Below are 56093 nucleotides of genomic sequence, written 5' to 3' on the forward strand. Positions count from 1 at the left end.
TACGGGGGTGACCCCGCCCTGAAAACGCAAAAGCCCCGCCCGGCGTGATGCCGGGCGGGGCTTTTTTCAGCGGTTACGCGAGCGCTATTACAACAGCGGGATCGAGTAGCTGACGATCAGGCGGTTTTCGTCCTGGGAGCGAGTGCTCGGCAGGTCGGTACGCCACATAGCGTTTTTCCACATGAAACCCAGGTTTTTCAGCGGACCTTCTGGTACGACGTAAGCCAGGGTCAGGTCGCGTTCCCACTCGGAAGCACCGTTAGCCAATTGCCCACCGCGAGCGTTGGACGTATCAATGTCATCGCCTTTCAGGTAGACCACACCGGCCGTCAGACCTGGTACACCGACTTTGGCGAAGTCATACGAGTAGCGTCCTTGCCAAGTGCGCTCGCCGGCACGGGCGAACTTCTGGATTTGCATGTCAGTGATGATGTAAGCCGAGGAGCCGTCGCCCTGGTTAATCCACGGGAAGTCACTGCTACCGTTGCTGACCTGATAACCACCACCGAAGGTGTGACCGGCAACGGTGTAAAGGAACAGGCCGCTGTACAGGTTATTGTCGACCTTACCTTTACCGTTTGGCGCATTGTAGTTGCCAGACGTGAAGTAGTTGGCGTCGTGACCGTTGGCACCGTCATCCCGGCTATTGAAGTAGCGCAGATCGGATTTCAGAACGCCCGGGCCGATTGCCCAGTTGTGAACCAGTCCCAGGAAGTGCTGCTTGTAGAAGTCTTCCAGGTTGCCGTAGTAGTACTGGGCAGTCAGGTCTTTGGTGATTTTGTAGTCACCGCCACCGTAATAAAATTTGTTGCTGTCGCGACCAGCCGCAGTGCGACCGTTGGCACCAGCGATCGACAACTCTTCGTTGTTGCTGGAGTTACGACCTTTGGCGTGCTCGATCTGACCACCGACCAGTGTCAGGTCCTTGATCTCGCCCGAAGTGATCTGGCCACCCTGGAAGGTTTGTGGCAGCAGACGCCCGTCGTTGGTCACGATGACCGGCAGTTTTGGCTGCAAGGTACCCAGCTTCAGTTCAGTCTGGGAGATCTTGGCTTTGGCAGTCAGACCCAGGCTGGAGAAGTTATCAACCGCTTCGCCGTTGGACTTGCTCGGGAACACAGTGCCGCCATAAGCGTTACCTGGGGTGCCATTGGCGTTAACGTTGCCGTTAGTGCCGCCGCCCGAATCCAGACGTACACCCAGCAGGCCGATGGCGTCGATACCGAAGCCGACAGTGCCTTGGGTATAACCGGAAGTGAAGCGCAGATCGAAGCCTTGGCCCCACTCTTCGTTTTTACTTGGGCTGGCAGTGCCGTCACGGTTATCCGTGTTGATGTAGAAGTTACGCAGCCCCAATGTAGCCTTGCTGTCTTCGATGAAACCGGCGGCGCCTGCCTGCTGCGCCAAAACCCCTACGGCCACAGCCAGGGCCAAGGTGGACTTGTTCATTGTTTCGCTCCTCTCGTTTCTAATTTTTCGGTCCTGAGTCGAATGCTCTGGATCCTGAAATGTGCGCGTACCGCTGACCGCAATCCGCTCGCCACTCAACCGATGCGTCTAAATCAAAGGTCTGACGGCGGCGAATGGGCCGGCATGGTAAACGTAAAAAAAATCAATTCATTCTTTTTCATTCCGTACGGGAATAAAAAACGGCGTTTTGATCGCCAAGGGACACTAGGTATCGGCCCCGACGGGATGCACTTTAGGGATTTATCTTAAAAGCTAAAAAGAATATTAAATTACTAAGCAATACCTAATTCGAATATGAAAAAATCGCAAAAAAAAAGCCCCGCCAATCGGCGAGGCTCTCTTGCGAAGCTTGTTACATGAAGCTGTAGGTGTAATTGAAGATCAGACGGGTCTGGTCTTGAGCAGCAATGCGTGACGAGTTCGTGGTCGCGTTCGGGGTGTCACCACGGTATGTGCCATGACGCAGCGTGGTGCCGAATCCTTTCAATGCGCCCGATTGAATCACGTAATCCACACGCAGGTCGCGCTCCCACTCGGTCAGGTCTTTACCCACGCCATTGGAAGCTTTGATGTTCTCGCCACGCAGATAGGAGGCGGAGGCCTTCAGGCCTGGAACGCCCAGAGAGGCGAAGTCATAAGTGTACTGACCGAAGGTGGTGTTTTCGCCTGCACGGACGAAACCGTTGATCATCGAGTCAGTGAACAGATAGAAGCTGGCGCCCGCCGCCCCTTCGTTGCGACCATTGCCATCGACCACGTTGCCCTGGTTCAGATAAACGAAACCGCCGTCGTCGCTGACACGCTGGTGACCGACCAGGAAAGCACTGCCACCCAAGGTGTAAGTGAACATGGCGCTCCAGGTCGTGTTATCAACCTCGCCTGGGGTCTTGGCGTAGCCGTTGTTGTTGTTGAAGCGATAACCCGCATCACCATTCTTGCCGTCGGAGCTGCTGTCGAAGTAGCGCAGGTCGGTCTTGAAAGACTGGTTGTTGCTGATCGGGAAGACGTGCACAAGGCCGAAGAAGTTTTGCTTGTAATAATCTTCCAGGTTCGCGTGGTAGTACTGCAGCGTCAGGTCCTTGGTAACCTTCCAGTCAGCACCGGCGTAACGGAACTGGTTGCTTTCTTCGGTACCGCCAGCCACTGCCAGGCCGGTGGTGTTCGAGGATGCGCGACCCGCTGCATGCTCAAGTTGACCGACGTTGAACGTGAAGTTGTCGATCTCCTTCGAGGTGATGGTGCCACCCTCGAAAGTCTGTGGAAGCAGACGGCTGTCGTTCGCGACCAGGATCGGCATGTTGGGTTGCAGCGCCCCACCCAGGTGAGCCTCGGTTTTCGAGAAGCGCGCTTTGACGTTACCCGCTACGCGGCTCCATGGATCGGATGCCGAGCCGTCGCTGTCGCTTGGGAAAAAGTTGTTGTTGTCCGGGTGATGACCGCGGCCGCCATCAAGATGGATGCCAACAAGCGCTTGGGCGTCAAAACCGAAACCGACCACACCTTGGGTATAACCGGAGAGAAAGTCGAACTTGAGACCTTCAGCAGTCTCACGTTGATCGTTGGCAGTACCTTCTCGGTTATCCGCGTTGAAATACATCGTGCGAGAACTGACGGAAGCCTTGCTGTCTTCGATGAAACCGGCGGCGCCTGCCTGCTGCGCCAAAACCCCTACGGCCACGGCCAAGGCCAAGGTGGACTTGTTCATTGTTTAGCTCCTCTCGTTTCTAATTCTTGTAGTCCTGGCCCCGAGTCAAACGCCCGGAATCCTAGGATTGGCGATTAGCGCCAGACCGTGACCCACAAGTCAATCGTAACCATGTGTGTCTACGACCATGGTCTAACCCCCGCCAATTCGGTCCATGCAGGTTTATGACCGCGTCAACAAACCTAAAAAGAAAGCTGCGATTCTTTTTCATACCCTTTGGGAATTGGCTCAATGAAAAACCGTTTCATAAGCTAATTCCCAAAGGGTATTTATTTGTATTTTGTTAGATCGATTAGATTTAAAGCATCCGCATTCAATCTCATCGAAGGCCATGCCATGACGACCAAGCGCGCACTATCCAATCCAATTGTTACAGTTTGTGTATCGGTATTTTTTTCTTTTTCGGCCCATGCCGCGAACCTCACCGTGGGTTATCAAACCGGCATTGACCCCAGCAAAGTCCCCCAAGCGGATGGACTGTACGAGAAAACCATCGGCCAAAAAATTGACTGGCGTCGTTTCAACAGTGGGCCGGAAGTAGTAACCGCCATCGCTTCGGGTGACGTACAGATCGGCAACCTCGGCTCAAGCCCACTGGCTGCGGCCGCCTCGCGCAATCTGCCGATAGTCGCGTTTATCGTTTCTGCCCAGATCAACGCCGCCGAAGCGTTGGTGGTGCGCAACGGCAGTGGCATCGACAAACCGGAAGATCTGATCGGCAAGACCATCGCCACACCGTTCGTTTCAACCTCTCACTACAGCTTGCTCGGAGCCTTGAAGCACTGGGGCCTGGACGCCTCGAAAGTCAAAGTGGTGAACCTGCAACCGGCGGAAATCGCTGCAGCCTGGAAGCGCGGCGACATCGATGGCGCGTTCGTCTGGTCGCCGGCTCTGGGGGAAATTCGCAAGACCGGCAAGACCTTGACTGACGCCGCACAGGTGGGTCAGTGGGGCGCGCCGACCTTTGAAATGTGGGTGGCGCGTAAGGAGTACGCCGAGAAGCATCCGGAGGTTGTCGCCAAGTTCGCCAAGGTGACGCTGGATTCGTTCGCCGACTATGCGGCGCATAAGGACAGCTGGACCGCAGATTCGGTGCCGGTCCAGAAAATCGCCAAACTGACCGGCGCCAATGCCGCTGATGTGCCGGAATTGTTGGCTGGTTCGGCCTTCCCGGACGCCAAGGCGCAACAAACCACCGCGCTGCTGGACGGCGGCACGGCGAAGGCGATTGGTGAGACGGCGAAGTTCTTGAAGGAACAAGGCAAGGTTGAGACGGTGCTGCCGGATTACTCGCCGTATGTCAGTGCGAAGTTCGTCACCGAGTAATTTTTTGCGCTTGCTTTGCCGCCGATCGCCAGCAAGCCGGCTCCTGCATGGGATCACCCAAAGGCTGCAGGAGCCGGCTTGCCGGCGATGGCAACGACACGGTCACAAGGTTTTTTCGAAGATCTTCGAATTACGCTGATAGTTGTACAGAGACGCCCGCGCCGACGGCAGGCGTTCAACGCTGCTTGGCACAAACCCGCGCTCGCGGAACCAGTGAGCGGTCCGGGTGGTGAGAACAAACAGAGTCTTCAGCCCCTGAGCCCGGGCCCGGGTTTCGATCCGTTCCAGCAGCTCATCCCCGCGACCGCCATGACGGTACTCCGGGTTCACCGCCAGACACGCCAACTCCCCGGCATCCGAATCGGCAATCTGATACAACGCCGCGCACGCGATGATCATGCCTTCGCGCTCGACCACACTGAACTGCTCGATCTCTCGCTCCAGCACTTCGCGAGAGCGACGCACCAGAATCCCCTGCTCTTCCAGCGGGCTGATCAAGTCCAGCAAACCGCCAACGTCTTCAATCGCGGCTTCACGCACGACCTCGAATTGTTCCTGCGCCACCAGCGTACCGCCACCGTCACGGGTGAACAGTTCGGTCAGCAGTGCGCCGTTTTCGACGTAACTGACGATATGACTGCGCGCCACGCCGCCACGGCAGGCTTCAGCTGCCGCATCCAGCAGCTCGGCCTGATAGTTGCTGCCAAGACGCTGCAAATGCGCCGGCACTTGTTGCGGGCGCAGTTCGCGCACCAGACGACCGTTTTCATCGATCAAGCCCATGTCCGCACCGAACAGCAACAACTTGTCTGCACCCAGATCGATGGCCGCGCGGGTGGCGACGTCTTCGCAAGCGAGGTTGAAAATCTCACCGGTCGGCGAGTAGCCCAACGGCGACAACAGCACGATGGAGCGCTCGTCCAGCAGGCGATTGATGCCTTTGCGGTCAACCCGGCGCACTTCGCCGGTGTGGTGATAGTCGACACCTTCGAGCACACCGATCGGCCGTGCGGTCACCAGGTTGCCGCTGGCCACCCGCAGGCGCGAGCCCTGCATCGGCGACGAGGCCATGTCCATGGACAGGCGCGCTTCGATGGCGATACGCAGCTGTCCCACCGCGTCGATCACACACTCCAGCGTTGCCGCATCGGTGATGCGCATGCCGTGGTGGTAATGCGGGGTCAGGCCGCGTGCAGCGAGACGGGTTTCAATTTGTGGCCGTGAGCCGTGAACCAGCACCAGTCGCACGCCGAGGCTGTGCAGCAGCACGAGGTCGTGGACGATGTTGCCGAAATTCGGGTGTTCCACGCCGTCGCCGGGCAGCATGACGACGAAGGTGCAATCACGGTGGGCATTGATATAAGGCGAAGCGTGACGAAGCCAATTAACGTATTCGGGCATGAACCTGGGCCTGTAATAAATAGCAGCCAAAAAATGGGCGAAACAGAAAACGCACAGCGGGCTGATGGTTATCGTCGGAACAGGCTTGGCAACACGCGAGCTCTCCTCATGAATACGGGTTTAAACATCGGCAATTTATACACTTTGTCGGTCATGACACAGACCCTGTGGGAGCGAGCCTGCTCGCGATGAGGCCAGACCAGTCAACATGGATGTTGAATGAAAGACCGCCATTGCGAGCAGGCTCGCTCCCACATGGATGGTGCTCAACCGACTGACTCTGGCGTTTGAGCCGGCGTCAGGCAGTAATGTTCGATCAGTTGACGTAATAGATGCACGGTAGGCTGCAAACGTGACATTTCGAGGTATTCCCCCGGTTGGTGAGCACATGCGATGTCACCCGGGCCAAGCACCAGCGTTTCGCAGCCAAGGCGTTGAAGATAAGGCGCTTCCGTCCCGAACGCCACTGCTTCGGCGCGATGACCGGTGAGCTGTTCCGCGATGCGGACCAATTCGGCGTCCTCGGCCTGCTCGAAGGGCGGCACTTCAGGGAACAGCGGCGCGTAATCGATCTTCACCTGATGACGCTCGGCAACCGGCTTGAGTCTCTGCAGAATCTCCGCGCGCAGCACCTTGGGGTCCATGCCCGGCAACGGACGCAGGTCGAATTCCAGTGAGCACTGGCCGCAAATCCGGTTGGGGTTATCCCCGCCATGGATGCAGCCGAAGTTCAGGGTCGGTGTCGGCACGCCGAACTGCGGATTGCGAAACTCACGCTGCCATAGCAGGCGCAGGCCCCGCAGTTCGCCAATCGCATCGTGCATGGCTTCGAGGGCGCTATGGCCCAGGCGCGGATCGGAGGAATGGCCGCTCTGACCGAGAATGTCGATACGCTCCATCATGATGCCTTTGTGCATGCGGATCGGCTTGAGCCCGGTCGGTTCGCCAATCACCGCTGCACGGCCCAATGGCCGCCCGGCTGCGGCCAACGCACGGGCACCGGACATCGAGCTTTCTTCATCGCAGGTGGCAAGGATCAGCAACGGTTGCTTGAACGGTTGGTCGAGCAAGGGAATGACGGCTTCGATGGCGAGGGCAAAAAAGCCTTTCATGTCGCAACTGCCCAGACCAACCCAACGGCCATCGACTTCGGTCAGCTTCAGCGGATCGGTCTGCCACAACGCGCCATCGAACGGCACCGTGTCGCTATGCCCGGCGAGCACCAGACCGCCGGGGCCGGAGCCAAAACTGGCCAGCAGGTTGAATTTGCCGGGGCTGACCTGCTGAATATCACAGGCAAAACCCAAATCACCGAGCCACGTCGCCAGCAAGTCGATCACCGGACGGTTGGTCTGATCGAGGCTGGCCTGGGTACAGCTGACCGATGGTGCGGCAATCAGCGCAGCGAACTGATCTTTCATCGATGGCAACGGCATCGCTGACTCCAACTCCCGAATTGAAGTCCATCATAGAGCCATCCAGCGACAGGAATAAACCGTCGCGGCGCGTAGGACGAACGAGTCCTGTACACTGCACGACCTTGGCAGCCACATATTCCCCCGGCTGCGCTCCCGATCCTGGATTTTCCGGCCATGCAGAAAGAAACCGAAATCAAACTCCGCGTCAGCCGCGAAACCCTCGCCGCCCTGCGCGAGCACCCGCTCCTGAAAAAACGCAACAAAAGTGGCTGGGAACGCCGTGAACTGATGAACCAGTACTTCGACACGCCTGAGCGCGACCTGGCCCGTGCCAAGGTGGCCCTGCGCCTGCGCCGTGATGGCGAAGAAGTCATCCAGACTCTCAAGACCCGTGGCCAGAGCGTCGCCGGTTTGTCCGAGCGTAACGAATACGACTGGAACCTGCCCAAAGCCAAGCTCGACGTGAAAAAACTCGACGGCGAATGCTGGCCTGAAGAGCTGGCCGAACTGGACAAGAAAACCCTGAAGCCGATTTTCACCACCGATTTCGTCCGCGAACGCGCCGAAATCGCCTGGGGCCGTGGCAAGACCAAAGTGGTCATCGAAGCGGCGCTGGACTTGGGCCACGTGGTGGTCGGCAAGCAGAAAGAAGAAATCTGCGAGCTGGAACTGGAACTGCGCGAAGGCGAACCGGCCGCGCTGCTGGAGCTGGCCGCCGAACTGGCCGCGACCCTGGCCCTGATGCCGTGTGACATCAGCAAGGCCGAACGCGGTTATCGCTTGTACGATGCCAACAGCTATTCGTTGAGCCTGCCGGCGCCGCAGATCAGCACCGAAATGCCGCTGGACGACGCGTTCGCCGCGTTGAGCTGGCATTTGCTGAGCAGCAGCCAGCGTCTGGCCGAGCAATATCGCTTCAACGGCCACTGGCGTCTGTTGCAAGACTGGGTGGAAAACCTCGCTGAATTGCGCGCCCTGCTGAGCAGCCTTGGCCAGGCCGCGCCGCGTCAGTCGACGCACGACCTGCGTCTCGCGCTGGATGCCTTGCTTGAAGACTGGCGCCCGCTGGTTCAAGCCGGTCTGGACGACGAAGACGTGCGCAAAGCGGCGCCGGAGCAGTTCCTCGAAGAACTCGAAGACCCGCGCTGGGGCCTGTTCTCGCTGAACACCTCGCGCTGGTTGCTGGCCCGCACCTGGGCCGCCGATCGCAATGTTCGCGGCAATCGCCAGGGCGCTGCACAACTGGGTAGCTGGTTGCCGCGCTTGCTCGGTGAAGAAGCGACCTCCCTGCAATTGCAGCGTTACCAGCAGCAGCCGGAAGATCTGGCCGAGCAACTGCCGCGCATCGAGCGCATCCAGGCCTGGCTGCACCACGCCCGCAACGTGCTGGAAATCCCGGAAATGGATCGACTGTACGGCGAGCTGAAGCAGCTTGCGCAGCTGGCCAACGAGCCGATCACCGAAGAATCGCTGGACGCGCGCAAGCAGCAGGCGATTGCCGTGTATCAGAATCGTGCCTGGAAAATGCTGCTGCGCATGTAAGACCGCCATCGCCAGCAGGCTGGCTCCCACATTGAATTTGTGCAAGCCACAAAACCAGTGTGGGAGCGAGCCTGCTAGCGATGAGGCCCGCACATTCACCACAACATCTTCAGACCGGCAAGCTGGTGGTCGACTTGATTTCCGACAACGCCACAATCGAGTTCACCTCCTGAATCCCCGGCACCATCGACAGCTTCTCAAAGAAAAACCGCTCATACGCCTCGATGTCCGCCGTGACAATCCGCAACAAGAAATCCACCGACCCCATCAGCACATAACACTCCAGCACTTCGGGAAAACCGCGAATCGCTTCGGTGAACTCCGTGAAGTTCGAACGCCCATGTGCGTTGAGTTTGACCTCGGCAAAAATCTGCGTGTTGAGCCCGATCTTCTTCCGGTCCAGCAGCGTCACCTGACCGCGAATGATCCCCTCCTCCTTCATCCGCTGAATCCGCCGCCAGCACGGCGACTGCGAGAGCCCCACCTGCTCGGCGATCTGCGCGCTGGAGAGCGAAGCGTCCTCTTGCAGCAACGCCAGAATCTTGCGGTCGTAGCCATCCAGCTCGCTTTGCATAGAAAAACCTGTAATCGATGTCTTGTTGAATAGTACGATTCGATAAATCGCCAATAAGCCCCATCATAGATAAGAAATGCCCGGCATCGAATGTAAAAATTCCTCCAGTGATTTTGGAGACCAACCATGCCGCATCTTGAAGCCGTCAACACCCCGCCCACCCGCGCTGATGTCTGGAACGCCAGCAACGCTCACTGTCGCGTGCACTATCAGTTGCTGGCCGAAGCCGAACCGGACCTGCTGTGTCGGGCGCTCAATCTGTTCGCGTTGCAGTGCCTGACCCCGCAACAGGTCAATGTGCAGCGCACGGGCGATCTGCTGGCAATCGACATCGTCATGGACGAGCTGAGCTGGCACCGTGCTCAAGTGATCGCGGAAAAATTGCGTAACCTGATCAGCGTCTGCTCGGTGGACCTGCAAGCGTCTGATTCCGCGTGGGTTGAAGCCGCTCAGGCGGCTGGCTGAAAAAACTCGATACGGCTTCGTCGGGTAGTGGCCCAACGGTCGGCAGGTCCGCGACTATCCTTTGCGAACTGTTGTTCACGAGGAGCCCGCATGTCCGTTCAACTTGCCCTTCAGGACCGCTGGCTGGATCTCAATGATTTGCTGCGCGAACTGGTCGCCCAGGGCTTTATCAGCCAGGACTCGGCCGAGCACGCGCTGAATGCCCGCCGCCGTCACGCCGCCAATGGCCAGATGCATCCGCTGGAGTTCATCGCCAGCCAACAGCTGGACGACCTCAGCCGTCCCGGCAAACACCTTGACCTGGAAAGCCTGACCCTGTGGTTGTCGCAGCAGGCCGGTCAGCCTTACCTGCGCATCGATCCGCTGAAAATCAACGTTGCGGCCGTTACGCCACTGATGTCCTACGCCTTCGCCCAGCGCCACAAGATTCTCGCGGTGTCCATCGATCGCGACGCGGTGACCGTGGCCAGCGCCCAGCCCTACGTCAAAGGCTGGGAAGCCGACCTGACCCACGTGTTGAAGCTGCCGATCAAGCGTGTAGTGGCCAACCCGGTGGATATCCAGCGCTTCAGCGTGGAGTTTTTTCGCTTGGCCAAATCGGTCAGCGGTGCGACCAACGCCGATCAACAGACCAGCACCCTGGGCAACTTCGAACAGCTGCTCAATCTTGGCGCCAGCGATCAGGAGCCGGACGCCAACGACGCGCACATCGTCAATATTGTCGATTGGCTGTTCCAGTACGCCTTCCAGCAGCGTGCCAGCGATATCCACATCGAGCCCCGGCGCGAGCAGGGCACTGTGCGTTTTCGCATCGACGGTGTGTTGCACAACGTCTATCAATTCCCGCCGCAGGTGACCATGGCAATTGTCAGTCGCCTGAAGAGCCTCGGGCGGATGAACGTCGCGGAAAAACGCAAACCCCAGGACGGCCGGGTCAAGACCAAAACCCCGGACGGGGGTGAAGTCGAACTGCGGCTGTCGACGCTGCCGACGGCGTTCGGCGAAAAAATGGTCATGCGAATCTTCGACCCGGAGGTGCTGCTCAAGGATTTCGATCAACTGGGTTTCTCCGCCGAAGACTTGCGCCGCTGGCAGGACATGACGACCCAGCCCAACGGCATCATCCTCGTGACCGGGCCTACCGGTTCGGGCAAGACCACCACGCTCTACACCACGTTGAAGAAACTGGCGACACCGGAGGTCAACCTCTGCACCATCGAAGACCCGATCGAAATGGTGGAACCGGCGTTCAACCAGATGCAGGTCCAGCACAACATCGACCTGACCTTCGCCGCCGGGGTGCGCGCACTGATGCGACAGGACCCGGACATCATCATGATCGGCGAGATCCGTGACCTGGAGACGGCTGAAATGGCGATTCAGGCCGCGCTCACGGGCCACCTGGTGCTATCGACGCTGCACACCAATGACGCACCCAGCGCCATCAGCCGCCTGCTGGAACTCGGCGTACCGCATTACCTGATCAAGGCCACGGTGCTCGGCGTCATGGCGCAGCGACTGGTCAGAACGTTGTGCCCGCACTGCAAGGCACCGCAGACACTGAGCGAAGAAGACTGGCAAACCCTGACCAAACCCTGGCAGGCACCGCTGCCGGGCAATGCCCAGCGCGCCATCGGCTGTCTGGAGTGCCGCGACACCGGCTATCGCGGTCGCGCCGGGGTGTACGAAATCATGCAACTGACCGATGGCCTCAAAGCGCTGATCAACCCCGACACCGATCTGCTGGCGATCCGGCGCCAGGCGTTCAAGGAGGGCATGCGCAGTTTGCGACTGTCGGGCGCACAGAAAGTCGCCGCGGGTTTGACAACGATCGAGGAGGTGCTGCGGGTGACGCCGCAGAGTGAGCAGAAGTAGCGGCTGCCGTGATGGAACTCGACAGGGCCATTGGCAATCCAACCCCGTAGTTAACCCAGTGGAGTCACCCATCATGCGTCTCAAACTTGCTGTCGCTACCATCGCCCTGTTGTCCCTTCCAGTCGGTTCGGCAATGGCCGACAGCTTTTGGCGTAACGTCATTTCATCCGGTGCAACCACCGGCTCGACTTACCTGACGTTCAAGGATCACAAACTGATCATTGCCGCCCAGGACGATGCCGGCAGTTTCGTCGCCAGCGACGGCGGCATCCGCGGCCCTTACCTGGAAGCCGCAATGCAGAAAGTCCGCGCAGACAACCCGGGCCTGCAAGCCACGGACATGGAACTGGCGAACGCGATCCTGGCGAAGAATGCCGTCGCTTCCGAGTAAGCTTTTCAGCCGAACAAAATGCCGCTCAACCGAGCGGCATTTTTATGCCCAACACAAATCCCCCTGTGGGAGCTAGCCTGCTAGCGATAGCGGTGGATCAGTCGACATCATCTGCGACTGTTACACCGCTATCGCTAGCAGGCTAGCTCCCACATTTGATCGGCGTCCTCAGCGGTAATCATCCACGGGCACGCACGCGCAAAACAGGTTGCGGTCGCCGTAGACGTTATCGACCCGATTCACCACTGGCCAATACTTGTGCGCCTTGGTGTGCGCATCCGGCGTAACGGCCTGCTCGATGCTGTACGGCCGCTCCCACACCCCGGTGATGTCGGCCAACGTATGCGGGGCCCGTTTCAACGGATTGTCTTCCGCCGGCCAGTTGCCGTTTTGCACCTCAGTGATCTCCGCTCGGATACTCAGCATCGCCCCGATAAACCGGTCCAGTTCCGCCTTCGATTCACTTTCGGTCGGCTCGACCATCAAGGTCCCCGGCACGGGAAACGACATGGTCGGCGCATGAAAGCCATAGTCCATCAGGCGCTTGGCGACGTCCTCTTCGCTGATGCCGGTCAGTGCCTTGAGTGGCCGCAGGTCGAGAATGCACTCGTGGGCCACCCGCTCGTTGCGCCCCGTGTAGAGCACCGGGAACGCACCGGACAAATGCTGCGCCAGGTAATTCGCGGCGAGGATCGCCACTTCGCTGGCGTCCGCCAGTTGCGGCCCCATCATCGCGATGTACATCCAGCTGATCGGCAGAATGCTCGCACTGCCCCAAGGCGCGGCGCTGACTGCGCCGTTCTGCGGCAACGGGCCTTCAATTGCCACCACCGGGTGGTTGGCCACGAACGGAGCCAAGTGTGCCCGCACGCCAATCGGCCCCATGCCCGGACCGCCACCGCCGTGGGGAATGCAAAAGGTCTTGTGCAAGTTCATATGGGAAACGTCGGCGCCAATGTCCGCCGGCCGCGCCAGCCCGACTTGCGCATTGAGGTTGGCGCCATCCATGTACACCTGACCGCCATGGTGGTGGATAACTTCACAGATCTCGCTGATGCCTTCCTCGTACACACCATGGGTCGAAGGATACGTCGCCATCAGGCAGGCCAGTTTGTCACCGGCAGCCGCGGCTTTTTCCTTAAGGTCATCGAGGTCGACGTTGCCCGCTTCATCGCACTCGACGATCACCACGCGCATCCCGGCCATTTGCGCCGAGGCAGGATTGGTCCCGTGGGCCGAGGACGGAATCAGGCAGATCTCCCGCGCTCCTTGATGCCGACTCTCGTGGTATTTGCGAATCGCCAGCAACCCGGCGTACTCGCCTTGCGCGCCAGAGTTGGGCTGCATGCAGATCGCATCGAAACCGGTGATTGCACAGAGCCAGCGCTCCAGCTCTTCGATCATCAGCGAGTAACCGACCGCCTGCTCTTTCGGCACAAAGGGGTGCAAATGGGCGAACTGTGGCCAGGTGATCGGGATCATTTCGCTGGTTGCGTTGAGCTTCATGGTGCAAGAGCCGAGCGGAATCATCGATTGATTGAGCGCCAGGTCCTTGTTCTCCAGTTGCTTGAGGTAACGCAGCATCTCGGTTTCGCTGTGATGGGCGCTGAACACCGGATGACGCAAATAAGGTGAGGTACGCAGCAGCCCGTCAGGAATGCCGGAAGGCAGGGTTTCGGCGTCCAGTTCATCGACGTTGAGCCCATGATCGGCACCCAGGAAAACATCGAACAACTTCGCCACGGTGTTTTCGTCAGAAGTTTCGTCAAGGCTCAGGCCCAACTGCCCGCGCCCCAGGATTCGCAGGTTGATCTGTGCCGCGTGAGCACTCTCGATGATCGCGGTTTGAGTGCCACCGACCTCCAGCGTCAACGTGTCGAAGAAGTGTTTGTTCAAGCGGACAATGCCGCGCCGCTCCAGACCCGCCGCGAGGATGCAGGTCAGCCGCTGAACACGCTGGGCAATCTGCTTCAACCCTTCCGGACCGTGGTAGACCGCGTAGAAACTGGCGATGTTGGCCAGCAGCACTTGGGCGGTGCAGATGTTCGAGTTGGCCTTCTCCCGGCGGATGTGTTGCTCACGGGTTTGCAGGGCCATGCGCAACGCGGTATTGCCGCGCGCGTCTTTCGAAACGCCGATGATGCGTCCTGGAATCGCTCGTTTGTATTCATCACGACTGGCAAAAAACGCCGCGTGGGGGCCGCCGTACCCCATGGGCACGCCGAACCGCTGGGATGAGCCAAACACCACGTCGGCGCCCAACTCGCCGGGCGGCGTCAGCAACAACAGGCTCAGCAGATCGGTGGCGACGCAGGCCAGGGCTTGCTGGGCGTGCAGGTGATCGATCAACGGACGCAGATCGCGAATCTCGCCATGGGTGTCGGGATACTGCAGCAGCGCGCCGAACACCTGGTGCTGTTTCAAGTTATCCACAGAGTCGATGATCAGCTCGAAACCGAAACCTTCGGCACGGGTCTGCACCACGGAAATGGTCTGCGGATGACAGTTTTCATCGACGAAGAACAGATTGCTTCTGGACTTGGCGACACGCTTGGCCAGGGCCATCGCTTCCGCTGCCGCCGTGGCTTCGTCCAGCAGCGAGGCGTTGGCCAGCTCCAGGCCGGTGAGGTCGATGGTCAATTGCTGGAAATTCAGCAGCGCTTCGAGTCGACCTTGGGCGATCTCGGGTTGATACGGCGTGTAAGCGGTGTACCAACCGGGATTTTCCAGGACGTTACGCAAGATGACAGTCGGCGTCAGCGTGCCGTGGTAGCCCATGCCGATCAGGCTGGTCCAGACCTGGTTCTGCTCGGCGTAGCCACGCAGTTTGGCCAACGCGGCTTCTTCGTCGAGGGCGGGTGGCAGGTCAAGCGCCCGGTTCAGGCGAATTCCCGGCGGCACTGTCTGCTCGATCAGTTCGACTCGGCTGCCGACACCGAGACTGTCGAGCATCGCCTGCTGCTCGGCGGCATCGGGGCCGAGGTGGCGGCGAAGGAAGGCATTGGGGTCGCGTAACTGGCTCAAGGACGGCAACTGGGACATGACGGGCTCTCTCTTGACTGGCGCTCAACGTCGATGCAACACGGTCAAACCAGCATAGCAGCCACTGCCAACAGCGAATCTCTGTGGGAAGTTGACACCTACCCTGTGGGAGCGAGCCTGCTCGCGATGACGGTAGATCAGTCAACATCAATGTTGAATGTAAACCCCTCATCGTGAGCAAGCTCGCGCCTGCCAGGGGAAAACCGTCCCAATAAAAAGCCCCGACTAGTCGGGGCTTTGGGTGACGCTGAAGGCTTACTCGCCGATGGCGGCCTTGTAGCCAGCCGCATCCAGCAGCTTCTCCAGATCAGCCGTGTTGCTTGGCTTCAATTTGAAGATCCAGGCACCGTACGGGTCGGAGTTGAGCAGTTCCGGGGTTGCGCTCAGTTCTTCGTTGATCGCGATCACTTCACCGGCAACCGGGGAATAGATGTCGGACGCGGCTTTAACCGATTCAACGACACCGGATTGATCGCCAGCAGCGAAGGTGGTTCCGACTTCGGTCAGTTCAACGAACACCACATCGCCCAAGGCTTCCTGAGCGTGATCGCTGATGCCCACAGTGACGGTGCCATCAGCTTCTAGACGGGCCCATTCATGACTTTCGGCAAAACGCAGGTCGGCAGGGATATCGCTCATGTTCTGTGTCCTCAAGAAAATTGTCAGCGGTCGTTGCCCGCCAGAAAAGGTTAGATCAAGGTTTTACCATGGCGTACGAAGGTCGGTTTGACCACTCGGACCGGGTACCACTTGCCACGGATTTCCACTTCTGCGCGGTCGGCAGTCGCCATTGGCACGCGCGCCAGTGCAATCGACTTGCTAAGCGTAGGAGAGAAACTACCACTGGTGATCTCTCCTTCGCCAACTTCGGCGATTCGGACCACCTGATGAGCGCGCAAAACCCCACGCTCCTCAAGGACCAGCCCCACCAGTTTGTGCTGCACGCCACCCGCCCGTTCGGCTTCGAGAGCGTCGCGTCCGATGAACTGGCGAGTGGCCGGCTCCCAGGCGATGCTCCAGGCCATGTTCGAGGCCAGCGGTGAAACGTCTTGATGAATATCCTGACCGTACAGGTTCATGCCGGCTTCGACACGCAGCGTATCTCGCGCCCCGAGGCCAATCGGCGAGATGCCCGCGCCGACCAGATCGTTGAAGAAGCCCGGAGCCTGATCGGCCGGCAAAATGATTTCCAGACCGTCTTCGCCGGTGTAACCGGTGCGTGCGATGAACCAGTCACCGTCAGGCTGGCCTTCGAACGGCTTGAGCAACTGGATCAGGTTGCCGCGAGACTGGGTCACCAGTTCGGAGATTTTGTGTCGGGCATGAGGGCCTTGAATGGCCAGCATCGCCAGTTCGGAACGCTCGTTAAGCTGCACATCGAAGCCGTCGAGGTGCGCCTGCATCCACGCCAGGTCCTGATCGCGGGTGGAGGCGTTGACCACCAGGCGATAACCGTCGTCGAGGCGATAGACGATCATGTCGTCGACGATGCCGCCACGCTCATTGAGCATGGTGCTGTACAAGGCACGGCCGGGGCTGTGCAGACGTTCGACGTCGTTGGTCAGCAAATGCTGGAGCCAGGCCTTGGCCTGCCCGCCGCTGACATCGATCACGGTCATGTGGGATACATCGAAAACCCCGCAATCGCGGCGCACCTGATGGTGTTCCTCGACCTGCGAGCCGTAATGCAAAGGCATATCCCAACCGCCAAAATCGACCATCTTCGCGCCGAGGGCGAGATGAAGGTCATACAGAGGCGTACGCTGTCCCATGGGTTTCTCCTTCCGGGCGTGGCGAAGGTGCGGGCCGGTGCTGTACGGAGTGAAAGCCTTGATATAGAAGGCTTTAAGCCGATTTCAGCGACCGGGTCTGTAGGACGGACCGCACCGAATGCCGCGCATTGTAGCCTCAAGGTGTAGGACTGGCACCTAGGTGTTTCGATGCGCCGAACGTCGAATCAATCCGATGACCGGTAACAGCCCGACCAAAACCAGGGTCAGCGCCGGCAATGATGCCCTCGCCCACTCGCCCTCACTGGTCATTTCGAAGATGCGCACGGCCAGCGTGTCCCAGCCAAACGGCCGCATCAGCAGGGTCGCAGGCATTTCCTTGAGGACGTCGACGAACACCAGCAACGCAGCGCTCAATGTGCCGGGCAGCAATAACGGCAGATACACTTTGAAAAACAGTCGTGGCCCACTGACCCCAAGGCTACGTGCTGCTTCGGGCAAAGATGGCCGTATTCGCGCCAGACTGCTTTCCAGCGGCCCATAAGCTACCGCGATGAAACGCACCAGATAGGCCAACAGCAAGGCCGACAGACTGCCCAACAGCAACGGTTTTCCGGCTCCGCCCAACCATCCCGACAGCGGAATCACCAGCTCGCGATCCAGGTAACTGAACGCCAGCATGATCGACACCGCCAGCACCGAACCCGGTAGCGCGTAGCCGAGGTTGGCCAGGCTCACAGCGGAACGAATCGCCCGGGTTGGCGCCAGGCGCCGGGCAAAGGCCAGTATCAGCGCGACGCTGACGGTGATCAGCGCCGCCATGCCGCCCAGGTACAACGTATGAACAATAAGCCCGGTGTACCGCTCATCCAGATCGAAACGCCCGCGCTGCCAGAACCACACCATCAGTTGCAGCACCGGAATGACAAAAGCGCAGGCAAACACCAGACCGCACCAGCTCATCGCCGCCAACGCCTTGAGGCCGCGCAGGTGATACAACGCTTTGACTCGTGGTCGTTCGTTGCTTGTGCGGTTGGCCCCGCGTGCGCGGCGCTCGCCGTACAACACCACCATCACCACCAACAGCAACAGGCTGGCCAGTTGTGTGGCAGTCGAAAGGCTGAAGAAGCCGTACCAGGTTTTGTAGATCGCCGTCGTGAACGTGTCGAAGTTGAACACCGACACCGCACCGAAATCCGCCAGGGTTTCCATCAGCGCCAATGCCACACCCGCGCCGATGGCCGGGCGCGCCATTGGCAAGGCCACTCGCCAGAATGCTTGCCACGGCGACTGCCCCAGGACTCGCGCCGCTTCCATCAGGCCTTTGCCCTGTGCCAGAAACGCGGTGCGCGCCAGCAAATAAACGTAGGGATAAAAAACCAGCACCAGAACGAGGATGACGCCGCCGGTCGAGCGGACTCGCGGGAATCGCAGACCCGTGCCGAACCATTCGCGCATCAACGTTTGAACGGGACCGGCAAAATCCAGCAGCCCGACGAAGACGAAAGCCAACACATAGGCGGGAATCGCGAACGGCAGCATCAACGCCCAATCCAGCCAGCGCCGACCGGGAAACTCGCAGAGGCTGGTCAGCCAGGCGAGACTGACGCCCAACAGCGTTACACCGACACCGACGCCGAGCACCAGGGTCAGCGTGTTGCCCAGCAGCCGCGGCATCTGCGTGTCCCAGAGGTGGGACCAGATTTGATGATCGATGATTTGCCAGGAGAGCAACAGAACGCTGAGGGGCAGCAAGACCAACGCAGCAATGGCGAAGACCAAGGGATACCAGCGACGTTGGGCGGGGTGGGCCAAGGAAAAGCTCTCGTTTAAATGATTATGCCCACGCTCTGCGTGGGCACACATCTTGTGACGCTCTGCGTCACGCTTCGACGCCGAGCGTCGGTGGATGCATTCCCACGCGGAGCATGGGAACGATCAGCACGCCCCGCGTAAGCGGGGCGCAGTATATCGACAGACTCAGTTCCAGCCAGCCCGATCCATCATGCGAATCGCTTCGGCCTGACGCTTGCCAGCAACTTCTACCGGCAAGGTATCGGCCACGAACTTGCCCCAGGCGGCGACTTCCGCGGACGGCGCCACTGTAGGGTTGGCCGGGAATTCCTGATTCACATCAGCGAAGATCTTCTGTGCTTCCGGCGTCGTCATCCATTCCACCAACGCCTTGGCCGCTTCCGGGTGCGGCGCGTGTTTGGTCAGGCCGATGCCCGACAGGTTCACGTGCACGCCACGATCGCCCTGATTCGGCCAGAACAGCTTCACCGCCAGGTCAGGCTTCTGTTTGTGCAAACGTCCGTAGTAATAAGTGTTGACGATGCCGACGTCGCATTGGCCGGCGTTGATCGCTTCCAATACCGCGACATCATCGGAGAACACGTCGGTGGACAGGTTGTTGACCCAGCCCTTGAGGATCTTCTCGGTTTTCTCGGCGCCATGCACTTCGATCATGGTGGCAGTCAGGGACTGGTTGTAGACCTTCTTCGCCGTACGCAGGCACAGGCGGCCTTCCCAGTTCTTGTCGGCCAGACCTTCGTAAGTGCTCAACTCGCCCGGCTTCACCCGGTCCGTGGAGTACGCGATGGTTCGCGCCCGCAGGCTCAGGCCGGTCCAGGCATGAGAAGCCGCGCGGTATTGCAACGGGATGTTGGCGTCGATGGTTTTCGAGGTGAAAGGTTGCAGGATGCCCATCTGCTCGGCCTGCCAGAGGTTGCCGGCATCGACGGTCAGCAGCAGGTCGGCAGTGGCGTTTTCTCCCTCAGCCTTGATGCGCTGCATCAGCGGCGCTTCCTTGTCGGTGATGAACTTCACCTGCACACCGGTTTTCGCAGTGTAGGCATCGAAGACCGGTTTGATCAGCTCGTCGATACGCGAGGAGTAAACCACCACCTCGTCGGCGGCCTGGGCGGCGGTGCTGCCAATCAGGGTCAGGGCGAGTGCGGTCAATAGACGCTTCGGTGCCAACATGGGAGCGATCTCTCGATTTGGAAAAGGGAGGGCAAATGATAAGGACTCACATTTAGCTTCTCAATCGAACTATTCGCGGAGGAGTTACCAGATGTTGCACGGCTGGAGATATAGGATAGTTTTACCGGCCCCTTCGCGGGCTAGCCCGCGATGAGGCCATCAGCCGCAGTGAAAATCTCAGGCCTTGGCAAGTGCCGGCAGATCCCCGATCAACCCCAGCGCCTCACGCACAAACAACGCCTTGGCCTCCGGCATCTGATCAACCATCTTCAACCCGGCATTACGCAACCAGCGCACCGGCAGCGGATCGGCCTGGAACAACCGCTCGAAGCCTTCCATCGCCGCCATCAATGCCAGGTTGTGCGGCATGCGCCGACGCTCGTAGCGGCTCAGCACTTTCACGTCCGCCAGCCGCTCGCCCCGTCCTGCCGCTTGCAACAGCACTTCGGCGAGCACCGCAGCATCAAGGAAACCGAGGTTCACCCCCTGCCCGGCCAACGGGTGAATGGTGTGCGCTGCGTCGCCGATCAGCGCCAGACCTTCGGCCACATAACGCTTGGCATGACGCTGACGCAGCGGCACGCACAGACGCGGATCAGCGCTCAGCACCGTGCCGAGCCGGCCTTCAAAGGCGCGTTCCAGCTCCAGGCAGAACGCTGCGTCGTCCAGCGCCATCAGCCGTTCGGCTTCGCTCGGCGTGGTCGACCAGACGATCGAACACCAATCCTGCTGACCGTCGCGTTCCAGCGGGAGAAACGCCAAGGGGCCGTTGTCGGTGAAGCGTTGCCAGGCTGTCATTTGATGAGGCTTGGCGCTGCGCACACTGGTAACGATCGCGTGGTGCAGATAATCCCACTCGCGCGTGGCCACTCCGGCCAGGCGTCGAACGGCCGAGTTGGCGCCATCCGCCGCAATCACCAGCGGCGCACGCAAGGTGCGGCCATCGGCGAGCGTCAGCAGCCAGTCATCACCGGAGCGGCGCAGCTGCTCCAGGCGCGCATTGGCCAGCATCCCGAGGTCGCAGTCGTGCAAGCGGTCGAGCAAGGCGTCCTGAACCACGCGGTTCTCGACGATATGTCCAAGCACGTCGGCATGTACGCTGCTGGCGGAAAAGTGGATCTGCCCGGTCCCGCTGCCATCCCAGACGTGCATGTCGGTGTACGGGCTGCTGCGTCGACTGGCGATGCCATCCCACACGCCGAGGCGTTCAAGAATCCGCTGGCTCGCTGCCGATAACGCGCTCACGCGCGGTTCGAACGGCGCTTGCCCGTCGAAGGGTTTGACGCTCATCGGGCTGCCATCCAGCAGCAGGACTTCCAGCCCGCTGTCCTGTAACGCCAGCGCCAAGGCGCTGCCGACCATTCCGGCCCCGACAATCAGCAGATCTGCGCGCATGTCCATGCTTTAAGCCTGTCTCGCTTGCGGCTTGAGCCGCACGTAAAGGGTTTTCTGGACCCGCGCCACCAAGGTGCCGGCGCCGTCGTGGATATCGACCTGCAACTGCGGCAGGTATTTTTCGCCGTTCGCCGTTTGCCGGCGGACCTCGTCGAGCAAGGTCTCGTCGATCCTGAAGTTGGCGAACACCGGGCCTTTGCCCGGCGAGATGAAATCGATGTCTGCCGCTTTGTCCCAGACAATGTAATGGCGTCCGAGGTTTTCCATCAGCATCAGCATGTAGAACGGGTCGACCATCGAATACAGGCTGCCACCGAACTGCGTGCCGACGTAATTGCGGTTGTACCAGCCCAATCCCATGGACACCTTGATGTCGCGAAAATCATCGCTGATGTGACGCACGCGAACCCCGGCGCCAAGGTACGGCGGGTAGAAGGTCATGAACCAACGCATCAACCGCGCTTTGCCGAACCTGCTCGTCAACCACTTAAGCATCGGGACGCGTACCCAGGCCCATGGCCTGTCGGGCGAACCAGCGCTTGGCCGGCGGCAGCAGATCGAGGCCAAGCAGGCCGAGGTTGCGACCCAGCGACACCAGCGGTTGAGTGCTGCCGAACAGGCGCGTGACTTGATCGGAAAAACCCACGGTCAGGTTCTGGTCCATCCGCTGGCGTTCGCGATAAGCCTGCAAGGTCGCGAAGTCGCCGGGCGAAGTCTCGCTCCCCAGCAGCGCATCCGCCAACGCTTGCGCATCACGCAGCGACAGGTTGAACCCCTGGCCGGCGATGGGATGCAGGCTGTGGGCGGCGTTGCCGAGAATCGCCAGATGCGGACGCACCTGCTCTTCGGCTTCGATCAGCGTCAACGGATACAGATGCCGTGCGCCCACTTGTTTCAACGTGCCGAGGCGGTAACCGAACACGCCCTGCAATTCGCTGAGGAAACTGCGTTCATCAAGGGCCGCCAACCGTTGCGCGTCCATGCCCAGACGGGTCCAGACCAGGGCGCAGCGGTTTTCCGGCAACGGCAACAACGCCATCGGGCCATCGTCGGTGAAACGTTCGAACGCCATGCCGTTGTGCGCTTCGCTCGGGGTGACGTTGGCGATCAGCGCGCTCTGGTTGTACGGGCGCGTTTTGATGCCGATTCCCAGTTGCTCGCGCAGGCCGGAACGGCCGCCATCAGCGAGCACCGCGAGGTCGCATTCCAAGGTGGTTTCGTCGTTGAGGGTCAGGCGATAGCCGTCGGTCAGCGGCTCCATGCGCGTGACTTCCGCCGGGCAGCGCCAGGTGACCACGTCGTTGTCCAGACCTTGCCAGAGGCATTGGCCGAGCCAGGCGTTTTCCACCACATAGCCCAGCGCCGGTACGCCTTCTTCCATCGCCGACAAACGCGCGGTGGAGAAACGGCCACGGTCGGAAACGTGAATCTGCTTGATCGGTTCGGCCCGACGGGAAATGTCCTGCCACACGCCCAACCGTTGGTAAATCTGCTTGGCACCGTAGGACAACGCCGAAGAACGGGCGTCGTAACTCGGTTGATAGCTGTCGCCGGGGGCAAACGGTTCGATCAGCACAATCTTCCAGCCGCGCGCCTTGGCCCCGGCTTGCAGGGCCAACGCCAGGCTGGCGCCGACCAGACCGCCACCGATAATTGCCAGATTGACTCGACTCATGCCGCTTTTGTCCGCGCTTCGGCCATCAAGGCCTCGATCTCGGCGACCGTTTTCGGTACGCCACTGGTCAGGATTTCACAGCCGGTTTTGGTCACCACGACGTCGTCCTCGATGCGCACGCCAATGCCGCGCCATTTCTTCGCTACGTTCTGGTTGTCCGGGGCAATGTAGATCCCCGGTTCCACGGTCAGCGCCATGCCGACTTCCAGCACGCGCCATTCGCCGCCGACCTTGTACTCGCCGACGTCATGCACATCCATGCCCAGCCAGTGGCCGGCGCGGTGCATGTAAAACGCTTTATAGGCTTCGCTGGCGATCAGCTCGTCGACGTCGCCCTGCAACAGGCCCAACTTCACAAGGCCGGAGGTAATCACCCGGACCGTGGCTTCGTGCGCCTGGTTCCAGTGTTTGTTCGGGGCGATTTCGGCGAAGGCTGCTTCTTGTGAAGCCAGCACCAATTCGTAGATCGCCTTCTGTTCCGCGGAATACTTGCCGTTGACCGGCCAGGTGCGCGTGATGTCGCTGGCGTAGCAGTCGATCTCGCATCCGGCGTCGATCAACACCAGGTCACCATCCTTGAGCACCGCGTCATTCTGCTGGTAATGCAGGATGCAGCTGTTGCGCCCCGCCGCCACAATCGAACCATACGCCGGCATCTTCGCCCCGCCCTTGCGGAACTCATAATCGAGCTCGGCTTCAAGGCTGAACTCGTGCAAACCGGCCCGGCTGGCCTGCATCGCACGTATATGCGCCTGAGCGGAAATCCGCGCGGCTTCGCGCATCACCTTCACTTCTGCCGCCGATTTATACAGGCGCATGTCGTGCAGCAGATGATCCAGCGCAACGAATTCGTTCGGCGGCTGGGCGCCCAGGTGCGCCTTGGAGCGGATCACGTTGATCCAGTCCATCAGGTGGCGATCGAATTCCGGATTGCTGCCCATGGCCGAATACACCCGGTCGCGGCCTTCTATCAGGCCCGGCAGGATGTCGTCGATGTCCGTGATGGGAAAAGCGTCGTCGGCACCGAAGTCGCGGATCGCGCCTTCCTGGCCGGCACGCAGGCCGTCCCAGAGTTCCCGTTCGGCGTTGCGCTCACGGCAGAACAACAGGTATTCGCCGTGCTCACGGCCAGGCATCAACACGATGACGGCCTGAGGCTCGGGGAAACCGCTGAGGTACTGGAAGTCGCTGTCCTGGCGGTAAACATGCTCGACGTCGCGGTTGCGGATGGCTACCGCGGCGGCGGGCAGGATGGCGATGCTGTTGGGTTCCATCTGCGCCATCAAGGCCTTGCGGCGACGGCTGTATTCCGATTTCGGGATATGAATCATGGGCAGATGGCTTTTCCTGGCTCGCGATTAATGCAACGACGGTTTGGCGGCGGCCTGTGCGTCCGGCTTCCGGGTCTCGGAGAACAGCAGCAGCGGCGCGACACGCAGGTATTCCATGACTTCCATGTAGTCGCTTTCGCCGTCGTCGGACTCTTCCAGCGCGTCTTGCACCTGGGAGATGGCCGCCAGATCCTGCAACACTTCGGTGGCCTCGGTGCTGAGCATGCTGCTGTCGCGGCAGTTCAGGCCAAACCCGCTGAGGAAGCCCTGACACCATTGGCCGAGTGCGGCAGCACGGTCGGCCAGCGGCTCGTCATCGGTCGGCAGCAGCAAAACGACGGTCACGTCGTCGCCGGTGAGCTCGCCCTTGACCATCTCTTGCAGGCCGATCAAGGCATTGCGAACGTTGTCTTGCGGCTCGCCTTCGAGCAGCTCGGCAGCATCGATAAGCCACTCTTCGGCAGTGAAACCGGCACCGGCGCAACTGCGACCGAGCAGCAGGCCATGCAGTTCGGCAGGCGAGACGTTATGACCGCTGGAAGTCAGCAGCGTGGCGAAGGCTTGGTACGGAGAATTCTGAATGGGCATGGGCAGCTAGGCGCCAGACGGCGCTATGTCTAGAATGAAGGCCTTGTATCCTACATCGACTCCTCTGTAGGAGCGAGCTTGCTCGCGATGAACCCCAGAACACCGCGGGGTGTCAGGGACCCAGCGTTATCGTTGGCGACCATCGCGAGCAAGCTCGCTCCTACAGTCCGACATCCATCAGACAGTGAAGACAATGGAAGACACCGACCTGCAAGCGCTGATGGCCAGACTCGAATTGTTAATTAGCCGAGTCGAGCAACTTAAGAGTCAAAATGGACTCCTACTAGCTCAGGAAAAGACCTGGCGCGAGGAACGCGCTCACCTCATTGAAAAGAACGAAATCGCCCGGCGTAAGGTCGAATCGATGATTTCGCGCCTCAAGGCCCTGGAGCAAGACTCATGAGTTCAAGCAATAGCGTAACCGTGCAGATCCTCGACAAAGAGTATTCGATCATCTGCCCCCAGGAAGAGCGCAGCAACCTGGTGAGCGCTGCCCGTTACCTGGACGGCAAGATGCGTGAAATCCGCAGCAGCGGCAAAGTCATCGGCGCCGATCGCATCGCCGTAATGGCCGCGCTGAACATCACGCACGACCTTCTGCACAAGCAGGAAAGTCCGGATGTGCAGGTCAGCGGCTCGACCCGTGAGCAGGTTCGCGACCTGCTGGATCGCGTCGATCTGGTGCTCGCCACCGATCCGGACGTCACCAAGGGCTGATTCGCCGAACCGCTTGGGTTATACTCGCAACACTCCCTGGGGTGCTTGCCAGTTGACCACGTCCCTGAGCCGATTCGCACTACCCTGGAGGCTGCACGTTGGGCTGGTGTGCATGTCCGCTAGACGGAAAGCCTTAAAGCCTACTGCATCTTCCACCTTGAACTTTCGGGTTCAAGGGCTAAGTCAGCAGCGGTTCATCCGGGGAGCCTGATTCCAGTCCGATGCCGGTTCAATACCGGCATCGGCTTTTTTACGGGTACGCTTTGTGTACCCGCACTGCCGAAGCCCGAATCCATGACCGAACCTGCGCTGCTGCCCCGCCCGCAACTTCGACGCATGCTGCGCAAGGCCCGCCGCGCACTGACAGCCAGCCAGCAGCGCCAGGCCGCTCGCGGGCTGTACAAGCAACTGGCCCAGCAGCCGTTGTTTCGCCGCGCAAAACATATCGCCCTGTACCTGCCCACCGACGGTGAAATCGATCCGCGCCTGTTGCTGCGCGCCGCGCAACGCCGGGGCAAGGCGACTTACCTACCAGTGCTCAGCGCCTGGCCGCGAACCAAAATGGTGTTCCAGCGGATTCGCCCCGGCGAAAAACTCCAACTCAATCGCTTCCGTATTCTCGAACCCAGGCACAACCTCGCCCGACAACGCAAAGTCTGGGCGCTCGATCTGGTGCTGTTGCCGCTTGTGGGGTTCGACGATGTCGGTGGCCGACTCGGCATGGGCGGTGGTTTCTACGACCGGAGCCTGGCGTACCTGGCGCGGCGCAAAAACTGGCGCAAGCCGACGCTGTTGGGGCTGGCCCATGAATGTCAGAAGGTCGAACGACTGGCTCAAGCGAGCTGGGATGTGCCGTTGCAAGGAACGGTGACAGACAAGGCGTGGTATTTCGCAGACTAGACGCCACTGGAATCAGCGGCGTCGAAAAGACAGGTCAGCGCTTGAAGGCCGACGGCTGTTGTTGCTGCGCGATTTCAACCGGCGCATCGGTCTTGTTGCTCCACAGGCTTTGGGCATAGCCAGTGGTCACGACGCCGAGGCCGAACAAAATAACCAATATCCATAGTAAATCCGGTTTGCGTTTCATCGATTGCCCCCCAAAGGCACATCAACACGATGACAGCAGCGGTTTCCGTTGTAGGTGTAGGCCGTGCAGCAGCGTCAAGCTTAGAAGGCCGGCATTTTGCGACAACGTGAACCGACACGCAAACGCTGGCGTCAACCGACTGTCGGTTTGTCATAAAATTGCCCGACAACTTGCCCACCTGACTCGCAAGGAGCAAAAACCATGGCCTATTGGCTGATGAAATCCGAGCCCGACGAACTCTCGATCAAGGGTCTGGAGAAGCTTGGCAAAGCGCGCTGGGACGGGGTTCGCAACTACCAGGCGCGTAACTTTTTGCGGGCCATGGCGGTGGGGGATGAGTTTTTCTTCTATCACTCCAGCTGCCCCGAACCAGGAATCGCCGGAATCGGGAAAATAGTCGAAGCCGCGTATCCCGACCCGACGGCGCTGGAGCCGGAGAGTCATTACTACGATCCCAAGGCCACCCTGGAGAAAAACGCCTGGAGCGCGATTGATGTCGCGCATGTCGAGACGTTTGCCAAAGTGCTCAAACTGGATTATTTGAAACAGCAGACGGCGCTGGCGGAAATGCCCTTGGTGCAGAAAGGTTCGCGGTTGTCGGTGATGCCGGTGACTGCCGAGCAATGGGCCGCAGTGCTCGATTTGCGCTAATTGAACGAGAACTACCCAGTCATCCTCTTTTTAGTCACCCGATCGCGTAGGCTTGCCTCTTGACTTGAATTGACTGGTATCAAATCGTCTTGGTGTCAAATACGCCAGACTAGGACGCAACAGCCGCAGGATGCCCGCATGTCTACCCATAGCCGCTCTTCGATCGTTTTCGCCAGTGCCTTGATGGCCCTGTTATTGGCTGCCGGTGGTTTCGGATATTGGAAGTCCATGCATGACCGTTTACCCGAAGGTTTGTATGTCGGTAACGGTCGCCTCGAAGCCACCGAAGTACAGATCGCCAGCAAGACACCGGGGCGCTTGGCCGAGGTGCTTGTCGATGAAGGCGACAAGGTGACCAAGGGCCAGCTGCTGGCACGCATGGACACCCGCACCCTCGAAGCCCAGCGCAGCCAGGCCGAAGCCGAGGTGCTGCGCGCCCGGGAAAATCTTTCCGCCGCTCAGGCCAATGTCCAACTGCGCCAGAGCGAACATCTGCTGGCCCAACAGGAACTCAACCGCTCACAGGAGCTGTTCAAGCACGGTTTCGTGAGTGGCCAGATCATTGATCAACAAAAGGCCCGCCTGGACACTGGCAGTGCCGCGGTTGCAGCGTCCCGGGCGCAGGTGTCGGCCGTCGGCGCGGCGATTGGTGCCGCACAGGCACAGGTCGCGATGTTGACCAGCGAAATAGAGGACAGCAGCCTGCGGGCGCCTATCGACGGGGTCATCCAGCTGCGCATGGCCGAACCCGGCGAAGTGCTCGGCGCGGGCGGACGGGTTCTGCTGCTGATCGACCCCAACGACCAGTACATGAACCTCTATCTCCCCACCTCGGTGACAGGTCGCTTGGCGGTCGGCGACGATGCGCGAATCCTGCTCGACGCCCTGCCCGACCACCCACTGCCGGCAAAAATCAGCTTCGTCGCAGGCAAGTCGCAGTTCACCCCCAAAGAAGTCGAGACCCGCGATGAGCGGCAAAAACTGGTGTTCCGCGTCAAGCTGCGTCTGACCGATCCGAGCGCCCTGCCTCAGGTCAAACCGGGTATGCCAGGTGCCGGTTATGTGCGCACCGCGCCGACTGACTGGCCGGCCAATCTGCAATGACCAGCCTGGCGCTGCAAGCGACCGGCATCAATCACCGCTACGGCCAACAGCAGGCGCTGAGCGATATCCATTTCAGTCTGCCCGCAGGAACCCGCTGCGGGCTCATCGGGCCCGATGGCGCCGGCAAGTCCAGTCTGCTGGGGTTGATCGCGGGGGTGAAAATCCTGCAGGAGGGTCAGCTGGAAGTGCTTGGTGGCTCAATCCAGGATCGCCGCCATCGCAGCAGTCTTTATGCCCGAATTGCGTTTATGCCCCAAGGTCTGGGCGGCAACCTGTATCCCGAATTGTCTATCAGCGAGAATATTCAGTTTTTTGCCACCCTGTTCGGCCTGTCGAAAGCTGAATGCAATCAACGTATGCACAACCTGTTGCTGGCCACCGATCTTTTGCGATTCTCCGATCGTCCGGCGGGCAAACTCTCCGGCGGCATGAAACAAAAGCTCGGACTCTGTTGCGCGCTGATCCATGAGCCAGACCTGCTGATCCTCGACGAGCCGACCACCGGGGTCGATCCCTTGTCTCGCCGGCACTTCTGGGAACTGGTGGACGACGTCCGTCGACAACGCCCGCAACTGACATTGCTGGTGGCCACGGCTTATATGGAAGAGGCCGAGCAGTTCGAGCACTGCCTGATGCTCGACGGCGGCAAGCTGATTGCCACAGGGCTGACCGGCGAACTGGCGGCAGCAACGCCGAGCGGCAAACTTGACGCTGCCTTCACCCACTTTCAGGGCGACGGCAGCCAAGACAAACCGGCATTGGTGATTCCATCCAGAACCGGCGACAACGCGGACATCGCCATCGAAGCCCACGAACTGACCTTGCGCTTCGGCGATTTCACCGCCGTCAACAAGGTCAGTTTTGCCATTGGCCGAGGCGAAATTTTCGGTTTTCTCGGCTCCAACGGCTGCGGCAAAACCACCACCATGAAAGTTTTAACCGGGCTTATTCCGGCCAGTGAAGGCAGCGCCACATTGCTGGGCAACCCGGTGAATGCCAAGGACCTGGCGACTCGCAAACGCGTCGGTTTCATGTCCCAGAGCTTTTCCCTGTACGGCGAACTCAGTGTCCGGCAGAACCTTGACTTGCATGCCCGGCTGTTCGATTTGCCCAAAACGGACAGCATTCAACGCATCAACGAACTGATCCAGCGTTTCAATCTGGGCAGCGTCGCCGATCAACAGTCCGGCGCCCTGCCCTTGGGTCTGCGCCAAAGACTGTCACTGGCCGTGGCCGTGCTGCATCGTCCGGAAGTGCTGATACTCGACGAACCGACCTCCGGCGTAGACCCGGCGGCGCGCGATGATTTTTGGCGATTGCTGGTCGAGCTTTCGCGCGAGCAAGGCGTAACAATCTTTCTTTCCACGCATTTCATGAACGAAGCCCAGCGGTGTGACCGTATCTCGCTGATGCACGCCGGCCAGGTGCTTGCCTGCGACACCCCTGCGGCACTGCAACAGCAGTTCAAGGGCGAGACCCTGGAAGCGGCGTTTGTCACGTGCCTGGAACAGGTCCAAGCCCCCATGGAAACCCCGACGCCGGTAGCGTCCGACGACTCACCGGTCAAGCGCACCACGCCTCTTAAGGAACGTCGCTTCAGTGTCGGGCGCCTGATAGCGGTGGCCCGTCGCGAAGGCAAGGAGTTGCTGCGCGATAAAGTGCGGATGGCATTTGCCTTTCTCGGCGCCATTTTCATGATGGTGATCTTCGGCTACGGCATCTCCCTGGACGTGGAAAAGCTCGCCTTCGCGGTCTTCGATCAAGACCAGACACCCCAGAGTCGCGCGTATCTGGAAGCATTTCGCGGTTCTCGTTACTTCGACGAACAACCGCCCATTCGCGACGCGAAAGAATTGCACCGCCGCCTTCAACGCTCGGAAATCAAATTGGCGCTGGAAATTCCACCGGGATTCGGCCGGGATTTGTACGCCGCTCGACAGCCCGTCGTGGCGGCCTGGCTCGATGGCGGCATGCCTTTTCGAGCCGAGACCAGCCGCAATTACGTGGAAGCGGTGCACCAGGCCAACATTGAACAACTGGCCGAACAGAGCAGCCCGGCGTTGAAAGGGCAGGCGGCAGCCAAACTGGAAACCCGTTTCCGTTACAACCAGGATGTCGTGAGCGTCAATGCCATCGGCCCGGGAGTCATGGCACTGATCCTGGCGTTCATCCCCGCCATGCTGACGGCGTTGGGTATTGTCCGGGAGAAAGAACTGGGGTCGATCACCAATTTTTACGCCACGCCGCTGACCCGGCTGGAGTTCCTGCTGGGCAAGCAGGCCCCTTATCTGGCCATCAGCCTGATCAACCTCGCGGTACTGGTCGCCATGAACCGCTGGCTGTTCGGCGTGCCGTTCAAGGGCAGCGGCCTGACCCTGGCATTGGGCGGGCTGCTCTATGTGTTGGCAACCACCAGCATGGGCCTGCTGATTTCATCGTTTACCCGAACCCAGATTGCCGCAATCCTCGGCACGATGATCATCACCAGCCTGCCGACTATCCAGTTTTCCGGGTTGATCGTGCCACGCTCATCGCTCGACGGTGCTGCAGCGATCATGGGGATGTTGTTTCCAGCCGGCTACTTCCTTGATCTTGCCGTCGGTACCTTCACCAAAGCCCTGGACCTGCGCCAGTTATGGCCACAATGCCTGGCATTGTTCGGGTTCTTTCTGGGGTTCACCGGGCTCAGTCTGATCATGCTGAAAAAGCAGGAGGCCTGATGCATAAGTGTGCGCATATCCTGCGACTGGGTCTCAAGGAACTGACCAGCCTGCGACACGACAGCGTGTTGCTGCTGTTCCTGTTCTACGCCTTCACCGTAGCGATCTACATGCCCGCCGCCGGCTCGGTGATCGGTGTACACAATGCCAGCGTGGCCATCGTGGACGAAGACCACAGTCACCTGTCGCGACAACTGGCCCAGGCCCTGCTACCACCGGAGTTCCAGCCGCCGGTGTTGCTGCCTTACGGGCAACTCGATCAAGTCATGGACAGTGGTCGGTATACGTTCGTGATCAACGTACCGGCCGGTTTCCAGACGGACTTGTTGGCCGGCCGCCAGCCGGCGCTGCAAGTCAACGTCGATGCCACAGCCATGAGCCAGGCGTTCATGGGCGCAGGTTACATCGGGCGGATTTTTCAGCGCGAACTGCTGAACTATAGCGGCCAGAGCAATGCCGCCAGCCAGTCCCCGGCGCTGCTTACAACCCGCTCGCTGTTCAATACCAACCTGGAAGGCGGCTGGTTTCTGGCGGTGATTCAAATCGTCAACAACATCACCATCCTCGCCATCATCCTGACCGGCACGGCGTTGCTGCGTGAACGCGAGCACGGCACCCTCGACCATTTACTGGTGCTGCCGCTGACGGCGCTGGAAATCATGCTGGCGAAAATCTGGAGCAACATGCTGGTGGTGGTGCTGTGCACCTGGTTATCGCTGGAAGTGATTGTCAAAGGTGCGCTGGGCGTGCCGCTGGCCGGCTCGATGAGTCTGTTTTTGCTGGTCACCGCGGTTTATCTGTTCGCCAGTACAGCACTGGGAATTTTCCTCGCGACCCTTGCCCGGTCCACCCCACAGTTCGGCCTGCTGGCCATTCCGGTGATCATTCCGATGCTGCTGTTGTCCGGTGGCAGCACACCGCTCGACAGCATGCCGCAATGGCTGCAATGGGTGATGCAAGGCTCGCCATCAACGCACTTTGTCAGCCTGAGCGCCGCGATATTGTTTCGTGATGCCGGGCTGAGCGTTGTGTGGCCGGACCTGTTGGCGCTCACAGTGATCGGCCTGCTGTTCTTCGCGATTGCATTGCTGCGGTTTCGCCGCAGCCTGACGTCCTGAAGCATTGATCATTGGCGCCGCATGGCTTCCAGCGATGGCGCTCTGAAGGCACCATCGCTGGCAGGCCAGCACCCTTGAGATCCGGACTTACTGAATAATCAGGTTGTTGAACAACAGATCCTCAACCACCGGCTTGCCGGTTTCATCGCTCATGATTTGCTGGGTCTGCTTCAAGGCTTCCTGACGCAGCTTTTCCTTTCCCTCGATGCTGTTCATCGCCTCGGTGGTTTGCTGGGTGAACAACGCCACCAGTTGATTGCGAATCAACGGTTCATTGGCCTTCACCAGTTTGGCCGCCTCATCACCGGTGACCCGCAACGCCACATCAGCCTTGAAGACCTTCAACTTCGGCGTGCCATCCAACCCGTAGTTACCCACGAATGGCGGGCTCAGGGTCAGGTAGCTGACTTTCGGGGCTTCACCTTCTTTGGCGGCTTCTTCAGCCACTGCTGCCACAGGCAGAGACAGGGCCAGCAACAACATGATCCACGCTTTCACAATTCGCTCCTTATCCGGTTTGCGGCCTAGCATAACGACCCGCCGCGCAAGCACAAGCTTATGGCTGACTATCAGGGCGGGGCATGCTCGTTGACCCGTCGACTCACACACCTACACTTATCGGCCATCACTCCCAAAGGAATAGCCCTGATGAAAGCCGTGCTGTGCAAAGCCTTCGGCCCTGCCGAATCGCTGGTGCTGGAAGACGTCGCCAGCCCTGTCGAGAAGAAGAACGAAATCCTGCTGGACGTGCACGCCGCCGGGGTGAATTTCCCGGACACGCTGATCATCGAGGGCAAATACCAGTTCAAGCCACCCTTCCCGTTTTCTCCGGGCGGCGAAGCGGCTGGCGTGGTCAGCGCCGTGGGTGAGAAAGTCAGTCACCTGAAAGTCGGCGATCGGGTCATGGCCCTCACTGGCTGGGGCAGTTTCGCCGAGCAGGTCGCCGTTCCGGGTTACAACGTGCTACCGATCCCGCCGTCCATGGACTTCAACACCGCCGCTGCTTTCAGCATGACTTACGGCACCTCGATGCACGCGCTCAAGCAACGCGGCAACCTGCAACCGGGTGAAACCCTGCTGGTGCTCGGTGCGTCCGGCGGTGTCGGCCTGGCCGCCGTGGAAATCGGCAAAGCCATGGGCGCCCGCGTGATCGCCGCCGCCAGCAGCGCCGAAAAACTCGCCGTGGCCAAGGCTGCCGGCGCCGATGAACTGATCAACTACAGCGAAACCAGCCTCAAAGACGAAATCAAACGCCTGACCGATGGCCAGGGCGCGGACGTGATCTACGATCCGGTCGGCGGCGACCTGTTCGACCAAGCCATCCGCGCCATCGCCTGGAACGGCCGCCTGCTGGTGGTCGGCTTCGCCAGCGGACGCATTCCGGAACTGCCAGTCAACCTCGCCCTGCTTAAAGGCGCCGCAGTGGTTGGCGTGTTTTGGGGTTCGTTCTCCCAGCGCCAACCGCAAGACAACGCGGCGAACTTCCAGCAATTGTTTGGCTGGTTCGCCGAAGGCAAGCTGAAGCCGCTGGTGTCGCAGGTGTATCCGCTGAGCAATGCGGCGCAGGCGATCAATGATCTTGGCCAGCGCAAGGCGGTTGGGAAAGTGGTGGTGCAGGTTCGCTGAATCGCAGCAGGATGCAAAAAGGCCAGGACAACTGATGAGGTTGTTCTGGCTTTTTCGATACATGACTGGAAAACAGACATCGCTGCATGTTTTCAATCAGAGCAACTCACGAATTTCCTTCGGAAGAAAACGCACATACCGTGACGCCTGATGCGTATTACAACGCCGAATAATCGAAGGCACGCTCTTGTTGAGTTTAGCGATGAGTTCCAGACGTCTCGCCTCCGGCAATTGCGTGGGGGGAAGGGAGTGGGTGAGGTAACTGCGCGTCCAGCTGAACACCGGCATGTCCACCCACGAGTAGTTTGCAAGCCGCAGTGCTGCCTTGGCGACCTCACCACAACTCAACTTTTTCAACTCCTCGTTGGCATGAATCGGCATCTTGTCGTCCAGCCTGAACACCATTGGCGCGACCACCTGGATTTGCGCGGGTCGTTCGATGGAAATCTCCCAGGGCTTGTATCGCCATTGGCTCACCGCCGTTCGGGAGGCTTCGACAAAGTCGGGATGAGCGTCCTTTGAAGCCTCTACCTGATTCACCGATCCGTCGGCATGGACGGTAAAACTGACATTCAGCGCGCCGGTTATACCGCTTCGGGAAAGTGCTACAGGGTAAACCGGCTTGGGATTGTTCTCCGGAATCAGGAACACCTCGCCAGCCCTGACTTCGATGGACAAAACCAGCAAAAGCACACACAACAACCACCGCATAACTCCCACTCCTTCGCGACTGAAAAGCCAAATCTGGCAACAGCACAAAGGTTAAGGCTCGATGATTTTTTGCATAACGCCATGGCTTCCCCTTTAGACGCAGGACATTTCCCAAAGCCCCGCCCTACTCTGGACAAAACCGCGTCATAAAGGATCGTCAGGTAACAATTCCCACAGCGCCCTTCACTTATACCTGAGCGACATGTTCGTAAAAGAACATGCGATCTCCAACATTTCCGCTGTTTTGAGGATGCGAACCAGTGCTATTTTCGGTAACGAAACTGTAACATTCGCATCCGCAGTCAAAACAAGAAAACTGGAGCTCTTGAATGTTTGCTTTCTTTCGTCCTGCCGCACATCAGGCTCCATTGCCTGAAGAAAAAATAGACAGCGCCTACCGACGCCATCGCTGGCAGATCTTCGCCGGCATCTTCATCGGCTATGCGGGTTATTACCTGCTGCGCAAAAACTTCTCCCTCGCCATGCCCTACCTGATCGAAGAGGGCTATACCCGCGGCGAGCTGGGCCTGGCGTTGTCGGCGATTGCTATCGCCTACGGCCTGTCCAAGTTCCTGATGGGCATTGTTTCCGACCGTTCCAACCCGCGCTTCTTCCTGCCGTTCGGCCTGCTGGTTTCTGCCGGCGTGATGTTCATTTTCGGTTTCGCGCCTTGGGCGACGTCCAGCGTGACCATCATGTTCATCCTGCTGTTTATCAATGGCTGGGCGCAGGGCATGGGTTGGCCGCCGAGTGGCCGGACCATGGTCCACTGGTGGTCGCAGAAGGAACGCGGGGGCGTGGTGTCCTTGTGGAACGTGGCGCACAACGTCGGCGGCGGCTTGATCGGCCCGCTGTTCCTGCTCGGCATGGGCCTGTTCAATGACTGGCACGCGGCGTTTTACGTGCCTGCTGCAGTGGCCATGGCCGTGGCGGTGTTTGCCTTCGCCACGATGCGCGATACGCCCCAATCGGTCGGCCTGCCGCCGATCGAGAAGTACAAGAACGACTACCCGGAAGGCTACGACGCCAGTCACGAAGAGGAATTCAGCGCCAAGGAAATCTTCGTCAAATACGTGCTGCGCAACAAAATGCTCTGGTACATCGCCATGGCTAACGTCTTTGTCTACCTGCTGCGCTATGGCGTGCTGGACTGGGCACCGACCTACCTCAAGGAAGCCAAAGGCTTCAGCGTGGATAAAACCTCGTGGGCGTATTTCCTCTACGAGTGGGCAGGTATTCCCGGGACGCTGTTGTGCGGCTGGATGTCGGACAAGATCTTCCGTGGCAACCGTGGCCTGACCGGCATGGTGTTCATGGCGTTGGTGACCGTAGCGACGTTGGTGTATTGGCTCAACCCGGCCGGTAACCCGACGGTCGACATGATCGCGCTGATCTCGATTGGTTTCCTGATCTACGGTCCGGTGATGCTGATCGGCTTGCAGGCGCTGGAACTGGCACCGAAGAAAGCCGCCGGTACCGCAGCGGGCTTCACGGGTCTGTTCGGTTACCTGGGTGGTTCAGTCGCGGCCAGTGCAGCCATGGGCTACACCGTGGACCATTTCGGCTGGGACGGCGGTTTCGTCCTGCTGATCGGCGCGTGCCTGCTGGCGATGGCGTTCCTTGCACCAACCTTGTGGCACAAACAGGTCGCCAGTCAGTCCCGCGAAGCCATCGCTTGATCGACCTTTGATTTGCAGCGCTTGAGCCGCGCCTCCAGATTCCGGTCTGGCATGGCGTGGCTACGCAGGGCGTTGGCGGTCTGCTCGACATAATCGCGAGTGGTACCGTAACGCCCGCAAGCGTTCTCAAACACATGGCTCAGCACGTGATCCGGCAAGTTACCGGCATAGCTGGGCAAGTGTCGCTCCAACACAAACCCCAACGCCTGAACCTGGCTTCCGTCTTCGAGACGGCAGTTGAGCCAGTGTGGGCGATATGAAGGGAATGGCATTTCGCGCTGCCACAACGCGTAAAGAGAGGCTTCGAGTTGTTCTTCCGGCAAGCGATATGCGAAGCCGCTGCAAGAACCGCCGCGATCCAGGCCAAACACCAGCCCTGGCACTTCCGGCGTGCCGCGATGTTCGTGAGACCACAAGTACAAACCGCGATGGTAGCCATGCACCCGGCCGCGAACGCGTTCGACCGCCGCACATTCTGGACGCCAGATCAGCGAGCCATACGCAAACAGCCAGACCGGCCCACCCTTGTGGCGCGCCATGGTCGACTGCATCGAGCTGAGCAATTGTTCGTGTGTAAGCTGCGGCCCCAGATCGAGCTGCGGAGGATAAGCCAGATTCATGAAAGCAGATTCAATGGCGCTCATGGCGAATAGCGTTCAGCTCCCCGCGGGTGATGATTACTTAATAGAACGCACCGCTGTAACAATAAGGCACATATGTTTTAAGGCAATTTAAGTGCCATGGCACAGTTTTAGATAAATACCGGAACGATATATAACCTACCGGTATTTATAAAATTCTATAAATACCGATCGGCTATATATGGAGTTATAACGATCAAGAGCGCGGCTCAAGAGCGCGGCGCGTACGCAAACACATCCGCACGCATCTGATGAGCATCCATCCCGGCGTCAACCAGAGCATCCAGCGTGCCATAGACCATGGCAGGAGAACCGCTGGCATAGACATGCAGCGCTTTGAGGTCCGAAAAATCCTCGCACACCGCCTCATGCAACATCCCGCAACGCCCCGGCCAGCCACATTGATCGCTGACGACTTTATGCAAGAACAGATTGGGCAGTTTCAGCCACTCGTCCCAATGCTCGATTTCATAAAAGTCTTCGGGACGACGTACGCCCCAATACAGATGTACCGGATGCTTGAAGCCGGAGGCTCGGCAATGTTCGATCAGGCTGTGGATCTGCCCCATGCCCGTACCCGCAGCGATCAGCACCAACGGCCCGTCCGGCAATTCCGCCAGGTGGGTATCACCGAAGGGCATTTCGATCCGCACCAGCGGATTGCGTTGCAGTTGCTCGATCAGGCTCAGCGCACTGCTTTCGCGCGCCAGTACGTGAATTTGCAGGTCACGCCCCGCATGCGGTGCAGAGGCCAGGGAAAATGCGGATTTCTCGCCGTTCTCCCGCTCGATCATCAAATACTGACCGGCGTGATAACGCGGGGGTTTGCCGGCCGGCGTGCGCAGGCTCACACGCCAGGTATCGCCGCCGACATCCTTGCATTCAATGACCTGACACGAAACGCTGCGCACCGGCAATTCTCCCAGCGCGAGCACGCCATCCCACAGCACGATGCAGTCTTCCAGCGGCTCTGCTATGCAAGTGTAGAACTCGCCATGGTCGCGCACACCACCTGCCTGCTCGACTCGCCCTTCCACCAGCAGCGCGGCGCACACATGGCAGTTGCCATTACGACAGCTTTGCGGGCATTCATAGCCCAGACGGCGTGCGCCATCGAGAATCCGCTCGCCGGGCAGAATCTCAAGCACTGCTCCGGAGGGCTGCAAGGTTACACGCATCAATCTATTCCTAACTGATTCCAGATGGCATCGATCCGTTGGGTCACGGCATCATCCTTGACGATTACCCGGCCCCACTCGCGCGTGGTTTCGCCGGGCCATTTATGCGTGGCATCGAGTCCCATTTTCGACCCCAGGCCGGATACCGGCGAGGCGAAATCGAGGTAGTCGATCGGCGTGTTGTCGATCATCACCGTGTCGCGCTTGGGGTCCATGCGCGTAGTGATGGCCCAGATCACGTCGTTCCAGTCCCGTGCGTTGATATCGTCGTCAGTGACGATAACGAACTTGGTATACATGAACTGTCGCAAAAACGACCAGACACCGAGCATTACCCGCTTGGCATGGCCGGGATACGACTTCTTCATGGTCACGATGGCCATGCGGTACGAGCAACCTTCCGGCGGCAGGTAGAAGTCGGTGATCTCCGGGAACTGCTTCTGCAGGATCGGCACGAACACTTCGTTCAGCGCGACGCCGAGAATCGCCGGCTCATCCGGCGGACGACCGGTGTAGGTGCTGTGGTAGATCGGCTTGATCCGGTGGGTAATGCGCTCGACGGTGAACACCGGGAAGCTGTCGACTTCGTTGTAATAACCGGTGTGGTCGCCGTACGGGCCTTCGTCGGCCATTTCGCCCGGATGGATCACGCCTTCAAGGATGATCTCGGCGGTGGCCGGGACTTGCAGGTCATTGCCGCGGCACTTCACCAGTTCGGTGCGGTTACCGCGTAGAAGACCGGCAAAGGCGTATTCGGAGAGGCTGTCCGGCACTGGCGTCACGGCACCGAGGATGGTCGCCGGGTCAGCACCGAGCGCCACGGAGACCGGGAACGGCTGGCCCGGATGCTTCTCGCACCACTCGCGGTAATCCAGCGCGCCGCCACGGTGGCTCAGCCAGCGCATGATGACCTTGTTGCGGCCGATCACTTGCTGACGGTAGATGCCGAGGTTCTGACGATCCTTGTTCGGACCTTTGGTGACGGTCAGGCCCCAGGTGATCAGCGGGCCGACGTCGCCGGGCCAGCAGGTCTGCACCGGCAGCATCGCGAGGTCGACGTCATCGCCTTCGATGACCACTTCCTGGCACACCGCGTCTTTGACCACTTTAGGTGCCATGGCAATGATCTTGCGGAAGATCGGCAGCTTCGACCAGGCGTCCTTCAAGCCTTTCGGCGGCTCGGGCTCCTTGAGGAACGCCAGCAGCTTGCCGATCTCGCGCAGTTCGCTCACCGCTTCGGCGCCCATGCCCATGGCCACCCGCTCGGGGGTCCCGAACAGGTTGCCCAGAACCGGGATGTCGTAGCCGGTGGGGTTCTCGAACAACAGTGCCGGGCCTTTGGCCCGTAGCGTGCGGTCGCAGACTTCCGTCATCTCCAGCACTGGAGAGACGGGAATCTGGATGCGTTTCAACTCTCCGCGCTGCTCAAGTTGCTGCACGAAATCCCGAAGGTCCTTGAATTTCATTGAAGATGCCACCCCGAAAATAGGCGTACATCCTACCTGCTCTGGCGTTAAAACAGCACGGTCAATTGTGATTTGCGCCCAGCAGCATCGGCGTAAACAGCGGGCTCAGCCAGGCGCTGCCAGTGTCCGAGAGATGATCCTCATCCTTGTACTTCGAATGGCCGTTGACTTCGATGCTGCAGACCTCGTCCGCACACATCAGCGGCGTTGGATCAATGACATGCACGCCCGGGTCGGCGGCGCTCATCGAATCGAACAAGCCGCTGAGAAAATGCTGGCGAGCCAGGTGCTCATCGAGCGGCCGCCCCAGCCCCTCGGCCGAACGCCCGATCCGGGCGAGACTCGTCAGCCGGCTGATTGCACCCTTGCGCTGCAGCGGCACTTCCTTGAACAGCCAGACTTGCGCCCCCGTAGCCCTGATCGCCGCCACCCGTGCTTCGATCGCCGAGGCCATGCGCGCCTCAGACTGAGCCGTATTGTCGCGGGCGTTGAGCAAGACTTTTTTGTCGCCGTCTTCACGACCGTAAACGTAAAGACTCCAGTTGGAGGCCAGCACCACGTCCTTGATCTGCAACCGACGAACCTGCTCCATGGTCTGTTCGTTGAAGTCCTTGCAGCGTTGGCGCGGGTCATCGCTGAGGATCGGCGGACAGGCGCTCATGCTGTAAAGCCACACCGGGCGGCCCTCGCGCCTGGCGCCACTTTCAATGGCCGGCATCAAAGCCGCGGCATGGCTATCGCCCCAGACCAATCGGGTCGCAGGGACCTCTTGGTTGCCACCAAGCAGACAGGCCTTGTCGAGCTTCTTGTCCTTGGTCACCAGCATGCATTTCATCTGCCCGGCGCGCCATTCCCTGGCCTGCGCATACTCCAGCGCTTTGCCGGTCAGACGCTGAGGAAAGCCCTCCTGAGAACGCACGACGGAGCCCGTCACCGCGAGGACAGCCATCGCCATCAAGCCGCCGACCAGCACGTGCTTGCGTCCGGCCAGCAGGCGTTTTTCACGGAACGGCAATTCGACGAAGCGCCAGCTCAACCAGGCCAGGCCCAGCGCCAGCAGAATCCAGCCGACCGCCTCCCAACGCTGAACGCCGTCGATCGAAATGGCATTGGCATAGACAAAGACCGGCCAGTGCCACAGATAAAAAGAATAGGAGAGTAAGCCGATCCAGACAAAAACACGCGCACTCAACAGCTGGCCGGCCCAGGTAGAACCCTGTCCGCCCGACCAGATCAGCGCCGTGGCACCGAGTACCGGCAACAACGCTGCCCAGCCTGGAAACACCGTCCCCCGGTCAAACGTGAACACCGCCAGTAGAACAGCCGCCAACCCGGCAGCACCGACAGACTGAGCGAGCCAGGGTCGAACAGCGTGTTTGCGCGCAGGCAGCACCGCGAGCATTGCGCCGCATAACAGCTCCCAGGCACGCGTCGGCAGCGAAAAGAAAGTGAAGTCGGGTTTACGATCGATATAAGCGATGTTCAGTCCGAAAGAGATCAACAGCACCGCAAACAGCATCCAGCGCCAATGGCGAACATGGCGCATCAACACCACCATCAACAGTGGAAAGAAGATGTAGTACTGCTCTTCAACGGCCAGCGACCAGGTATGAAGCAACGGTTTCAAATCCGACGCCGGCTGGAAGTAACCGTCTTCGCGCATGAACAGAATGTTTGAAATGAACAGCGACTGATAACGAACCGTCCTTCCCAGCTCGGAGAAGTCCTTGGCCGTCAGCAATAACCAGCCCAGTGCCAACGTGACCAATAGCACCACGCTCAGTGCCGGAAGGATGCGTCGTGCACGGCGCGCCCAGAAATCGACGAAGCTGAAACGCTGCGCGCTGATCTCGCGGAACAGGATGCTGGTAATCAGGAACCCGGAAATGACAAAGAAAACATCAACACCGACGAAGCCACCGCTAAACGTACTGAAACCAAAGTGAAAGAGCACGACCGGAATGACGGCCAAAGCCCGCAAGCCGTCAATGTCACGGCGACTGCCAAATGTATGCATAACGTCCCTTGTCGTATCCGATACAAAAACGATCAGAAAGGGACATCGTGGCGGCATGAAAGTTATCAATCAAGACACAAATCTCACGCACAAAAAAAAGCGCCCTGTTCGGGGCGCTTTTTTTGCAGCGGACTGCGTGTTACTTGCGTTTCATCGACAGGAAGAACTCATCGTTGGTCTTGGTCGTTTTCAGCTTGTCGACCAGGAACTCGATGGCAGCGATCTCGTCCATCGGGTGCAGCAGCTTGCGCAGGATCCACATGCGCTGCAACTCGTCGTCGGCGGTCAGCAACTCTTCGCGGCGGGTGCCGGAACGGTTGATGTTGATGGCCGGGAAGACGCGTTTTTCAGCGATACGGCGATCCAGCGGCAGTTCCATGTTGCCCGTGCCTTTGAATTCTTCGTAGATCACTTCGTCCATCTTCGAGCCGGTTTCAACCAGCGCGGTGGCGATGATGGTCAGCGAACCGCCTTCTTCGATGTTCCGCGCGGCGCCGAAGAAACGTTTCGGTTTCTCCAGGGCGTGGGCATCGACACCACCGGTGAGCACTTTGCCGGAGCTCGGGATCACGGTGTTGTAGGCGCGAGCCAGACGGGTGATGGAGTCCAGCAGGATCACCACGTCTTTCTTGTGCTCGACCAGGCGCTTGGCCTTCTCGATCACCATCTCGGCAACCTGCACGTGGCGGGTTGGCGGCTCGTCGAACGTCGAGGCAACCACTTCGCCGCGCACGGTGCGCTGCATTTCGGTCACTTCTTCCGGACGTTCGTCGATCAGCAACACGATCAGGTGAACTTCAGGGTTGTTACGTGCGATGTTCGCCGCGATGTTCTGCAACATGATCGTTTTACCGGCTTTCGGCGGTGCAACGATCAGACCGCGCTGGCCTTTGCCGATCGGGGCGCACAGGTCGATGACACGACCGGTCAAGTCTTCGGTGGAACCGTTGCCGGCTTCCATCTTCATGCGCACGGTCGGGAACAGCGGGGTCAGGTTCTCGAAGAGAATCTTGTTTTTCGCGTTCTCGGGACGATCGTAGTTGATCGTGTCGACCTTGAGCAGCGCGAAATAACGCTCGCCTTCCTTCGGAGGGCGGATCTTGCCAACGATGGTGTCACCGGTGCGCAAGTTGAAACGGCGGATCTGGCTCGGCGAGACGTAGATATCGTCCGGGCCGGCGAGATAGGAAGCGTCAGCGGAGCGCAGGAAGCCGAAGCCGTCCTGGAGAATCTCCAGCACGCCATCACCGGAGATTTCCTCGCCGCTTTTAGCGTGCTTTTTGAGCAGGGAGAAAATCACGTCCTGCTTGCGCGAACGGGCCATATTTTCTATGCCCATTTGTTCGGCCAATTCGAGCAGTTCGGTAATCGGCTTTTGCTTGAGTTCAGTCAGATTCATATAGGAATGACGTAATCATTTATGGAGGGGGGGAAATTAAGCTTTTGGCTTAATGAGGCCGCGCCGCAGAGAAGGCGACAGGATCGCGTACTTATTCGAAAAGGAGTGCGTCGGCGACGGCTAGCAGGGGGCAGTGGAGAAACCAGTGCGGGGCCGAATGTAACACCTGAATTTCGGAGCGTCTAGCCCTCAATAACGAAAAAGCCCCGCAATATGCGGGGCCTTTTTTCGGACACTTTACTGCGACGCTTAGATGTTGGCGTCGAGGAAAGCAGCCAGTTGCGACTTCGACAGTGCGCCGACCTTGGTCGCTTCAACGTTGCCGTTCTTGAACAGCATCAGGGTCGGGATACCACGCACGCCATGCTTGGCCGGGGTTTCCTGGTTTTCGTCGATGTTCAGTTTGGCAACGGTCAGCTTGCCTTTGTAGGTTTCAGCAATTTCGTCCAGAACAGGAGCGATCATTTTACAAGGGCCGCACCATTCAGCCCAGTAGTCGACCAGTACAGCGCCTTCGGCCTTGAGTACGTCGGCCTCGAAGCTAGCGTCGCTAACGTGTTTGATAAGATCGCTGCTCATGGAAGTCTCCAGGTTGTAAGCAAAAAAACGTGGCCCATCATAGCCGCCCTTCCCTCGTTCAGGAAGGTGCAGATGATTGAGTCTCGCTATGGTGGTACATGAGTTTGGGTATAGCTCAAGTCAGGATGTGGCGGGAGCGACGAAGGCAATTCCGGTACGCAGGGCGGCGTTGCGCACATGTTCGTGCATCGCCTTCTGCGCCGCGCCGGACGAGCGCCGGGCCAGTGCACGGAGGATTTTGCGGTGTTCGTGCCAGGTTTCCATGGCCCGTTCGGCCCGGATGAACGGTAGCTTCTGGCTCTCCAGAAAAATGTCGGCACTGGCCGTCAGGATGCTCAGCATCGCCTGATTACCGCTGGCCAGCAGGATGCGCCGGTGAAACTCGAAGTCCAGGCGCGCCGCCGCCTCGAAGTCGCCAACCTTCAACTCATTACGCATGGCGGCGACATTATCCTCCAGCGTATCGAGGTCATCGGTGCTCAACGTCACGGCGGCCAGCCCGGCGGCAAAACCTTCCAGGGCATAGCGCAACTGGAAAATATCCAGCGGCGACGCCTGTGCCGCGAATGGCCAGCTCAATGACGCATCGGCGCGCGGCAGGTCTACCGGCGCCTGCACGAAAACGCCTTTGCCTGGTTGAATGCTGATCACGCCCAATGCACTCAGCGACGACAACGCCTCCCGCAACGACGCTCGACTGACCCCCAATTGCACCGCCAGATCCCGTTGCGAAGGCAAGGCATCCCCCGGCCCGAAACCGTGTTCGGCGATCAATTTGCGGATGGCTTGCAGTGCCACTTCAGGTACAGCTCGGGAAATCGAATTCATGGTTTTCGGACGAACCAGGCAAATGAGCGGTTAGTTTTAAAGCTATTCGCGGCGCCCGGCAAGTCGTGCCCCACCGGGGTTCGGTGATTGGCGAGGATGCGCTATGGGAGTGCAAAACGCCGCTCGACTGTTCAGACCAGTAAGACCGAGAAACACCAGCAAATCCGCGGCTTCGCGCCCGTAAAACCGATGTTGGCATGGCCCGTGCTCTGTCGATCCGCAGAAATCATTCCTCGCCGATCCGGAGATTTGCCATGACCCAGCGTTACAGCGCCCTCCTCGCCGCCCTGTTTGCCAGCCTGTTGCTGAGCCAGGCGCCCGCCCACGCCGACGGTCTGGAGGATGTGGTCAAACGCGGCGTCCTCAAGGTTGCCGTGCCTCAAGACTTTCCGCCGTTCGGCTCGGTCGGCCCGGACATGAAACCCCGCGGCCTCGATATCGACACCGCCAAACTGCTGGCCGACCAGCTCAAGGTCAAACTCGAGCTGACGCCCGTCAACAGCACCAACCGTATCCCGTTCCTGACCACCGGCAAGGTGGATCTGGTGATTTCCAGCCTCGGCAAGAACCCCGAGCGCGAGAAGGTCATCGATTTCTCCAGCGCCTACGCGCCTTTCTACCTCGCGGTGTTCGGCCCGCCGGATGCCGCCATCAAAGGCCTGGACGACCTCAAGGGCAAAACCATCAGCGTCACTCGCGGTGCCATCGAAGACATCGAACTGACCAAAGTCGCCCCCGAAGGCGTAACCATCAAGCGCTTCGAAGACAACAACTCGACCATCGCCGCCTACCTCGCCGGCCAGGTCGACCTGATTGCCAGTGGCAACGTGGTAATGATCGCGATCAGCGAGAAAAACCCGAAACGCGTACCGGCGCTGAAAGTGAAGCTCAAGGACTCGCCGGTCTACGTCGGCGTGAACAAGAACGAGCCGGCGTTGCTGGGCAAGGTCAACCAGATCCTCGCCACCGCCAAGACTGACGGTGCACTGGAAAAAAACTCACAGACCTGGCTGAAAGAGCCGCTGCCGGCCGATCTCTGATCGTCGCTCGGGAGATTTGATATGGCCTATCAGTTCGACTTTCTGCCGGTGGTGCAAAACACCGACCTGCTGCTGCGCGGTGCGCTGTTCACCCTTGAACTGACGGCCATCGGCGCAGTGCTCGGCGTCGGTCTGGGCATCATCGGTGCGCTGGTGCGGGCGTGGAACATCCGCCCGTTCTCGGCGATCTTCGGGGTTTACGTCGAGTTGATCCGCAACACGCCGTTTCTGGTGCAGCTGTTTTTCATCTTCTTCGGTTTGCCGTCGCTGGGCCTGCAGATCTCTGAATGGCAGGCGGCGGTGCTGGCGATGGTGATCAACCTCGGCGCTTATTCCACCGAGATCATCCGCGCCGGCATTCAAGCGATTCCGCGAGGACAGCTGGAAGCCGCAGCGGCGCTGGCGATGACCCGGTTCGAAGCCTTCCGCCACGTGGTGCTGCTGCCAGCGCTGGGCAAGGTGTGGCCGGCGCTGAGCAGCCAGATCATCATCGTCATGCTCGGCTCGGCAGTCTGTTCGCAAATCGCCACCGAAGAGCTGAGCTTTGCTGCCAACTTCATTCAGTCGCGCAACTTCCGCGCCTTCGAAACCTACGCCCTGACCACGTTGCTCTATCTGTGCATGGCTTTATTGATCCGTCAGTTGCTGAACTGGATCGGCCGTCGATACATAGCGAGGAGCGGCCAATGAGCGATTTCACCTTTTGGGACATCGTGCGCAACTTGCTCACGGGGCTGCAATGGACGCTGGCGCTGTCGCTGGTGGCGTTTATCGGCGGCGGGTTGATCGGTTTGTTGATCATGGTCATGCGCATTTCGAAAAAAGCCCTGCCGCGCAACGTTGCACGCACCTACATCGAGCTGTTCCAGGGCACGCCGCTGCTGATGCAGCTGTTCCTGGTGTTCTTCGGGGTGGCGCTGGCCGGGGTGGAAATCTCCGCGTGGATGGCTGCGGCGATTGCCCTGACCCTGTTTACCAGCGCTTACCTGGCCGAGATCTGGCGCGGTTGCGTCGATTCGATCCCCAACGGCCAGTGGGAAGCCTCATCGAGTCTGGCGCTCAATCCACTCGAGCAACTGCGCTACGTGATCCTGCCGCAAGCGCTGCGCATCGCCGTGGCGCCGACCGTGGGGTTCTCGGTGCAAGTGGTCAAAGGCACCGCTGTGACCTCGATCATCGGCTTCACCGAATTGACCAAGACCGGCGGGATGCTCGCCAACGCGACCTTCGAACCGTTCATGGTCTACGGCCTCGTCGCCCTCGGTTACTTCCTGCTCTGCTACCCCTTGTCCCTCAGTGCGCGCTACCTGGAAAGGAGACTGCATGCCTCTGCTTAGAATTTCCGCCCTGCATAAATATTACGGCGATCACCATGTGCTCAAAGGCATCGACCTGAGCGTCGAGGAAGGCCAGGTGGTGGCGATCATCGGCCGCAGCGGCTCGGGCAAATCGACCTTGCTGCGCACGTTGAATGGCCTGGAGTCGATCAACGACGGCGTGATTGAAGTCGACGGCGAATACCTCGATGCCGCCCGCGCCGATCTGCGCAGCCTGCGACAGAAGGTCGGGATGGTGTTTCAGCAGTTCAACCTGTTCCCGCACCTGACGGTGGGCGAGAACGTCATGCTCGCGCCCCAGGTGGTGCAGAAAGTGCCCAAGGCCAGAGCCAAGGAGCTGGCGCGGGAGATGCTGGAACGGGTCGGGCTCGGGGAGAAGTTTGATGCCTTCCCGGACCGGCTGTCCGGCGGGCAACAACAGCGCGTGGCGATTGCCCGTGCGCTGGCGATGTCACCCAAGGTCTTGCTATGCGATGAGATCACTTCGGCGCTGGACCCGGAACTGGTCAATGAGGTGCTGAGCGTGGTTCGGCAACTGGCCAAGGAGGGCATGACGCTGATTATGGTCACCCATGAAATGCGTTTCGCCCGCGAGGTTGGGGATAAGTTGGTGTTCATGCATCTGGGGAAGGTGCATGAGGTGGGGGATCCGAAGATTTTGTTCGCGAATCCTCGGACGGCGGAGCTGGCAAACTTTATCGGGACGGTGGAAGCGACAGCCTGAAAGAACCTCAGTGTCTTTAATGCCCTCATCGCTAGCAGGCTAGCTCCCACAGGGATATGCATTCCAATGTGGGAGCTAGCCTGCTAGCGATTGACCGCGCAGCGGTCACTGGCATTACTGCGCAGGATCAAGGGTTTGAACACTGCGCGTTGGCGTCAGCGTTTGATCGTGGCACGATGTCTGGGTTATCGACCGAGACCCCCTGACCATGCCGCAATCCCAAGCCAAGAATCTGTCCCTGATCGCCGCAATCGACCTGGGCTCCAACAGCTTTCACATGGTCGTGGCCAAGGCCCAGAACGGCGAAATCCGTATTCTCGAGCGTCTCGGGGAGAAGGTTCAGCTGGCCGCGGGCATCGACGAAGAGCGCAAGCTCAGCGAAGAATCCATGCAGCGCGGGCTCGATTGCCTCAAGCGCTTCGCCCAACTGATCAACGGTATGCCCACGGGCGCCGTGCGGATCGTCGGCACCAACGCCCTGCGTGAAGCCCGTAACCGCAACGAATTCATCCACCGCGCCGAAGAAATCCTCGGCCACCCGGTGGAAGTCATCTCCGGCCGTGAAGAAGCGCGCCTGATCTACCTCGGCGTGTCCCACACCCTCGCCGATACGCCGGGCAAGCGCCTGGTGGCCGACATCGGCGGCGGCAGTACCGAATTCATTATCGGCCAGCGCTTTGAGCCGCTGCTGCGTGAAAGTCTGCAAATGGGCTGCGTCAGCTACACCCAGCGCTATTTCAAGGACGGCAAGATCACCCCGGCCCGCTACGCCCAGGCGTACACGGCGGCGCGGCTGGAGATCATGAGCATCGAACACGCCCTGCATCGCCTGACCTGGGATGAAGCCATCGGCTCTTCGGGCACCATTCGCGCCATCGGCCTGGCGCTGAAGGCCGGCGGCCACGGCACGGGGGAGGTCAACGCCGAGGGCGTGGCCTGGCTCAAGCGCAAGCTGATCAAACTTGGTGACGTCGAGAAAATCGATTTCGAAGGCATCAAGCCTGACCGCCGGGCAATCTTCCCGGCGGGCCTGGCGATTCTCGAAGCAATCTTCGATGCCCTCGAACTGCAACGCATGGATCACTGTGAAGGCGCTCTGCGCGAAGGCGTGCTCTATGACCTGTTGGGCCGTCATCATCATGAAGACGTCCGGGAGCGCACGCTCAGCTCGCTGATGGAGCGCTACCACGTCGACCTGGAACAAGCGGCACGGGTCGAGCGCAAAGCGCTGCATGCCTTCGATCAGGTGGCGGCGGACTGGGATCTGGATGACGGCGTCTGGCGCGAGTTGCTGGGCTGGGCCGCCAAGGTCCATGAAGTGGGCCTGGACATCGCTCACTATCAGTACCACAAACACGGTTCCTACCTGATCGAGCATTCGGACCTGGCCGGGTTCTCTCGCGAAGACCAATTGATGCTCGCGCTGCTGGTGCGTGGCCACCGTCGCAATATTCCCAAGGACCGGTTTGCCGATTTTGGCGACGACGGCATCAAGCTGATTCGCCTGTGCGTGCTGCTGCGCTTTGCGATCCTGTTCCATCACATCCGCGGCACCCAGGAAATGCCTCAGGTGGTGTTGCACGCCAATGGCCACAGCCTGGATGTGCAGTTCCCGGAAAACTGGCTGGACGAAAACCAGCTGACCCAAGCTGACTTCGCGCTCGAAGCGGAATGGCTGACGCGGGTTGGTTTCGTGCTCAGCGTTCGATAAACCACCGATAACCGCTCGGAAAACACGGTCCTGTTGGAGCCGGTTTGCCGGCGACAGGATCTGAGCCTTGCGGTGATTGCACGATCGTCATCGCTGGCAGGCCAGCTCCCACAGTGACCTGCAAGGGATAGTGGAAACAAAAATGGCGATCCGCAGGGATCGCCATTTTTTATGCCGCGTGTGGGCTAACGCACAGCCAGAATCGGGCTGCCCAACCGCTCCAGCAACGTCGCCTGCGCACTGCGCGGGTTCTGGTTGCCGGTCGGTGTGTTGCGGATGTAACGACCGTCTGCCTGCAAGCTCCAGCTGTGAGTGTTATCGGTGAGATACAGCTCCAGCTCTTTCTTGACCCGCATGATCAGCTTCTTGCCTTCCACCGGGAAGCAAGTCTCGACGCGTTTGTCGAGGTTGCGCTCCATCCAGTCGGCACTGGAGAGGTACATCTGCTCTTCGCCGCCATTGAGGAAGTAGAAGACTCGGGTATGTTCCAGGAAGCGACCGATGATCGAACGCACGTGGATGTTGTGCGAAACCCCGGCGATGCCCGGACGCAGGCAGCACATGCCGCGCACTACCAGATCAATACGCACGCCGGACTGGCTGGCCTTGTACAGCGCGCGGATGATCTTCGGATCGGTCAGCGAGTTGAACTTGGCAATGATGTGCGCCGGTTTGCCGTCGAGGGCGAACTGCGTTTCGCGGGCAATCATGTCGAGCATGCCCTTTTTCAACGTGAACGGCGCGTGCAGCAGCTTCTTCATGCGCAGGGTCTTGCCCATGCCGATCAGCTGGCTGAACAGTTTGCCGACGTCTTCGCACAAGGCGTCGTCCGAGGTCAGCAAGCTGTAGTCGGTGTACAAACGGGCGTTGGCGGCGTGGTAGTTGCCGGTCCCCAAGTGGGCGTAACGCACAATCTCACCGGCCTCGCGGCGCAGAATCAGCATCATCTTGGCGTGGGTCTTGAAGCCGACCACGCCGTAAATCACCACCGCACCGGCCGCTTGCAGACGACTGGCCAGTTGCAGGTTGGACTCTTCGTCGAACCGCGCACGCAATTCGATCACCGCCGTGACTTCCTTGCCGTTACGCGCCGCATCCACCAGCGCATCAACGATTTCCGAGTTGGCGCCGGAGCGGTACAGCGTCTGACGGACCGCCAATACATGCGGGTCCTTGGCAGCCTGGCGCAGCAGATCGACCACCGGCGTAAACGATTCGAATGGGTGCAGCAGCAGAATGTCCTGCTTGCTGATCACGCTGAAAATGTTTTCGCTGTTCTGCAGCAGTTTCGGGATCTGCGGGGTGAACGGCAGGTATTGCAGCTCGCGCTGACTGTCGAGGCCGGTGATGCTGAACAGACGGGTCAGGTTGACCGGACCGTTGACCTGATACAACTCGGTCTCGTGCAGGTTGAACTGCTTGAGCAAGTAGTCGGACAGGTGTTTAGGGCAGGTGTCGGCCACTTCCAGACGCACCGCGTCACCGTAGCGACGGGAGAACAACTCGCCGCGCAGAGCGCGGGCCAGGTCTTCCACATCTTCGGTGTCGACCGCGAGGTCGGCGTTACGGGTCAGGCGGAACTGGTAGCAGCCCTTGACCTTCATGCCCTGGAACAAGTCATCGGCGTGCGCGTGGATCATCGACGACAGGAAGACATAGTTGTCGCCAGGGCCACCGACTTCTTCCGGAACCTTAATGACGCGCGGCAACAGACGCGGCGCCGGGATGATCGCCAGACCGGAATCGCGACCGAAGGCGTCGATGCCTTCGAGCTCGACGATGAAGTTCAGGCTCTTGTTTACCAGCAACGGGAACGGGTGCGTCGGGTCGAGGCCGATCGGGGTGATGATCGGCGCGATCTCGTCGCGGAAATAACGGCGAACCCAAGTCTTGAGCTTGGTGGTCCAGTAACGGCGACGGATGAAGCGGACCTGATGCTTCTCCAGTTCCGGCAACAGAATGTCGTTGAGGATCGCGTACTGGCGGTCTACGTAACCGTGCACCAGCTCGCTGATCCGGGCCAGGGCCTGGTGCGGTTGCAGACCATCGGCGCCGGCCTGTTCACGGGCGAAGGTGATCTGCTTCTTGAGGCCGGCCACACGAATTTCGAAGAACTCATCCAGGTTGCTGGAAAAAATCAGCAGGAACTTCAGCCGCTCCAGCAACGGGTAGGACTCGTCCAGCGCCTGTTCCAGCACCCGGATATTGAACTGCAGTTGCGAGAGTTCGCGATGAATGTACAGGCTGCTGTCATCCAGGCCCGGAACCACAATCGCTGGCGCCGCCGGCGCAGTTTCGACCACCACCGCGGGTGGAGCAGGCTCCAGCACCGGCGGGGTTTCAGCGATCTGCTCCACCACAGGTTGAGCCTCTTGTACTGCAACTTCAGTGAGTCCTTCGGTATTCATCGAATGTTCCTGGGAGGGCTATTTTTGCTCTCGTAACAGTTGAGCAGCACGAACGGCAAAGTAAGTCAGGATGCCATCAGCGCCTGCACGTTTAAAAGCGGTCAGGGATTCGAGGATAACCCCTTCGCTCAACCAGCCATTCTGGATCGCCGCCATGTGCATGGCGTATTCACCGCTGACCTGATAAACAAAGGTCGGCACTTTGAATTCTTCCTTGACCCGGTAAAGGATGTCCAGGTACGGCATGCCTGGCTTGACCATGACCATGTCCGCGCCTTCTGACAAGTCCGCCGCCACTTCGTGCAGGGCTTCATTGCCGTTGGCCGGGTCCATCTGATAGGAGGCCTTGTTGGCCTTGCCCAGGTTCAGCGCCGAACCGACCGCATCGCGGAACGGGCCGTAATAGGCGCTGGCGTACTTCGCCGAATAGGCCATGATCCGCACGTTGACGTGATCGGCCAGTTCAAGGGCTTCGCGGATCGCCTGGATGCGACCGTCCATCATGTCCGACGGGGCCACCACCTGAGCGCCGGCTTCGGCGTAGGACAGAGCCTGTTTGACCAGCGCATCGACAGTGATGTCATTCTGCACATAGCCTTCTTCGTCGAGGATACCGTCCTGACCGTGGGTGGTGAACGGGTCCAGCGCAACGTCGGTGATCACACCCAGCTCAGGGAACTGCGCTCGCAGGGCGCGGGTGGCGCGCTGGGCAATGCCGTTCGGGTTCCACGCTTCGGCGGCGTCCAGCGACTTGAGCTCGGATGGCGTGACCGGGAACAGCGCCACGGCCGGAATCCCCAGCTCGACCCACTTAGCCGCTTCTTCCAGCAACAGGTCGATGGTCAAGCGTTCGACACCCGGCATCGACGCCACCGCTTCACGACGGTTTTCACCGTCCAGCACGAACACCGGCAGGATCAGGTCATCGACAGTCAGGACGTTTTCACGAACCAGTCGACGCGAGAAATCATCACGGCGGTTGCGACGCAGGCGGGTGGCTGGAAACAAACGATTGGCGGGGGTAAAGCTCACGGCAGACTCCTGAGCCCGCGCTGACGGGCGAGCGTGACAGTTATAAGCGGCCATTATGACGGACAGATGACAGTCGTGCTTAGCCCTGTGACACGTAGCCGCATTCCATTGTCCGTGTAGGAAATGTTCACGTCGAGACACATTTGGACACTTTCATGAATGTGCACGAAGGCGTAGGCTGCGCGTTCATTTCGCCAGCACCCAGACAATGCTCCAACAATTTCTGCATGACTTCGGCTACTTTGCCCTTTTTCTCGGCACGTTCTTCGAAGGCGAAACCATCTTGGTACTCGCAGGCTTCCTCGCGTTCCGTGGATACATGGACATCAACGTGGTGGTGGTCGTGGCGTTTTTCGGCAGCTATGCCGGCGACCAGCTGTGGTATTTCCTGGGGCGCAAGCACGGCCGCAAGTTGCTGGCGCGCAAACCCCGCTGGCAGATGATGGGCGACCGGGCACTGGAACACATTCGCAGGCACCCGGACATCTGGGTGCTGAGCTTCCGCTTTGTCTACGGTTTGCGCACGGTGATGCCAGTGGCGATCGGCCTGTCAGGCTACCCGCCGGGACGTTACTTGCTGCTGAACGGGATTGGTGCCGCGATCTGGGCAAGCGCCCTGGCCGCAGCGGCCTATCACTTCGGCGCGGTGCTCGAAGGCATGCTGGGCAGCGTCAAGAAGTACGAGCTATGGGTGCTGGGCGCCCTGCTGGTGCTGGGCGTCGTACTGTGGCTGCGCCGGCGCTTCAAGAATGCGCGCCTGGCGAAGCAGGTCTACGCCGACGAGCAGGCCTTGAAGGCGGAGCAGGCCAAGGCTGCCGAAGTCAAGACGCCAAACGAGTGAAACGGTTTCTGCAACAGTAGAGACCGATTCCGCTGAGCAGGCTGTAACTCAGCAGGCCGACCCAGCCCACCGCGCTGGCCGGCCACAGCCCGACCATCGGCGCGAGCCACACCAGCGGCACGTTCGATGCCAGCCGCAGCAACTCCAGCTTCAACGCCCACGGGCGATTCTCCAGGGCCACGCCCAACGTAAACAACCCCAACGCCACCGCACTCCAGCCGAGCACCAACGCAGGGGTCGGCAGATGCGGCTCGAAATTCATCAAGTAACTGCCCAGCGCGATATAGGCGCAGAACTGCAACAGGACGTAAATCTGCTGGCGCCCGTCCAGCGGCACCTCGAATTTGCGGAACTGGCTCAGCTCCGGCTTGTTCATCGGGTACTTGGCCGCCACATCCGCCGGCCGCCAACCGGTGCGCATAAACCAGATCCGCAGCTTGTCCCAGTTGCTTTCAGCCCGCCGCGCGTCATCCCAGAGCTGCGCGTAAAACTGCACGTTTGCCCACAACGGATTCCAACTCGCCAGTGGCGTGGTCACGCCGAAAATCACCGGCTCGTTGTCGTCCTCTTCCTGGAACGAGCCAAATAGACGGTCCCAAATAATGAACACCCCGCCGTAGTTGCGATCCATGTAGAGAGCGTTCTGTGCATGGTGGGCCCGATGATTGGATGGCGTAACGAAGAACCACTCGAACCAGCCGAGCTTGGGAATGTGCCGGGTATGCACCCAGAATTGATACAGCAAGTTAAGCGCGGCGACACTGACAAACACCAGCAGCGGCACGCCAAGCACAGCCATTGGCAGGTAGAAAATCCAGCTCAGCAGGAACCCGGTGCTGGTCTGGCGCAACGCCGTGGAGAGGTTGTAGTCCTCGCTCTGGTGATGCACCGAATGCGCCGCCCAGAGGATGTTGCGTTCGTGGCCCATGCGATGCAGCCAGTAGTAGCAGAAGTCGTAGAGAACGAAGGCGAACACCCAGACCCAGACGCTGTTGGCCGCGAGTTCGAACAGTGCCAGATGCTTGAGGGCAAAGGCATAGGTCACCAGCCCCACGCCTTTGGTCAGCAGGCCGGTGGTGGTGGACAACACCCCGGTGCTGATGCTGTTGATCGCGTCGGCCACCCGATAATTGCTCACCCCGCGCCAACGGTCGGCCAGCAGTTCGACGGCAATCAGCACAAAGAAAAACGGCACCGCATACAGAATGAAGTCCATGACGCGCCCCGGTCGGAATCTTGAGGACAGATGCTAGGTGTAGCCGCGAATTAACCCTATGGCAACGAGTGACAAATTAGTGGACATTTAACGCCATGAATCTGGAGAAAAGCCCATGAGCAAAAAAATTGCAGTGATCCTTTCCGGCTGTGGCGTCTACGACGGCGCCGAGATCCACGAGAGCGTGATTACCTTGCTGCGACTCGATCAGCGTGGCGCGCAGGTGCAGTGTTTTGCGCCAAACATCGCGCAGTTGCACGTGATCAACCACCTGACCGGCGAAGAAATGCCCGAGTCACGCAATGTACTGGTGGAATCGGCGCGGATTGCCCGGGGCAACATCAAGGATCTGCGTGAGGCTGACGTCGAGGATTTCGACGCGCTGATCGTGCCCGGTGGTTTTGGCGCGGCCAAGAACCTGTCGAACTTCGCCATCGAAGGCGCTGGCTGCACCGTGCAGCCCGATGTGCTCGCCCTGACCGAAGCGTTTGCCGAAGCGGGAAAACCGGTCGGGCTGATCTGCATCTCGCCGGCATTGGCTGCAAAGATTTATGGTCCGGGCGTGACCTGCACCATCGGCAACGACACAGACACCGCCGCAGCGATGAACAAGATGGGCGCCACTCACACGGATTGCGCAGTCACTGACATCGTTGAAGACAGAGCCCGCAAACTGGTGAGCACTCCGGCTTACATGCTGGCACAGAGCATCAGCGAAGCCGCGTCCGGCATCAACAAACTGGTCGATCGCGTGCTCGAACTGACCCACGAAAACGACGCCTGACACAGTCAAAATGTGGGAGCGAGCTTGCTCGCGATTGCGGTCTATCCATCGACATAAATGTTGAATGTGCCGGCCCCATCGCGAGCAAGCTCGCTCCCACAGGGCTCAGCGTCGTGCTCAGGCTTTGCGTGATAGCCGCGTAAGAATCCGGTCCAGCGCATTGGCAAACGCCTGCTTCTCACGCTCGCCAAACGGGGCCGGGCCGCCGCTCATCTGCCCCTGTTCACGCAAATCGGCGAACAGGTTGCGCACCGCCAGCCGATCGCCCATGTTCTGCGCGTCGAACTCCTTGCCCCTCGGGTCCAGCGCTGCAACGCCTTTCTTCACCAGCCGGTCGGCCAGTGGCAGGTCGCTGCAGATCACCAGTTCACCGGGCACCGCGTGCTCGACCAGATAATCGTCCGCCGCGTCCGGGCCACTCGGCACCACGATCAGCTTCACCAGCGCCAGCCCAGGCTTGATCTGCGGCTGCCCCGCCACCAACACCACTTCGAACTGGCGCTTGAGGGCAAACTTCACCACCAGATCCTTGGCTGCCCGAGGGCAGGCGTCGGCATCGATCCAAA

The 56093-nt window shown here is 59.8% G+C and carries 50 protein-coding genes and 1 other RNA gene; 22 read left to right on the forward strand and 29 right to left on the reverse strand.

The window, feature by feature from the left end; translation table 11 throughout:
* Positions 1–87: 87 nt before the first annotated feature.
* Complete coding sequence (locus Q7W83_RS27090) at positions 88–1449, reverse strand: OprD family porin (RefSeq protein ID WP_473658072.1); 1362 nt, start codon at positions 1447–1449, stop codon at positions 88–90.
* 373 nt (positions 1450–1822) lie between these two features.
* The gene (locus Q7W83_RS27095) at positions 1823–3175 is read right to left on the reverse strand and encodes an OprD family outer membrane porin (protein ID WP_473658074.1); all 1353 of its coding nucleotides are present in this window, start codon (positions 3173–3175) and stop codon (positions 1823–1825) included.
* Between the two features lie 336 nt (positions 3176–3511).
* On the opposite strand from Q7W83_RS27095, the gene tauA reads away from it, so the two are divergent.
* Entirely contained in the window at positions 3512–4501 is a 990-nt protein-coding gene (gene tauA / locus Q7W83_RS27100; protein ID WP_473658078.1) for a taurine ABC transporter substrate-binding protein, read from the forward strand.
* Between the two features lie 102 nt (positions 4502–4603).
* On the opposite strand, the gene argA is transcribed toward tauA, so the two are convergent.
* Both argA and argE read right to left on the reverse strand, forming a co-directional pair.
* Positions 4604–5902 carry an amino-acid N-acetyltransferase gene (gene argA / locus Q7W83_RS27105; protein ID WP_150632113.1) on the reverse strand — a complete coding sequence of 433 codons (1299 nt, stop codon included), beginning with the start codon at positions 5900–5902 and terminating at the stop codon, positions 4604–4606.
* A 266-nt stretch (positions 5903–6168) separates the two neighbouring features.
* The gene (argE, locus tag Q7W83_RS27110) at positions 6169–7338 is read right to left on the reverse strand and encodes an acetylornithine deacetylase (protein ID WP_150632112.1); all 1170 of its coding nucleotides are present in this window, start codon (positions 7336–7338) and stop codon (positions 6169–6171) included.
* A gap of 156 nt (positions 7339–7494) precedes the next feature.
* On the opposite strand from argE, the gene Q7W83_RS27115 reads away from it, so the two are divergent.
* Positions 7495–8862 (forward strand): CYTH domain-containing protein, encoded by a 1368-nt coding sequence (locus Q7W83_RS27115; protein ID WP_150632111.1) that lies wholly within the window; start codon positions 7495–7497, stop codon positions 8860–8862.
* A 109-nt stretch (positions 8863–8971) separates the two neighbouring features.
* Here the strand turns inward: Q7W83_RS27115 and Q7W83_RS27120 are convergent, their stop codons facing one another.
* Positions 8972–9436: an Lrp/AsnC family transcriptional regulator gene (locus Q7W83_RS27120; RefSeq protein ID WP_008024235.1), complete on the reverse strand. Its 465-nt coding sequence runs from the start codon at positions 9434–9436 to the stop codon at positions 8972–8974.
* Between the two features lie 126 nt (positions 9437–9562).
* On the opposite strand from Q7W83_RS27120, the gene Q7W83_RS27125 reads away from it, so the two are divergent.
* From Q7W83_RS27125 to Q7W83_RS27135, 3 genes are all read left to right on the forward strand, one after another.
* Complete coding sequence (locus tag Q7W83_RS27125; RefSeq protein WP_150632110.1) at positions 9563–9901, forward strand: hypothetical protein; 339 nt, start codon at positions 9563–9565, stop codon at positions 9899–9901.
* A 90-nt stretch (positions 9902–9991) separates the two neighbouring features.
* The gene (gene tfpB, locus Q7W83_RS27130; protein ID WP_150632109.1) at positions 9992–11776 is read left to right on the forward strand and encodes a type IV pilus assembly ATPase TfpB; all 1785 of its coding nucleotides are present in this window, start codon (positions 9992–9994) and stop codon (positions 11774–11776) included.
* A 73-nt stretch (positions 11777–11849) separates the two neighbouring features.
* On the forward strand, positions 11850–12167 hold the full coding sequence (locus tag Q7W83_RS27135; protein ID WP_134420813.1) for a DUF2388 domain-containing protein: 318 nt from the start codon (positions 11850–11852) through the stop codon (positions 12165–12167).
* Positions 12168–12335: 168 nt separating this feature from the next.
* On the opposite strand, the gene gcvP is transcribed toward Q7W83_RS27135, so the two are convergent.
* The 10 genes from gcvP to Q7W83_RS27185 form a co-directional block, all read right to left on the reverse strand.
* Positions 12336–15209 (reverse strand): aminomethyl-transferring glycine dehydrogenase, encoded by a 2874-nt coding sequence (gene gcvP / locus Q7W83_RS27140; RefSeq protein WP_473658083.1) that lies wholly within the window; start codon positions 15207–15209, stop codon positions 12336–12338.
* A gap of 255 nt (positions 15210–15464) precedes the next feature.
* A complete protein-coding gene (gene gcvH / locus Q7W83_RS27145; protein WP_150632107.1) occupies positions 15465–15848 on the reverse strand; it encodes a glycine cleavage system protein GcvH in 384 nt (127 codons plus the stop codon).
* Between the two features lie 50 nt (positions 15849–15898).
* Positions 15899–16981, reverse strand: coding sequence for a glycine cleavage system aminomethyltransferase GcvT (gcvT, locus tag Q7W83_RS27150; RefSeq protein WP_150653940.1), 1083 nt, complete (start codon positions 16979–16981; stop codon positions 15899–15901).
* A 156-nt stretch (positions 16982–17137) separates the two neighbouring features.
* Positions 17138–18754 (reverse strand): ABC transporter permease, encoded by a 1617-nt coding sequence (locus Q7W83_RS27155; protein ID WP_473658085.1) that lies wholly within the window; start codon positions 18752–18754, stop codon positions 17138–17140.
* Positions 18755–18919: 165 nt separating this feature from the next.
* Positions 18920–19924 carry an extracellular solute-binding protein gene (locus Q7W83_RS27160; RefSeq protein WP_150632104.1) on the reverse strand — a complete coding sequence of 335 codons (1005 nt, stop codon included), beginning with the start codon at positions 19922–19924 and terminating at the stop codon, positions 18920–18922.
* Between the two features lie 177 nt (positions 19925–20101).
* Positions 20102–21319 carry a 2-octaprenyl-3-methyl-6-methoxy-1,4-benzoquinol hydroxylase gene (locus Q7W83_RS27165; RefSeq protein ID WP_191630138.1) on the reverse strand — a complete coding sequence of 406 codons (1218 nt, stop codon included), beginning with the start codon at positions 21317–21319 and terminating at the stop codon, positions 20102–20104.
* 9 nt (positions 21320–21328) lie between these two features.
* On the reverse strand, positions 21329–21814 hold the full coding sequence (locus tag Q7W83_RS27170; RefSeq protein WP_150632102.1) for a DUF4442 domain-containing protein: 486 nt from the start codon (positions 21812–21814) through the stop codon (positions 21329–21331).
* Positions 21807–22994: a 2-octaprenyl-6-methoxyphenyl hydroxylase gene (gene ubiH, locus Q7W83_RS27175; protein WP_473658088.1), complete on the reverse strand. Its 1188-nt coding sequence runs from the start codon at positions 22992–22994 to the stop codon at positions 21807–21809. The genes Q7W83_RS27170 and ubiH overlap by 8 nt, the downstream gene beginning before the upstream one ends.
* Positions 22991–24325, reverse strand: a complete 1335-nt coding sequence (gene pepP / locus Q7W83_RS27180; RefSeq protein ID WP_150632100.1) for a Xaa-Pro aminopeptidase — start codon at positions 24323–24325, stop codon at positions 22991–22993. The genes ubiH and pepP overlap by 4 nt, the downstream gene beginning before the upstream one ends.
* 27 nt (positions 24326–24352) lie before the next feature.
* Positions 24353–24913, reverse strand: a complete 561-nt coding sequence (locus tag Q7W83_RS27185) for a YecA/YgfB family protein (RefSeq protein ID WP_150632099.1) — start codon at positions 24911–24913, stop codon at positions 24353–24355.
* Positions 24914–25106: 193 nt separating this feature from the next.
* Here Q7W83_RS27185 and Q7W83_RS27190 point away from each other — a divergent pair, with 193 nt between their 5' ends.
* From Q7W83_RS27190 to Q7W83_RS27205, 4 genes are all read left to right on the forward strand, one after another.
* A complete protein-coding gene (locus Q7W83_RS27190) occupies positions 25107–25316 on the forward strand; it encodes a TIGR02449 family protein (RefSeq protein ID WP_007942437.1) in 210 nt (69 codons plus the stop codon).
* A complete protein-coding gene (locus Q7W83_RS27195; RefSeq protein ID WP_017341388.1) occupies positions 25313–25630 on the forward strand; it encodes a cell division protein ZapA in 318 nt (105 codons plus the stop codon). Before Q7W83_RS27190 ends, Q7W83_RS27195 begins: the two co-directional genes overlap by 4 nt.
* A gap of 30 nt (positions 25631–25660) precedes the next feature.
* Positions 25661–25839: non-coding RNA, 6S RNA (gene ssrS / locus Q7W83_RS27200), on the forward strand.
* An 85-nt stretch (positions 25840–25924) separates the two neighbouring features.
* Positions 25925–26530, forward strand: coding sequence for a 5-formyltetrahydrofolate cyclo-ligase (locus Q7W83_RS27205; protein ID WP_150632098.1), 606 nt, complete (start codon positions 25925–25927; stop codon positions 26528–26530).
* A gap of 34 nt (positions 26531–26564) precedes the next feature.
* On the opposite strand, the gene Q7W83_RS27210 is transcribed toward Q7W83_RS27205, so the two are convergent.
* A complete protein-coding gene (locus Q7W83_RS27210) occupies positions 26565–26717 on the reverse strand; it encodes a hypothetical protein (protein ID WP_090473954.1) in 153 nt (50 codons plus the stop codon).
* Between the two features lie 201 nt (positions 26718–26918).
* Between Q7W83_RS27210 and Q7W83_RS27215 the strand changes: the two genes are divergently transcribed.
* The 4 genes from Q7W83_RS27215 to Q7W83_RS27230 all read left to right on the forward strand — a co-directional run bounded on the left by Q7W83_RS27215 (position 26919) and on the right by Q7W83_RS27230 (position 32310).
* Positions 26919–27368, forward strand: a complete 450-nt coding sequence (locus tag Q7W83_RS27215; RefSeq protein ID WP_150632097.1) for an EVE domain-containing protein — start codon at positions 26919–26921, stop codon at positions 27366–27368.
* Positions 27369–27506: 138 nt separating this feature from the next.
* Positions 27507–28472: an HlyD family secretion protein gene (locus tag Q7W83_RS27220; RefSeq protein WP_150632096.1), complete on the forward strand. Its 966-nt coding sequence runs from the start codon at positions 27507–27509 to the stop codon at positions 28470–28472.
* Positions 28469–31192 (forward strand): ribosome-associated ATPase/putative transporter RbbA, encoded by a 2724-nt coding sequence (gene rbbA, locus Q7W83_RS27225; RefSeq protein WP_150653936.1) that lies wholly within the window; start codon positions 28469–28471, stop codon positions 31190–31192. The genes Q7W83_RS27220 and rbbA overlap by 4 nt, the downstream gene beginning before the upstream one ends.
* Complete coding sequence (locus tag Q7W83_RS27230) at positions 31192–32310, forward strand: ABC transporter permease (RefSeq protein ID WP_150632094.1); 1119 nt, start codon at positions 31192–31194, stop codon at positions 32308–32310. The genes rbbA and Q7W83_RS27230 overlap by 1 nt, the downstream gene beginning before the upstream one ends.
* Before the next feature lie 87 nt (positions 32311–32397).
* Here the strand turns inward: Q7W83_RS27230 and Q7W83_RS27235 are convergent, their stop codons facing one another.
* Entirely contained in the window at positions 32398–32808 is a 411-nt protein-coding gene (locus Q7W83_RS27235) for a flagellar basal body-associated protein FliL (RefSeq protein WP_150638084.1), read from the reverse strand.
* A gap of 150 nt (positions 32809–32958) precedes the next feature.
* Between Q7W83_RS27235 and Q7W83_RS27240 the strand changes: the two genes are divergently transcribed.
* Positions 32959–33936, forward strand: coding sequence for an NADPH:quinone oxidoreductase family protein (locus tag Q7W83_RS27240; RefSeq protein WP_473658094.1), 978 nt, complete (start codon positions 32959–32961; stop codon positions 33934–33936).
* A 96-nt stretch (positions 33937–34032) separates the two neighbouring features.
* On the opposite strand, the gene Q7W83_RS27245 is transcribed toward Q7W83_RS27240, so the two are convergent.
* Positions 34033–34647 (reverse strand): energy transducer TonB, encoded by a 615-nt coding sequence (locus tag Q7W83_RS27245; RefSeq protein ID WP_150632092.1) that lies wholly within the window; start codon positions 34645–34647, stop codon positions 34033–34035.
* Positions 34648–34976: 329 nt separating this feature from the next.
* Here Q7W83_RS27245 and glpT point away from each other — a divergent pair, with 329 nt between their 5' ends.
* Entirely contained in the window at positions 34977–36326 is a 1350-nt protein-coding gene (gene glpT, locus Q7W83_RS27250) for a glycerol-3-phosphate transporter (protein WP_150632091.1), read from the forward strand.
* Here the strand turns inward: glpT and Q7W83_RS27255 are convergent.
* The 7 genes from Q7W83_RS27255 to Q7W83_RS27285 all read right to left on the reverse strand — a co-directional run bounded on the left by Q7W83_RS27255 (position 36302) and on the right by Q7W83_RS27285 (position 44434).
* Entirely contained in the window at positions 36302–36970 is a 669-nt protein-coding gene (locus Q7W83_RS27255) for a gamma-glutamylcyclotransferase (RefSeq protein WP_150632090.1), read from the reverse strand. The two genes, glpT and Q7W83_RS27255, sit on opposite strands and share 25 nt — an antisense overlap.
* A gap of 206 nt (positions 36971–37176) precedes the next feature.
* Complete coding sequence (locus tag Q7W83_RS27260; protein ID WP_150632089.1) at positions 37177–38145, reverse strand: CDP-6-deoxy-delta-3,4-glucoseen reductase; 969 nt, start codon at positions 38143–38145, stop codon at positions 37177–37179.
* Complete coding sequence (gene ubiD, locus Q7W83_RS27265; protein ID WP_007942423.1) at positions 38145–39611, reverse strand: 4-hydroxy-3-polyprenylbenzoate decarboxylase; 1467 nt, start codon at positions 39609–39611, stop codon at positions 38145–38147. The genes Q7W83_RS27260 and ubiD overlap by 1 nt, the downstream gene beginning before the upstream one ends.
* Before the next feature lie 61 nt (positions 39612–39672).
* Positions 39673–41628 carry an acyltransferase family protein gene (locus Q7W83_RS27270; RefSeq protein ID WP_473658097.1) on the reverse strand — a complete coding sequence of 652 codons (1956 nt, stop codon included), beginning with the start codon at positions 41626–41628 and terminating at the stop codon, positions 39673–39675.
* Positions 41629–41767: 139 nt separating this feature from the next.
* Positions 41768–43027 (reverse strand): transcription termination factor Rho, encoded by a 1260-nt coding sequence (gene rho / locus Q7W83_RS27275; protein ID WP_007942421.1) that lies wholly within the window; start codon positions 43025–43027, stop codon positions 41768–41770.
* A gap of 249 nt (positions 43028–43276) precedes the next feature.
* Positions 43277–43606: a thioredoxin TrxA gene (gene trxA / locus Q7W83_RS27280; RefSeq protein WP_003206727.1), complete on the reverse strand. Its 330-nt coding sequence runs from the start codon at positions 43604–43606 to the stop codon at positions 43277–43279.
* Between the two features lie 120 nt (positions 43607–43726).
* Positions 43727–44434: a FadR/GntR family transcriptional regulator gene (locus Q7W83_RS27285; protein ID WP_150632087.1), complete on the reverse strand. Its 708-nt coding sequence runs from the start codon at positions 44432–44434 to the stop codon at positions 43727–43729.
* Between the two features lie 254 nt (positions 44435–44688).
* On the opposite strand from Q7W83_RS27285, the gene Q7W83_RS27290 reads away from it, so the two are divergent.
* The 5 genes from Q7W83_RS27290 (at position 44689) to ppx (ending at position 49246) form a co-directional block, all read left to right on the forward strand.
* Entirely contained in the window at positions 44689–45474 is a 786-nt protein-coding gene (locus Q7W83_RS27290; RefSeq protein WP_150632086.1) for a transporter substrate-binding domain-containing protein, read from the forward strand.
* 21 nt (positions 45475–45495) lie between these two features.
* Positions 45496–46164, forward strand: coding sequence for an amino acid ABC transporter permease (locus tag Q7W83_RS27295; protein ID WP_150638093.1), 669 nt, complete (start codon positions 45496–45498; stop codon positions 46162–46164).
* Positions 46161–46811 (forward strand): amino acid ABC transporter permease, encoded by a 651-nt coding sequence (locus Q7W83_RS27300; RefSeq protein ID WP_150638095.1) that lies wholly within the window; start codon positions 46161–46163, stop codon positions 46809–46811. Before Q7W83_RS27295 ends, Q7W83_RS27300 begins: the two co-directional genes overlap by 4 nt.
* Complete coding sequence (locus tag Q7W83_RS27305; protein WP_150638097.1) at positions 46798–47535, forward strand: amino acid ABC transporter ATP-binding protein; 738 nt, start codon at positions 46798–46800, stop codon at positions 47533–47535. Before Q7W83_RS27300 ends, Q7W83_RS27305 begins: the two co-directional genes overlap by 14 nt.
* A 208-nt stretch (positions 47536–47743) precedes the next feature.
* Positions 47744–49246: an exopolyphosphatase gene (ppx, locus tag Q7W83_RS27310; protein ID WP_150632082.1), complete on the forward strand. Its 1503-nt coding sequence runs from the start codon at positions 47744–47746 to the stop codon at positions 49244–49246.
* Between the two features lie 185 nt (positions 49247–49431).
* Here the strand turns inward: ppx and ppk1 are convergent, their stop codons facing one another.
* On the reverse strand, positions 49432–51654 hold the full coding sequence (gene ppk1 / locus Q7W83_RS27315; RefSeq protein WP_150632081.1) for a polyphosphate kinase 1: 2223 nt from the start codon (positions 51652–51654) through the stop codon (positions 49432–49434).
* Between the two features lie 18 nt (positions 51655–51672).
* Positions 51673–52686: a porphobilinogen synthase gene (gene hemB / locus Q7W83_RS27320; RefSeq protein ID WP_473658105.1), complete on the reverse strand. Its 1014-nt coding sequence runs from the start codon at positions 52684–52686 to the stop codon at positions 51673–51675.
* A gap of 208 nt (positions 52687–52894) precedes the next feature.
* On the opposite strand from hemB, the gene Q7W83_RS27325 reads away from it, so the two are divergent.
* On the forward strand, positions 52895–53527 hold the full coding sequence (locus Q7W83_RS27325; RefSeq protein ID WP_150632079.1) for a DedA family protein: 633 nt from the start codon (positions 52895–52897) through the stop codon (positions 53525–53527).
* On the opposite strand, the gene Q7W83_RS27330 is transcribed toward Q7W83_RS27325, so the two are convergent.
* Positions 53508–54743, reverse strand: coding sequence for a sterol desaturase family protein (locus Q7W83_RS27330; protein ID WP_150638099.1), 1236 nt, complete (start codon positions 54741–54743; stop codon positions 53508–53510). The genes Q7W83_RS27325 and Q7W83_RS27330 overlap by 20 nt on opposite strands.
* A gap of 115 nt (positions 54744–54858) precedes the next feature.
* Between Q7W83_RS27330 and elbB the strand changes: the two genes are divergently transcribed.
* Positions 54859–55527, forward strand: coding sequence for an isoprenoid biosynthesis glyoxalase ElbB (elbB, locus tag Q7W83_RS27335; RefSeq protein ID WP_150632077.1), 669 nt, complete (start codon positions 54859–54861; stop codon positions 55525–55527).
* Between the two features lie 117 nt (positions 55528–55644).
* Here elbB and Q7W83_RS27340 read toward each other — a convergent pair.
* The coding region (locus tag Q7W83_RS27340) for a YaiI/YqxD family protein (RefSeq protein WP_473658107.1) at positions 55645–56093 on the reverse strand (449 nt) is incomplete at its 5' end.

The sequence above is a fragment of the Pseudomonas sp. 300 genome, from assembly GCF_055803035.1.

What these genes read in the sequence shown, in the direction of transcription:
- Q7W83_RS27295 (WP_150638093.1), top strand. Translation starts at nt 45,496, where the DNA reads ATGGCCTATCAGTTCGACTTTCTGCCGGTGGTGCAAAACACCGACCTG.
- Q7W83_RS27290 (WP_150632086.1), top strand. Translation starts at nt 44,689, where the DNA reads ATGACCCAGCGTTACAGCGCCCTCCTCGCCGCCCTGTTTGCCAGCCTG.
- argA (WP_150632113.1), bottom strand. Translation starts at nt 5,902, where the DNA reads ATGCCCGAATACGTTAATTGGCTTCGTCACGCTTCGCCTTATATCAAT.
- tfpB (WP_150632109.1), top strand. Translation starts at nt 9,992, where the DNA reads ATGTCCGTTCAACTTGCCCTTCAGGACCGCTGGCTGGATCTCAATGAT.
- gcvT (WP_150653940.1), bottom strand. Translation starts at nt 16,981, where the DNA reads ATGGGACAGCGTACGCCTCTGTATGACCTTCATCTCGCCCTCGGCGCG.
- Q7W83_RS27195 (WP_017341388.1), top strand. Translation starts at nt 25,313, where the DNA reads ATGAGTTCAAGCAATAGCGTAACCGTGCAGATCCTCGACAAAGAGTAT.
- elbB (WP_150632077.1), top strand. Translation starts at nt 54,859, where the DNA reads ATGAGCAAAAAAATTGCAGTGATCCTTTCCGGCTGTGGCGTCTACGAC.
- Q7W83_RS27255 (WP_150632090.1), bottom strand. Translation starts at nt 36,970, where the DNA reads ATGAGCGCCATTGAATCTGCTTTCATGAATCTGGCTTATCCTCCGCAG.
- Q7W83_RS27115 (WP_150632111.1), top strand. Translation starts at nt 7,495, where the DNA reads ATGCAGAAAGAAACCGAAATCAAACTCCGCGTCAGCCGCGAAACCCTC.
- Q7W83_RS27095 (WP_473658074.1), bottom strand. Translation starts at nt 3,175, where the DNA reads ATGAACAAGTCCACCTTGGCCTTGGCCGTGGCCGTAGGGGTTTTGGCG.
- rbbA (WP_150653936.1), top strand. Translation starts at nt 28,469, where the DNA reads ATGACCAGCCTGGCGCTGCAAGCGACCGGCATCAATCACCGCTACGGC.
- Q7W83_RS27160 (WP_150632104.1), bottom strand. Translation starts at nt 19,924, where the DNA reads ATGTTGGCACCGAAGCGTCTATTGACCGCACTCGCCCTGACCCTGATT.
- rho (WP_007942421.1), bottom strand. Translation starts at nt 43,027, where the DNA reads ATGAATCTGACTGAACTCAAGCAAAAGCCGATTACCGAACTGCTCGAA.
- Q7W83_RS27260 (WP_150632089.1), bottom strand. Translation starts at nt 38,145, where the DNA reads ATGCGTGTAACCTTGCAGCCCTCCGGAGCAGTGCTTGAGATTCTGCCC.
- Q7W83_RS27220 (WP_150632096.1), top strand. Translation starts at nt 27,507, where the DNA reads ATGTCTACCCATAGCCGCTCTTCGATCGTTTTCGCCAGTGCCTTGATG.
- Q7W83_RS27270 (WP_473658097.1), bottom strand. Translation starts at nt 41,628, where the DNA reads ATGCATACATTTGGCAGTCGCCGTGACATTGACGGCTTGCGGGCTTTG.
- Q7W83_RS27325 (WP_150632079.1), top strand. Translation starts at nt 52,895, where the DNA reads ATGCTCCAACAATTTCTGCATGACTTCGGCTACTTTGCCCTTTTTCTC.
- ubiH (WP_473658088.1), bottom strand. Translation starts at nt 22,994, where the DNA reads ATGAGTCGAGTCAATCTGGCAATTATCGGTGGCGGTCTGGTCGGCGCC.
- Q7W83_RS27125 (WP_150632110.1), top strand. Translation starts at nt 9,563, where the DNA reads ATGCCGCATCTTGAAGCCGTCAACACCCCGCCCACCCGCGCTGATGTC.
- tauA (WP_473658078.1), top strand. Translation starts at nt 3,512, where the DNA reads ATGACGACCAAGCGCGCACTATCCAATCCAATTGTTACAGTTTGTGTA.
- Q7W83_RS27190 (WP_007942437.1), top strand. Translation starts at nt 25,107, where the DNA reads ATGGAAGACACCGACCTGCAAGCGCTGATGGCCAGACTCGAATTGTTA.
- trxA (WP_003206727.1), bottom strand. Translation starts at nt 43,606, where the DNA reads ATGAGCAGCGATCTTATCAAACACGTTAGCGACGCTAGCTTCGAGGCC.
- Q7W83_RS27135 (WP_134420813.1), top strand. Translation starts at nt 11,850, where the DNA reads ATGCGTCTCAAACTTGCTGTCGCTACCATCGCCCTGTTGTCCCTTCCA.
- Q7W83_RS27170 (WP_150632102.1), bottom strand. Translation starts at nt 21,814, where the DNA reads ATGCTTAAGTGGTTGACGAGCAGGTTCGGCAAAGCGCGGTTGATGCGT.
- Q7W83_RS27245 (WP_150632092.1), bottom strand. Translation starts at nt 34,647, where the DNA reads ATGCGGTGGTTGTTGTGTGTGCTTTTGCTGGTTTTGTCCATCGAAGTC.
- Q7W83_RS27330 (WP_150638099.1), bottom strand. Translation starts at nt 54,743, where the DNA reads ATGGACTTCATTCTGTATGCGGTGCCGTTTTTCTTTGTGCTGATTGCC.
- Q7W83_RS27120 (WP_008024235.1), bottom strand. Translation starts at nt 9,436, where the DNA reads ATGCAAAGCGAGCTGGATGGCTACGACCGCAAGATTCTGGCGTTGCTG.
- Q7W83_RS27305 (WP_150638097.1), top strand. Translation starts at nt 46,798, where the DNA reads ATGCCTCTGCTTAGAATTTCCGCCCTGCATAAATATTACGGCGATCAC.
- Q7W83_RS27165 (WP_191630138.1), bottom strand. Translation starts at nt 21,319, where the DNA reads ATGCGCGCAGATCTGCTGATTGTCGGGGCCGGAATGGTCGGCAGCGCC.
- Q7W83_RS27285 (WP_150632087.1), bottom strand. Translation starts at nt 44,434, where the DNA reads ATGAATTCGATTTCCCGAGCTGTACCTGAAGTGGCACTGCAAGCCATC.
- gcvH (WP_150632107.1), bottom strand. Translation starts at nt 15,848, where the DNA reads ATGAGCGATATCCCTGCCGACCTGCGTTTTGCCGAAAGTCATGAATGG.
- gcvP (WP_473658083.1), bottom strand. Translation starts at nt 15,209, where the DNA reads ATGTCCCAGTTGCCGTCCTTGAGCCAGTTACGCGACCCCAATGCCTTC.
- Q7W83_RS27210 (WP_090473954.1), bottom strand. Translation starts at nt 26,717, where the DNA reads ATGAAACGCAAACCGGATTTACTATGGATATTGGTTATTTTGTTCGGC.
- ppk1 (WP_150632081.1), bottom strand. Translation starts at nt 51,654, where the DNA reads ATGAATACCGAAGGACTCACTGAAGTTGCAGTACAAGAGGCTCAACCT.
- Q7W83_RS27185 (WP_150632099.1), bottom strand. Translation starts at nt 24,913, where the DNA reads ATGCCCATTCAGAATTCTCCGTACCAAGCCTTCGCCACGCTGCTGACT.
- argE (WP_150632112.1), bottom strand. Translation starts at nt 7,338, where the DNA reads ATGCCGTTGCCATCGATGAAAGATCAGTTCGCTGCGCTGATTGCCGCA.
- ppx (WP_150632082.1), top strand. Translation starts at nt 47,744, where the DNA reads ATGCCGCAATCCCAAGCCAAGAATCTGTCCCTGATCGCCGCAATCGAC.
- Q7W83_RS27230 (WP_150632094.1), top strand. Translation starts at nt 31,192, where the DNA reads ATGCATAAGTGTGCGCATATCCTGCGACTGGGTCTCAAGGAACTGACC.
- glpT (WP_150632091.1), top strand. Translation starts at nt 34,977, where the DNA reads ATGTTTGCTTTCTTTCGTCCTGCCGCACATCAGGCTCCATTGCCTGAA.
- Q7W83_RS27215 (WP_150632097.1), top strand. Translation starts at nt 26,919, where the DNA reads ATGGCCTATTGGCTGATGAAATCCGAGCCCGACGAACTCTCGATCAAG.
- Q7W83_RS27300 (WP_150638095.1), top strand. Translation starts at nt 46,161, where the DNA reads ATGAGCGATTTCACCTTTTGGGACATCGTGCGCAACTTGCTCACGGGG.
- ubiD (WP_007942423.1), bottom strand. Translation starts at nt 39,611, where the DNA reads ATGAAATTCAAGGACCTTCGGGATTTCGTGCAGCAACTTGAGCAGCGC.
- Q7W83_RS27240 (WP_473658094.1), top strand. Translation starts at nt 32,959, where the DNA reads ATGAAAGCCGTGCTGTGCAAAGCCTTCGGCCCTGCCGAATCGCTGGTG.
- Q7W83_RS27205 (WP_150632098.1), top strand. Translation starts at nt 25,925, where the DNA reads ATGACCGAACCTGCGCTGCTGCCCCGCCCGCAACTTCGACGCATGCTG.
- pepP (WP_150632100.1), bottom strand. Translation starts at nt 24,325, where the DNA reads ATGATTCATATCCCGAAATCGGAATACAGCCGTCGCCGCAAGGCCTTG.
- Q7W83_RS27090 (WP_473658072.1), bottom strand. Translation starts at nt 1,449, where the DNA reads ATGAACAAGTCCACCTTGGCCCTGGCTGTGGCCGTAGGGGTTTTGGCG.